This is a genomic window from Pseudomonas sp. CFBP 13710 (assembly GCF_014842235.1).
GTDB lineage: Bacteria > Pseudomonadota > Gammaproteobacteria > Pseudomonadales > Pseudomonadaceae > Aquipseudomonas > Aquipseudomonas baltica.
The window spans coordinates 169,598-224,689 of record NZ_JACYVJ010000003.1 but is presented as its reverse complement, the minus strand read 5'-3'; the positions used below and the strand labels follow the sequence as shown (position 1 = coordinate 224,689).

Genomic DNA, 55,092 nt, shown 5'->3' with positions numbered 1-55,092 from the left:
GGCTTGTCCGGATTGGCCGAGGTGCGGCCGGCGTTGCCCGCCGCCGGAATGCTGTAGGGAATGCCCGAGTCGGGCAGGTCGTCGCTCTCCAGGTGGTAATAGTCGAGGAAGACCCGCGTCTCGGTGCCCAGGCCGAAGGCCAGCGACGGCGCAATGCCCCAACGGTCGTAATCGACCTGGTCGCGCCCGGCGACGTTGCTTTGGTGGCTCATCAGGTTGAGTCGCCCGGCGGCGCTGTCGCTGAACTGGTAGTTGCCATCCAGGGTATAGCGCTGGGTCTGGTCCGAGCCCCAGGTGAAACCGCCATCCAGTGAGTCGCCCAGGTGCGCTTTCTTGCTCACCAAGTTGATAGTGCCGCCGGCAGCGCCACGGCCGCCGATGGCCGAGTTGGGGCCCTTGCTGACCTCGATGGATTCCACGGCGAAGATTTCCCGGCTTTGCGCGCCGGCATCGCGTACGCCGTCCAGGTAAGTGTCGCCCTGTGCATCGAAACCGCGGATGAAGGGTCGGTCGCCCTGCGGGTTACCGCCTTCGCCGGCACCGAAGGTGATGCCCGGTACCGTGCGCAACGCGTCCTGCAGGTTGAGTGCGCCGGTGTCCTTGATCACCTGTTGCGGCACCACCGTCACCGAGCGCGGGGTATCGACCAGCGGCGCGGTGTACTTGGCGGACGAGGCGCGCTCGACCTGGTAGGACGTCGGCTCCTGCGCGTCGCCGGTGATGCTGGTGGCGCCGAGCGCTACCGAGGCGCCCTTGGCCTCGCTGGCCGGCGCGGCCTGTGCCGTTGGCGCGGCGCAGGTAGCGCCCAGGGCCATGCCGATGGCAGAGGCCAGCAGCCGTGGCGATGAGACTGGAATGAAGTGGTGTTGGCGCGTCATGGTGGAAACCTTCCCCAAGGTTATGAGGCCGCGGAGCATAATGTAACTGCATATATGTATCAATTGCGAAATATTGCTATTCGAGATCGTTTTACATTCTTTACAATTTCTTCGGCTGTTTGTCTGCATTCCTGGACATGCACGCTTGTGTTTCGGCAATGGGAATCAATACCATTGCTGCCCCTTGGCTTGCGGTGACTTTCCATGCTCCTACACATTCCCGGATTGTTCGCGCGCGACGAAGTGCTGCGCATTCGCCAGGCCCTGGAGCAGGCCGATTGGGCGGATGGGCGGATGACGGCAGGCCATCAGTCGGTCAAGGCCAAGCACAACCTGCAACTGCCCGAAGGCCACCCGCTGGCGATGGAGATCGGCGCGGCGCTGCTCGAACGCCTGTGGGCCAACCCGTTGTTCATGTCGGCGGCATTGCCGAACAAGGTGTTTCCACCGCTGATCAACTGCTACACCGCAGGCGGAAGTTTCGATTTTCACATCGACAATGCCGTACGCCAGGCCAAAGGCAGCATCGAACGGGTACGCACCGACCTGTCCTCGACGTTGTTTTTCAGCGATCCACAGGACTACGACGGCGGCGAACTGGTGATCCAGGACACCTTCGGCACCCGCGAAGTCAAGCTGCCGGCCGGCGACTTGCTGCTGTACCCGGCCACCAGCCTGCACAAGGTGCGTGCGGTCAGCCGCGGCGCGCGTTTCGCATCGTTCTTCTGGACGCAGAGCCTGGTTCGCGAAGACAGTCAGCGGGCGCTGCTGTTCGATATGGACGGGGCGATCCAGCAGTTGAGCCGCGACGTCCCCGAGCACCCCTCGCTGATTCAACTCACCGGCACCTACCACAACCTGCTGCGGCGCTGGGTGGATGTATGAGCGGCGACTTCAGCCTGCGCCGTCGGGAGGTGCTGGACAACGAGCAGTTGAAGGCGATGCTCGCCGCCGAACCGCGCAAGGCCGCCCAGGCGCTGGTGATCGCTGCGGGGCAGGGCGTGGTCGATGCACAGGCATTGCTCGGGCAGATCCTGCTCGATGGCCGCGGTATCGAACGTGATGCGGCGCTTGCACTGAAATGGTTTGCCATCGCGGCCAGCCGGGGCCATGCCATGGCGCACAACATGCTCGGTCGCTGCCATGAACATGGTTGGGGCTGCGAGGCCAGTGCCGAACGTGCTGCCGGCCATTACCTGCACGCTGCACGGGCCGGGCTCGATTGGGGCCTGTACAACCTGGCCAATCTGTTGGGTACCGGGCGCGGCGTTGCACTCGACCACCCGCGAGCGTTCGCCTGCTATCTGCAGGCGGCCACCATGGGCCACGCCAAATCCATGAATCTGGTAGGGCGTTACCTGGAACAGGGGCTGGTGGCAGGCGCCGATCTACCCAGGCCGCAGGTCTGGTACATGCGTTCGGCCCAGGCGGGAGACTTCCGCGGCCAATTCAGCCATGCCGCGATGCTGGCAGAGGAGGGCGACGTCGATACCGCACTGATCTGGCTGCAGCGGGCTCTCGAAGGGGGGAATGCAAACTTTCTGCGCAGCAGCTTGAAGGTGCTGGAGCAGGCCAGACAGCCGGCCATCAGGGCGATGGCCAGCCTCTACGCGCAGCGCTTGCAGGCGCTGGAGCAGTAGAATCACGGGCAGCCCGAGGCTACCCGCAAGTCCCTGGTGCATTCAGACGTAGAACGATTTCAAAGGCGGGAAGCCGTTGAATTCCACCGCGCTGTAGCTGGTGGTGTAGGCACCGGTGGACAGCCAGTACAGACGGTCGCCGATGGCCAGGTTCAACGGCAGGCCATATTTGTAGTGCTCGTACATGATGTCGGCGCTGTCGCAGGTCGGCCCGGCGATCACCACCTCTTCCATCTCGCCTTTCTTCTCGGTCCAGATCGGGAACTTGATGGACTCGTCCATGGTTTCGATCAGCCCGCTGAACTTGCCCACGTCGGTGTACACCCAGCGCTCTACTGCGGTACGCGACTTGCGCGCCACCAGCACCACTTCACTGACCAGAATGCCGGCGTTGGCGATCAGCGAACGGCCCGGCTCGAGGATGATTTCCGGCAGCTCGTCACCGAAGTCTTCCTTGAGGAAACGGATGATTTCCTCAGCATAGGTTTCCAGGCTGTTGGTGCGGGTGATGTAGTTGGCCGGGAAGCCACCGCCCATGTTGATCAGCTTGAGAACGATGCCGTCTTCTTCCTTGAGGCGTTCGAAGATCACCTTGACCTTGGCGATCGCCGCGTCCCACACGCTGATGTCACGCTGCTGCGAGCCGACGTGGAAGGAGATGCCGTACGGCACCAGGCCCAGGTCGCGAGCCAGGATCAACAGGTCCATGGCCATGTCGGTCTGGCAGCCGAACTTGCGCGACAGCGGCCAGTCGGCCGTGGTCGAGCCTTCGGTAAGGATCCGTACGTAGACCTTCGAGCCCGGCGCGGCCTTGGCGATGTTGCGCAGGTCGGCTTCGGAGTCGGTGGCGTACAGGCGCACGCCCTTGTCGTAGAAGTAGCGGATGTCCTTGGACTTCTTGATGGTGTTGCCGTAGCTGATGCGCTCCGGCCCCACGCCCTGGTTCATGACCTTGTCCAGCTCGTAGATCGAGGCAATGTCGAAGCTCGAGCCTTTGTCGCGCAGCAGGTCGATGATTTCCACGGCCGGGTTGGCCTTGACCGCGTAATACACCTTGGCAAATTCGAAACCGGCGCGCAGGTCATCGTAGGCCTTGCTGATCATGGCGGTATCGATGACTACGAATGGGGTTTCTTGCTTGTCGGCGAACGCCTTCATTTTGTTGAAGGTATCGGGTGCGAAGTAGTCTTCGACGTTGATCGACATGCTAGGGACTCCTGGTGGCAAACGTCGTGAATATAAATGGGCTCAAATGACCATCCTCCGTATCCCCACTTTGGTTCGCCTACTTCCCAAGGCATGTCGGGCGAAAGCAAAAAGGCCACGGAAAGCTGCTTTCCGGTGGCCTGTTGTCTCGTCGTCAGTACTTGAGCCGGATGGATCGTTTCCAGCATGGACGGTCGGCGCGAACTTTAGGGCGTGGAAGGCTTGAGAGCAACTAAAAATGTCGCGTTTTCGTACGTTGCTCGATTGCTGGCACTGCAACCGCTGCACACTGCTGCAGCGGTTCCCTTTTAACCGACCCACATGACCGCATGATGTTCCCGAGGGGCTGGCCCGTCGGTCACTCCTTCACGTTCATGAATTCCTTGGCCCAGCTCACGTAGCTCTCCGGATGGGTGTAGGTGTGGGTCAGTTCGGTGGCGCTCAGGTCGGTGCTCTTGCTGAACTGCTGGCGCTGTTCGCGCAGCGAGTCGTAGGTTGCCTTGATCGCTGCAAAATAGGCACCGTGGCCGTCCACCACCACGCGCACACCCAGCGCCGCCAGGCGTGCGTCGTCGTGCAGCGCAGGGTTGCCGTAGGTCACCAGCATCAGCGGCACACTGAGGTTTTCGGCAATCTGTTCCAGGTGCTCGAAGTCCTTCACGCCGACCATGCAGATGCCATCGGCACCAGCGGCCTGGTAGGCCTGGGTGCGGCTGATCACTTCCTGGGTCGAAAGCACCCCGGCGTGGGTCCGGGCGACGATGGTCAGCTCGGGATCGACCCGCGCTTCGAGCGCTGCGCGAATCTTGCCGACCCCTTCGGCCACCGAGATGAGGTCGGTTGAGCGGCGACCGAACTGCGCCGGCAGCAAGGTATCCTCGATGGTCAGGGCACCGATGCCGGCGCGTTCCAGTTCGACCACGGTACGCATCACGTTCAGCGCGTTGCCATAGCCGTGGTCGGCGTCGGCAATCACCGGCAACTGCGCCACACGACCGATGCGTGTGGCCTGCTCGGCGAACTCGGACAGGGTGATCAGGGCGAAGTCGGGGGCCGCCAGCACCTGCAGCGACGCCACCGAACCGCCGAGAATACCGACCTCGAAGCCCAGGTCGGCGGCAATGCGGGCAGACATCGGATCGAACACCGAAGCGGTGTGATAACACTGTTTTGAAGCAAGCAGCTCACGGAACTGGCGACGCAGGGCCGTGTGGGAAACTTTGGGCATGATCGCTCCTGATTCTGGCGAAACCCCAATGCCTCATGCGGAGGGTTTCTGGAACTTTATCGATTCTTCATGGGTTTTTAGTGACTGGCGCCAGTTTATCACCGCACGGGTGAAGTTGTATTCGTTGGCGCCATTGCGCCGTGCCTGATTCGACTGCATCGGCAAGTGGCGACGGCGCACGCAAAATGGCAGAGTGTCCGGCCATGCCTGCCTGCCAACGGAATCCCCATGGCCACTCCCACAACAATCGCCAACCCCGCGCCAGGCGCTGCACAGACCAGTCCGCTGGTGATGCGCATCCTGGGTGCCTGCGCCCTCGCGCACCTGGTCAACGACCTGATCCAGGCGGTGCTGCCGTCGATCTATCCCATGCTCAAGGCCAGCTACGGGCTGACCTTCACCCAGGTGGGCCTGATCACCCTGACCTTCCAGGTCACCGCATCATTGCTGCAACCCTGGATCGGCTTCTATACCGATCGCCATCCCAAGCCGCTGCTGTTGCCCGCCGGCATGGTCTGCACATTGATTGGCATCATGCTGCTGTCCATGGTCGGCAGCTTCCCGATGATCCTGCTGGCGTCGGCGCTGATCGGCATCGGCTCCTCGACCTTTCACCCGGAAACTTCGCGGGTGGCGCGACTGGCCTCCGGTGGACGCTTCGGCCTGGCGCAATCCACCTTCCAGGTAGGGGGCAATACCGGGTCGGCGTTCGGTCCACTGCTGGCGGCGGCCATCGTCATTCCGTTCGGGCAGGGGCATGTGGCCTGGTTCGGCCTGATCGCGGTGTTCGCCGTGGCGCTGCTGTACGGCATCAGCCGCTGGTACCGTGGCCATCTCAACCAGTTCAAGGCGCGCGCTGGCCAGAGCGCCAGCCACGGTCTGTCCAAGGGGCGAGTCAAAGCCGCGCTGGTGGTGCTGGCATTGCTGGTGTTCTCCAAGTATTTCTACATGGCCAGCTTCACCAGCTACTTCACCTTTTACCTGATCGAGAAGTTCGACCTATCGGTGGCCAGTTCGCAGTTGCACCTGTTCCTGTTCCTCGGCGCGGTGGCGGCCGGGACTTTCTTCGGCGGGCCCATCGGCGACAAGATCGGCCGCAAGGCGGTGATCTGGTTCTCCATTCTGGGCTCGGCGCCGTTCACCCTGATGCTGCCCTACGTCGACCTGTTCTGGACGAGTGTGCTGAGCGTGGTCATCGGCTTCATTTTGGCGTCGGCATTCTCCGCCATCGTGGTGTATGCGCAGGAGCTGGTGCCAGGCAACGTGGGCATGATCGCCGGGGTGTTTTTCGGCCTGATGTTCGGTTTCGGCGGCATTGGCGCAGCGCTGCTCGGCCATCTGGCGGACATTCACGGCATCGAGTACGTGTACTGGCTGTGCTCGTTCCTGCCCTTGTTCGGCATCCTGACGATCCTGCTGCCGAGCACCAAGAAGGCGGTGTGAGGCAGCGCTAGCGGGCGCGGTGCTCGGCTGGCTGCGGGCGACCGAACAGGTAGCCCTGGAAATGCGAGCAGCCTTCGGCCTTGAGCCGCATGAACTGCTCGTCGCTTTCCACGCCCTCGGCCGTGACCTGCATCTGCAGGCTGCGGCCCATGCCGGTGATCGCGCGGATGATGGCGATGGCTTCGTTGCTGTCGCCCATGTCGTGCACGAACGACTTGTCGATCTTGATCTTGTCGAAGGCAAATGCGCGCAGGTAGCTGAGGGACGAATACCCAGTGCCGAAATCGTCCAGGGCGATGCGCACACCCAGGGCTTTCAAGCGCTGCAGGATACTGATGTTGGCCTGGTTGTTGTCCAGCAGCACCGATTCGGTGATCTCCAGCTCCAGCCGTGCGGCGTCCAGGCCCGACTCGCTCAACGCTGCCTGCACCAGCTCCACCAGGCCATTGTTGCGAAACTGCACCGGCGACAGGTTGACCGCCACGGTCAGCTCGCCAGGCCAGCGTTGAGCTTCGTGGCAGGCTTCGCGCAAAGCCAGCGCACCCAGCTCGTGAATCAGCCCGGTTTCTTCGGCGATGGCGATGAAATCCAGCGGCATGATCATGCCATGTTGCGGATGCTGCCAACGCATCAGTGCCTCATAGCCAATGATCTGCGTGTCGCGCTTGTCGATGATGGGTTGGTAATACAGATGCAGCTGTTTGTCGACGATGGCCTGACGCAGATCGCTTTCCACTGTGCGGCGCTTCTGCGCCAAGGCATCCATGCGTGGATGAAAGTATTCGTAGCGATGGCGGCCGTTGCGCTTGGCCTCGTACAGGGCCATGTCGGCGCAGCGCAGCAATTCTTCGGGCGTGTTCTGATCCCTGGGCGCCAGCGCAATGCCCACGCTCAAGCCCACGCAGAGGCTGTGCCCCTCGATCAGGAAAGCCGGCTCGATGGTGTCGATCAGGCGTTGCGCGGTGAGCTGCGCGTCTTCGCCGTTCTTGAGTTCGGGCAGGATCACCGCGAACTCGTCGCCGCCCAGGCGCGCCAACGTGTCCTTGACCCGCAGCACGTCGCGCAGGCGCGTGGCGATGGCGCGCAGCAGACGGTCGCCGAACTCATGGCCCAGGGCATCGTTGACGTTCTTGAAGTTGTCCAGGTCCAGGCACAGGGTCGCCGTCACGCGGTCGCGGCTGGCGTCTTCACGCAAGGCCTCTTCGAGACGTTGGCGGAACAGCGCCCGATTGGGCAGCCCGGTCAGGCTGTCGTGGTGAGCCATGTGGCGAATGCGCGCCTGGGCAGCGTTTTCGTCGGTGATGTCTTCCACGATCAGCAGCACGTAACTGCTGCCCAGTTCCTTGCCGCGTATGGTCACCGTCTTGCTGCGCAAGGTCCGCAGGCCCAGCAGGGTGTGCTGCTGGCTCTGGGCATGGTGCAATCCCTCGGTACGCACGCACTGGTCGGTCAACCGGCGCAGATAACCGCTCAACGCCGGCGCCAGGCACTCTTCCAGCTGCCGACCGATCATCTGCTCACGGGCATTGCCGAACAGCCGCTCAGCCTGCAGATTCACCAGCAGGATCTGCCGCGATACGGCGTCCTGCACGATCACGCTGGACGGAATATTGGCGATGACCGAATCGAGAAACATCGACAACGAGGCCATTTCGGCGCTGTGACTTTCCGCCAGGCGCTTGGCTTCCAGCAGGCTCAAGTCCCGCGCACGCTTCTCGCTGATGTCGCGCGTGACCTTGGCGAAGCCGAGCAACTGGCCCCTGTCGTCATGGATGGGCTCGATCACTACATGGGTCCAGAACAGCGTGCCGTCCTTGCGCACCCGCTGGCCTTCGCATTCGAAACGCCCCGCCTCCAGCGCCGTCGCCAGGCTCTGCGCCGGCAAGCCACAGGCGCGGTCCGCGGGGGTGTAGAAGCACGAAAAATGCTGTCCGACGATCTCCTCCGCACGATACCCCTTGGCCCGCTGCGCCCCGGCATTCCAATTCGAAACGATCCCCTGCGGCGAGAGCATGTAGATCGCATAATCCACCACGCCCTGTACGAGCAGCCTGTACATCACATCGGAATTTTCGTTCATGGGGTGGCGTCTGCTAGGGGAAACTACGGCGCGGTCGAGGGCAGCGGGTGGTCACCAGGGCGCGGTAACCCGTGCACGTGTCTGGTCCACAGGTTGTCGGCTGGCCATGCGCTATCTTTAGCGCGTGGCGGCCCTTGGAGCCTGAATGCAAAAAGCCCCGCATCGCAGGGCGATGACGGGGCTTTCGAGGGGCGCGTGAGGCGGTGTAGCGGGTCGGCTCAGACGTTGAAGCGGAAGTGCATCACATCACCGTCCTTGACGATGTATTCCTTGCCTTCCAGGCGCCATTTGCCTGCTTCCTTGGTACCGGCTTCGCCGTTGTACTGGATGAAGTCGTTGTAGGCGATGACTTCCGCGCGAATGAAGCCTTTTTCGAAGTCGGTGTGGATCACACCGGCGGCCTGTGGCGCGGTGGCGCCGATCTTCACGGTCCAGGCGCGGACTTCCTCGACGCCGGCGGTGAAGTAGGTCTGCAGGTTGAGCAGTTCGTAGCCGGCGCGGATCACCCGGTTCAGGCCGGGCTCTTCCAGGCCCAGGGCCTCGAGGAACATGTCCTTCTCTTCGCCGTCGTCGAGCTCGGCGATTTCGGCTTCGATCTTGTTGCACACCGGCACCACGATCGCGCCTTCTTCTTCGGCAATCACCCGTACCACGTCCAGCAGCGGGTTGTTCTCGAAGCCGTCTTCGGCAACGTTGGCGATGTACATGACCGGCTTGGTGGTCAACAGATGGAAGCCGCGCACGACCGCCTTCTCGTCGTTGCCCATGGTGCGCATCAGGCTGCGGGCCGGTTTGCCCAGGGTGAAATGGGCAATCAACTGCTCCAGCAGGCCCTTTTGCACCACCGCGTCCTTGTCGCCACCCTTGGCGTTGCGCGCAACCTTCTGCAGTTGCTTCTCGCAGCTGTCGAGGTCGGCGAAAATCAGCTCAAGGTCGATGATCTCGATGTCGCGCTTGGGGTCGACGCTGTTGGAAACGTGGATCACGTTCTCGTCTTCGAAGCAGCGCACCACGTGGGCGATGGCGTCGGTTTCGCGGATGTTGGCGAGGAACTTGTTGCCCAGCCCTTCACCTTTCGAAGCGCCGGCCACGAGGCCCGCGATGTCGACGAACTCCATGGTGGTGGGCAGCACGCGCTTGGGATTGACGATGGCAGCCAGTGCTTCCAGGCGCGCATCGGGCATCGGCACGATGCCGCTGTTGGGCTCGATGGTGCAGAACGGAAAGTTCTCGGCCGCGATCCCGGATTTGGTCAAGGCGTTGAACAGGGTGGACTTGCCGACGTTGGGCAGGCCGACGATGCCGCAGTTGAATCCCATGGTGAATCCCTCTTCGAAGAGTCAGGCCTTTTGGCTGTGCAGGTTTTTCATCGCGCGATTCCACTCGCCGGCGAAGATATCCGGCAGCACACCGAGGGCAAAATCGATACTGGCATCCAGCTTTTCCTGTTCGGCGCGCGGGGCGCGGCCAAGAACGAAATTGGACACCAACTTGCTGTCACCCGGGTGGCCGATGCCAAGCCGCAGACGGTGAAAGCCATTGTCATTGCCGAGCTGCGCGATGATGTCGCGCAGGCCGTTGTGCCCGCCGTGCCCGCCGCCCAGTTTGAGCTTGGCGACGCCGGGGGGCAGGTCGAGTTCGTCGTGGGCCACCAGGATCGCTTGCGGCGGTATGCGAAAGAAATTCGCCATCGCTGCGACGGATTGACCGCTGCGGTTCATGTAGGTGGTGGGGATCAACAGACGAACGTCATGGCCCTGATGGCTGAAACGCGCCGTCAGGCCGAAATACTTGCGATCGGCTACCAGGTTCACACGGTGTGCCTGGGCGATGCGCTCAACGAAAAGAGCCCCTGCGTTATGCCGGGTCTGTTCGTATTCGGGGCCGGGGTTACCCAGGCCAACGATCAGTTGTATGGCGGTCACGGCAGGGGCTCTTCCTTGTCGAGTCGTGGACGCCACCCGAGGGTGTCATCCACAGCTCGGCGTGCGAGTAAGATTACTCGGCAGCGCCTTCTTCGGTTTCTTCGTCGGCAACGATACGCGGAGCGTGGACGTTGGCAACTGCCAGGTCGGTACCATGAGCCAGTGCGACGAACTCGACGCCTTGCGGAGCCTTGAGGTCGGACAGGTGGATGATGGTGCCGATTTCAGCGTCAGCCATGTCGACTTCGATGAACTCAGGCAGGTCTTTCGGCAGGCAGGTCACTTCCAGCTCGGTCTCGGTGTGCGAGATCTCGCCGCCTTTCTTGACAGCCGGTTCCTGGTTCATGAAGTGCAGAGGCACGATGGCGGTCAGTTTCTGGCCGGCGATCACGCGTACGAAGTCAGCGTGCAGGACGTGACCCTTGGCTGGGTGACGCTGCAGTGCCTTGATCAGGACGTTCTGCTTGGTGCCACCAACGTTCAGTTCGATCACGTGGCTGAAGGCAGCCTCGTTTTCGAGCAGCTTGGCAACTTCCTTGGCCAGCATGCTGATCGACTCAGGGGCTTTTTCGCCACCGTAGACAACAGCTGGTACCAGGCTGGCGAGACGACGCAGGCGGCGGCTCGCACCTTTCCCCAGGTCGGAACGCGCTTCGGCATTCAAAGTGAAATCGTTCATGTGTTTCTCCAAAATAACCACGTTCGCCCAGCGTTTGCGACCAGCGCCAAGGCGATACGGGCAAAAAAGCCCCGGCCCGACAAGAGTGTCGGGCCGGGGCGCTTTTCGTCAGAACGGTGTTCGCGAAGGGCAGGGCCCTCAGCGGAACATCGCGCTGATCGATTCTTCGTTGCTGATGCGACGCATCGCTTCGGCAACAACCGGGGCGATATCCAGTTGACGGATACGCCCGCAGGCTTGTGCGGCTGCGGAGAGCGGGATGGTGTTGGTCACCACCAGCTCGTCCAGCACGGATTTCTCGATGTTCTCGATCGCACGCCCCGACAGGACCGGGTGGGTGCAATAGGCGAACACCTTGGCCGCGCCATGTTCTTTCAGGGCCTTGGCCGCATGGCACAGAGTGCCGGCGGTATCGACCATGTCGTCGACCAGGATGCAGGTACGGCCTTCGACATCACCGATGATGTGCATCACTTCGGAGTGGTTGGCCTTCTCGCGACGCTTGTCGATGATGCCCAGGTCGACGCCCAGCGACTTGGCCACGGCGCGTGCACGCACCACGCCACCGATGTCGGGGGAAACGATCATCAGGTTCTCGAAGCGCTGGTCTTCGATATCGTCCACCAGAACCGGAGAACCGTAGATGTTATCGACCGGGATATCGAAGAAGCCTTGAATCTGGTCGGCGTGAAGGTCGACGGTGAGGACACGGTCGATGCCCACCACGGTCAGCATGTCGGCGACGACCTTGGCGCTGATTGCCACACGGGCAGAGCGCGGACGGCGGTCTTGACGAGCGTAACCGAAGTAGGGGATCACGGCGGTGATTCGCGAAGCCGAGGAGCGGCGGAAGGCATCGGCCATCAGCACCAGTTCCATCAGGTTGTCGTTGGTCGGCGCACATGTAGGCTGGATAATGAAGACGTCTTTACCGCGAACGTTTTCATTGATCTCGGTGCTGATTTCACCATCGGAAAACTTGCTGACGGAGACATCACCGAGAGGGATATGCAGCTGACGCACAACGCGTCGAGCCAGATCGGGGTTTGAATTCCCCGCAAAGACCATCATCTTGGACACGCGCAGTACCTGCCGGCTGAGGGTATACCTGGATGAGTATAGGAAAATGGCAGGGGCGGCTGGATTCGAACCAACGCATGGCAGGATCAAAACCTGCTGCCTTACCGCTTGGCGACGCCCCTGTAGCTTGAAACTTCCGAGTGCCCAGCACTCGTTTCCTGTTACAGACTCTGCAGCTTGCGATGCAACATCGAAACGTTGCTTCCCTTGGCCACGAACCCTGTAAGGGTGTCTGCAAGAAGGTGCGAAACTCTATCAGCTTCCGCTTTGCTTGGGAAGGCCCCAAACACACAACTTCCAGTGCCTGTTAGCCGAGCTTCAGTGAATTTGCCAAGCAAATTCAGTGCGTTACGTACATCAGGGTAACGACGCTCTACTACTGGCTGGCAGTCATTACGACTGTTTCCCTCAAGAACGGGGCGCACTTTAATGGGCGCCGAGTCACGTGTCAACAACGGATCCGAAAAAATTTCCGCTGTACTTACAGAGACTTGCGGTACAAGCACGAGATACCAGGGCTGTGGCAGTTCGACCGGGGTCAGTTTCTCGCCCACGCCTTCGGCGAACGCCGCATGGCCGCGCACGAACACCGGCACATCGGCGCCCAGGGAAAGCCCCAGCTGCGCGAGCTGATCTTCACTGCAGCCGGTCTGCCAGAGGTGGTTCAGGGCGAGCAGGGTGGTGGCGGCATCGGAGCTGCCACCGCCGATACCACCGCCCATGGGCAGTACCTTGCGCAACCAGATATCGGCGCCCAGCGCCGTACCGGTCAGTGCCTGCAGCTGCCGCGCGGCCTTGACGATGAGGTTGCTGTCGTGGGGCACGTCGGCTATCTGGGTGTGCAGGCACACCACGCCGTCGTCGCGAAGGGCGAAATCCAGCTCATCACCGTGGTCGAGAAACTGGAACAGCGTTTGCAGCTCGTGATAACCATCCGCGCGCCGGCCGAGGATGTGCAGCATCAGGTTGAGCTTGGCCGGCGCGGGCAGGGTCAGTACGGGGTTCATGGAAGTGCCTGCGCTCATGTCACTGCCCCAGCCGGCGCGGCTGCCAATCCTTGACCACCAGGGTCACGTCCAGGTCCTGGCCATGCAGCTTGATCCGCTCGGGCAGCCAGTAGCCATTCTGTTCGGTGTAGCTCAGGTATTCGACTTTCCAGCCGTCCTGGGAAAGTCCCGCGAGGCGGCTGTCGCCATCCAGCGTCAGTTGGCTCTTGCTGTCGGGGGCCGGCAGGCCGCGGACCCACCAGGACAGGTGCGAAACCGGCAGTTTCCAGCCCAGTTGCTGTTCGAGCAGTTCTTCGGGGGTAGCGGCCTGGTAGCGGCCCTGATTGGCCACCTCCAGGCTGACATCGCCCGGGCGTCCGGTCAGGCGCGCCGCACCGCGCCCCAGAGGGCCGGACAGGCGGATGTCGTAGTAATCCTGACGCTGCAGCCAGTACAGGGTGCCGGAACCGGAGTCCTTGGGCGCACGGATGCCGATCTTGCCGTTGATCTCCCAACCGTCGAGCTGGGTGAGTTGCTGTTTGTGCACTTGCCACTGTTGCGGGTTGCCCTGACCCTGCAGGGCTTCGTGGGAGCCCATGCCGGCGCATCCGGTGAGCACGGCGATGAAAGTGGCAACCAGCAGGTGACGCATCATGTAGGAGGTAGGACGCAAAGACATGGATTAAAGATTCTCTGAACCGGTCAGGCGCAGGATGGTGCTGCGCAGGACAGGGCTGTCGGGTTGTTCTTGCAGGGCCTTGCCCCAGATTTTGCGCGCCTCGCGCTGCTTGCCGCTGGCCCACAGCACTTCGCCCAGGTGGGCGGCCACTTCGTGGTCGGGAAAGCGTTCCAGCGCGTCGCGCAGATAGCGCTCGGCGGCGTCGAGGTTGCCCAGTCGGTAATTGACCCACCCCAGGCTGTCCAGCACGGCTGGATCTTCGGGGTTGATCTGGTGGGCCCGCTCGATCAGGGTGCGGGCCTCTTCGAAGCGAGTGGTGCGGTCGGACAGCGTGTAGCCCAGGGCATTGAGCGCCATGGCATTGTCCGGCTCGCGGGCCAGAATGGCCCGCAGGTCCTTTTCCATCTGTACCAGGTCGTTACGCTTTTCAGCCAGCATCGACCGTGTGTACAGCAGGTTCAGATCGTCCGGATTCTGTTTGATGGCGTTCTGCAGCACCAGCCAGGCGGCTTGGGTCTTGTCGTTGTTGGCCAGGGTTTCGGCTTCGATCAGGTACAGCTGGATTGCGTAGTCGGGCTGGGCATCGCGTGCCTCGGCCAGGCGCCGTGAAGCCTCGTCGGCGCGGCCGTTGGCGATCAGGATATCGGCTTGACGCAGCTGGGCGGGCAGGTAGTCGGTACCGACATCCACCTGGGCGTACTCATCGAGCGCTGTCTGTGGATCGCCGCGTTCTTCGGCGATGCGGCCCAGGTTCAGGTGTGCGGAGTCGACGTGGCTGCCGCGCTCCACCAGTTGCTGGAGGTAATTGTAGGCTTCGTCCCAGGCCTTGCCTTCGAGGCACACCAGGGCCAGCGAATAGCGCAGTTCGTCGTCGTCCGGGTATTGCTGAACGAGAATCGCGAACTGCAGCTTGGCGTCGTCCATGCGGTTCTGTTCGACCAGCATGCGCGCATAGGTCAGGCGCAGACGCTTGTCGTCGGGGATTTTCTTGAGGTTTTTTTCCAGCAGTGGCATGGCTTCGCTGCCGCGATCCAGCGCGGCGAGCAGACGGGCGCGCAGCAGGATGGGGGCGATTTCACCTTCCTGGGGTGGATTGCCTTCCAGCAACGCCAGGGCGCCTTCGGTATTGCCATCCTGTTGCATCAGCAAGGCCTTGCCGAAGATCAGCTGGCCGTTGCCGGGGTACTTGCCCAGCAGGCGATCGAAACTTTGCAGCAAGCCGCGCCGGGTACTTTCGTCGGTGTCGGCCGCCGACAGCGCAAGAAAGTCGAAATGGGTGTCACCCTGGCCCTGCAGGACCTTCTCCATGTACACCAGCGACTCGTCGTACTTACCATTGCGCGCCAACTGGATGGCAGCAGCACGCTGCGCGTCGAGGTCGGCGGGGGCGTTTTTCGCCCACAACTGCGCGGTCTCCAGCGCTGGCTGATCGGCGCCCAGGTATTCGGCGATGCGGAAAGCGCGTTCGGCAATGCCCGGATCCTGCGTCTTGCGGGCCTGGGTCACGTAGTTGCCCAGGGCAAGATCGAAGCGATCACGCTGCCCGGCCAACTCTGCACTGAGCAGGCTGAACACGGTTTCCTCGCTGAACGAGCCGTAGACCTTGGGCGTCTCGTCCGGCGCAGGCGCCGGCTGCGCCACGGGAACCGGAGTCGCCTGCTCTTTGGGTGGCCATGACTGGCAGCCCTGCAGCAAGGCGAAGGCGAGGAGCAACGTGGAGGTTCTATTCATAGAGGGGATTTTGGCGGCTTACCTGCGGTCGGATCATCATGACACAAGCCACAGGTCAAACCCATAACTCGAGGTTGCCTATTAGGACAATAGATAGCGGTGGTTGTTCTGGGCCGGACGAAGTAGGACAATTACCGGCTTCTCGACATCATCAGCGACCTTGAATGGCCTTTCTCGCCCTCGGTATCAACCATAAGACTGCTTCGGTAGACGTGCGCGAGCGCGTGGCGTTTACCCCGGAGCAGCTGGTAGAGGCCCTGCAGCAGCTTTGCCGGCTGACCGACAGCCGTGAGGCCGCGATCCTCTCGACCTGCAACCGCAGCGAGCTGTACATCGAACAGGATCACCTGGCTGCCGATGCCGTGCTGCGCTGGCTGGCCGATTACCACCGTTTGAGTGTGGAAGAGCTGCGCGCGAGCGCTTATGTGCACGAAGAAGATGCGGCTGTTCGTCACATGATGCGCGTGGCGTCCGGGCTCGATTCGCTGGTGCTGGGCGAGCCGCAGATTCTCGGGCAGATGAAATCCGCCTACGCCGTGGCCCGCGAGGCCGGCACCATCGGGCCGCTGCTGGGGCGTCTGTTCCAGGCGACCTTCAGCGCTGCCAAGCAGGTGCGCACCGACACCGCAATCGGCGAGAACCCGGTTTCGGTGGCGTTTGCCGCCGTCAGCCTGGCCAAGCAGATCTTCAGCGACCTGGCGCGCAGCCAGGCCTTGCTGATCGGCGCCGGCGAAACCATCACCCTGGTCGCACGTCACCTGCACGAGCAGGGGGTCAAGCGCATCGTGGTGGCCAACCGCACCCTGGAGCGCGCCAGTACCCTGGCTGCGCAGTTCGGCGCCCATGCCGTGCTGCTTTCCGATATTCCCCAGGAGCTGGTCAACAGCGACATCGTCATCAGCTCCACCGCCAGCCAGTTGCCGATCCTGGGCAAGGGCGCGGTCGAGAGCGCGCTGAAACTGCGCAAGCACAAGCCCATCTTCATGGTCGATATTGCCGTGCCGCGCGACATCGAACCCGAGGTCGGCGAGCTGGACGACGTCTACCTCTATACCGTCGACGACCTGCATGAAGTGGTTGCCGAGAACCTGAAAACCCGCCAGGGTGCCGCCCAGGCCGCCGAAGAACTGGTAAGCGTGGGTGCCGACGATTTCATGCTGCGCCTGCGCGAGCTGGCGGCGGTGGACGTGCTCAAGGCCTACCGCCAGCAGGGCGAGCGCCTGCGCGACGAGGAGCTGCAGAAGGCCATGCGCCTGCTGGCCAACGGCGGCAACGCCGAAGAGGTGCTTGCGCAATTGGCCCGGGGCCTGACCAACAAGTTGCTGCACGCACCCAGCGTGCACATGAAAAAGCTCTCTGCCGAAGGCCGCGTCGATGCGCTGGCCATGGCCCAGGAACTCTTTGCCCTCGATGAGGGCTCAACGGATAAACCGCCGCAATGAAAGCGTCACTGCTCAACAAGCTGGACACGCTCCAGGACCGATTCGAGGAACTGACCGCCTTGCTGGGCGACGCTGAAGTCATTTCCGAGCAAACCCGCTTCCGCGCCTATTCCAGGGAATACGCCGAAGTCGAGCCCGTGGTGCTGGGTTACCAGCAATGGGCCAAGGTGCAGGCTGACCTGGAGGGCGCACAGGCGTTGCTCAAGGACAACGACCCGGACATGCGCGAGATGGCTGCCGAGGAAGTGCGCGAAGCCCGCGAGCAGTTGGTGCAACTGGAGGGCGCGCTGCAGCGCATGCTGCTGCCCAAGGACCCCAACGACGGTCGCAACGTTTTCCTCGAGATCCGCGCCGGTACCGGCGGCGATGAAGCGGCGATCTTTTCCGGCGATCTGTTCCGCATGTATTCGCGCTATGCGGAACGCCGTGGCTGGCGCCTGGAGATTCTTTCCGAAAACGAAGGCGAGCATGGCGGCTACAAGGAAGTCATCGCCCGCGTCGAAGGCGACAGCGTCTACGGCAAGCTCAAGTTCGAGTCCGGCGCGCACCGTGTCCAGCGCGTGCCGGAAACCGAATCCCAGGGCCGCATCCACACCTCGGCCTGCACGGTGGCCGTGTTGCCGGAACCGGACGAGCAGGTGGCCATCGAGATCAACCCGGCCGATCTGCGCGTGGACACCTACCGGTCCTCCGGTGCCGGTGGCCAGCACGTCAACAAGACCGACTCAGCGATCCGCATCACTCACCTGCCGACCGGCATCGTGGTGGAATGTCAGGAAGAACGCTCGCAGCACAAGAACCGCGCCCGTGCCATGAGCTGGCTGTCAGCCAAGCTCAACGACATGCAAAGCAGCGCGGCAGCCAATGCCATCGCCAGCGAGCGCAAGCTGCTGGTTGGTTCGGGCGACCGTTCCGAGCGCATCCGCACCTACAATTTTCCGCAGGGCCGGGTAACCGACCATCGTGTCAACCTGACCTTGTACTGTCTGGATGAAGTGCTGGCCGGCGGCGTCGATGCAGTGATAGAGCCGCTTCTGGCTGAATACCAGGCCGATCAGTTGGCCGCGTTGGGTGAATAGAACATGACCATCATTGCCAGTCTGTTGCGCGCCGTCGAACTGCCCGATTCCCCGACCGCGCGCCTGGATATCGAGCTCCTGCTGGCTGCGGCGCTGGGCAAATCGCGCAGCTACCTGCACACCTGGCCCGAGCGCATCGTGCCCAGCGATGCCGCCAATGCCTTCGCCGTCTTCATAAAGCGTCGCCAGGCGGGCGAGCCGGTTGCCTATATCCTGGGCCAGCAAGGGTTCTGGAAGCTCGACCTGGAAGTGGCCTCGCACACATTGATTCCGCGTCCCGAAACCGAGCTGCTGGTAGAGGCTGCGCTGCAATTGCTGCCGGCCAGCTCGGCGCGAGTACTGGATCTGGGCACGGGTACGGGAGCGATTGCCTTGGCCCTGGCCGGCGAATGCAGTGCCTGGCAAGTCACCGCAGTCGACCGCGTCGCCGAAGCAGTGGCCCTGGCCGAGCGCAACCGGGTGCGCCTGAACCTGGGCAATGCCCGGGTGCTCGAGAGCCACTGGTTCAGCGCCCTGCAGGACGAGCGTTTCGACCTGATCGTCAGCAACCCGCCGTACATCGCCAGTGCCGACCCTCATCTGCGTGCCGGCGACGTGCGCTTCGAGCCCGCCAGTGCACTGGTGGCCGGCGAAGACGGCCTAGACGACCTGCGCCTGATCATCGGCCAGGCACCCGCGCACCTGCACCCGGGCGGCTGGCTGCTGCTCGAACACGGCTACGACCAGGCGCCAGTGGTGCGTGAGCTGCTGGCTCAGCATGATTTCGAGCAGATCGAAAGCCGCATCGATCTCGGCGGTCACGAGCGCATCACGCTGGGGCGGTTGCTGTGCTGACCGATCAGGAGCTGCTGCGCTACAGCCGGCAGGTGCTGCTGTCGCAGGTCGACATCCAGGGCCAGCTGAGGCTCAAGGGCAGCCGGGCACTGATCGTCGGCTTGGGTGGGTTGGGCTCGCCGGTGGCACTGTACCTGGCTGCCGCGGGCGTCGGCGAGCTGCATCTGGCGGACTTCGATACGGTCGATGTGACCAACCTGCAACGCCAGGTCCTGCACGACAGCGCCTCGGTCGGGGTGAGCAAAGTCGATTCGGCCATTGCCCGGCTGGGTGCGATCAACCCCGAAATCGCCCTGGTGGCGCACCGCACCGCGCTGGATGAAGACTCGCTCAGTGCAGCGGTTGCTGCCGTCGACCTGGTGCTCGACTGTTCCGACAACTTCGCCACGCGCCACGCGGTGAATGCCGCCTGCTTTGCCGCCGGCAAACCGCTGGTCAGTGGTGCCGCGATCCGCCTGGAAGGGCAGTTGTCGGTGTTCGACCCACGGCGTCCGGAAAGCCCCTGCTATCACTGCCTGTACGGCGAGGGCAGCGATGCCGAGCTGACTTGCAGCGAAGCCGGCGTGGTGGGTCCGCTGGTGGGGCTGGTAGGCAGCCTGCAGGCGCTGGAGGCGTTGAAGCTGCTGGCGCAGTTCGGCGATGTGCTGGTCGGTCGGCTGCTGTTGATCGACGCACTGGGCACCCATTTCCGCGAAATGCGGGTCAAGCGCGATCCCAAGTGCCCGGTCTGCAGCGCCCGACATGTCTGAAGCGCCTGTCGGCGTGTTCGATTCCGGCGTCGGCGGCTTGTCGGTGCTTGGCGAAATCGAACGGCTGCTGCCTTGCGAATCGCTGCTGTACGTGGCCGACACCGGGCACATTCCGTACGGCGAGAAATCCAGCGAATTCATCCGCGAGCGTTGTGCCAAGGTTGCGCATTTTTTTCACGGCCAGGGCGCCAAGGCATTGGTGCTGGCCTGCAACACGGCCACGGTCGCTGCGGTGGCGGATCTGCGTCAACGCTATCCCGACTGGCCCATCGTTGGCATGGAGCCAGCGGTCAAACCTGCCGCGGCAGCGACCCGCAGTGGTGTCGTCGGTGTGCTGGCCACCACCGGCACCCTGCGCAGCGCCAAATTCGTGGCACTGCTCGATCGTTTTGCCAACGAAGTGCAGGTCATCACCCAGCCGTGTCCCGGACTGGTCGAACTGATCGAAACCGGCGATCTGGACAGTCCGGCGCTGCGTCTGTTGCTGCAGGGGTACGTGCAACCGTTACTGGACGCTGGCTGCGATACCCTTATTCTGGGCTGCACGCACTATCCGTTCCTCAAGCCCCTGTTGGCCACCATGGTCCCGGCCCACGTGGCGCTGGTCGATACTGGCGCCGCAGTAGCGCGTCAGCTACAGCGATTGCTGAGTGCCGGAAACCAGCTGGCTGACGGGCCGGCGCGGCCTGCGCAGTTCTGGACCAGCGGATCGGTAGATATTTTTCGAAATGTCCTACCGAAGCTGTGGAAATTTTCTGACAATGTGCAAGTATTCACGTTGTAAAAAAAATGTGAAAAAAACGGGGTGTAACACTGAACTTACGTTCCAACTCCGATTCCATAGCATGTCCATTTTTTCGACAAAAATTCTTACAACTGCATTCGGTAGGATGTTTCTCATGAAGAGACTGTTCAGTTTGGCTGCGCTTGCGGCTTTGATGTTGGGGCAATCGGTGACCGCGAACGCGGCCGACCTATCGTTTTCCGCGGGCGAAACGGGCGAATCGTCCCAGGTCTATCGCATTGGCTTGCAATCCAACTGGGACAAGAGCTGGTTCCAGACCGACGTCGGTCGCCTGACCGGCTACTGGGATGCCGGCTATACCTACTGGGATGGCAAGGACTTCAAGGACAACCACAGCCTGTCGTTCGCGCCAGTATTCGTCTACGAATTCGGCGGCGGTTCGATCAAGCCCTACATCGAGGCCGGCATCGGTGTCGCCGCCTTCGCGCACACGCAGATCGAAGGCAACAAGCTGGGTTCCTCGTTCAACTTCGAAGACCGTATCGGCTTCGGTTTGCGCTTCGGTGGCGGTCATGAGCTGGGTGTGAGAGCGATCCACTACTCCAACGCCGGCATCAAAGAGCCAAACGATGGTATCGAAGCCTACACCCTGAACTACCGCATGCCGCTGTAAGCTGTCCCTCGGCCAGCATTGGCCGTCGCGCGGGCAGGGTTCTCTGCCCGCGATTGCTGCAATCCTTCTTTCCTATTTGGCTTTGCGTGGCAGGTTCTTGAATGCCGCCAAGGCGCGTGCGCGTCCTTCCTTCAGATCCACGATCGGCCGGGGATAGTCGCTCTGCTTGAGTGCGTCACCTGACGGCGCATGGACCTGCTTGCGATCCAACCCTTCCAGCTCGGGCAACCATTGCTTGAGAAACACGCCTTGCTCGTCGAAACGCTGCGATTGGCTCACCGGGTTGAAGATCCGGAAATAGGGCACCGAATCGGTACCCGTGGATGCACTCCACTGCCAGCCGCCGTTGTTGGAGCACAGGTCGCCGTCGATCAGGTGCTGCATGAAGAAACGCTCGCCCTCGCGCCAGTCGATCAGCAGGTTCTTGCTCAGGAACATGGCGGTAACCATGCGCAGGCGGTTATGCATCCAGCCGGTGGACACCAGTTGACGCATGGCTGCATCGACGATGGGGATGCCGGTGCGTCCTTCTTTCCACGCCTGCAACTCGCTGGGCGCCTTGCGCCAGGGCAGGGCGGCGTACTCCTCGCGAAACGGCCGGTGCATCGAGACGCGCGGATAGCCCACCATGATGTGCCGGTAGAACTCGCGCCAGATCAACTCGCCGATCCAGGTCACGGCGCCGACGTTGCCGCTCTCGAACTCACCGCGATTGCTGTTGAGCGCCGCATGCAGGCACTGGCGTGGAGAAACCACGCCGGAAGTCAGGTAGGCGGATATCTGGCTGGTCCCAGGGTGGGCCGGTAGATCGCGCTCGACCTTGTAGTCTTCGATCGGTTGGTCGGTGAAGGTGTCCAGGCGCTTGTGCGCCTCTTCCTCACCGGCCGGCCAGAGCTTGATCAGCGCCTTGTCGGGGACGGCGAAGCCCTTCACCTGATCGGGCACTGCGTCGGCGGCAATGTGCACCGGTTTCTGCGCGCGGGGCTTTTTCACCAGCGCCGGGACGGACTGGTGCAGGCGTTCGTAACAGACCTTGCGGAACTGGCTGAAGACCTGGAAATAAGTGCCGCCTTTGGTCAGTACGCTGCCGGGCTTGAACAGCGCCTGATCCAGATAACGGTGCAGGGGAATGTCCACCTTGGCCAGGGCCGCTCCTACTGCCTCGTCGCGGCGGTTCTCGTTGACACCGAACTCGTCGTTGCAATGCACGGCCTCGATCTTGTGCTCGGCGCAGAGCGCGCTGATGACCTTCGGTGCCTTGTCCCAGGTATCGGCTTCACGCAGCAACAGGGGGATGTGCAGGGCCTTGAGGCTGGCGCTCAGTTCCTTGAGATTGCGCAGCCAGAAGTCGACCTTGTTCGGTGAGTCGTCGTGCTCCAGCCATTGCTTGGGGCTCAGCAGGAACACGGCCAGGGTCGGGCCCTGCTCGCAGGCGGCCGCCAGGGCGGGGTTGTCGTGCACTCGCAGGTCGCTGCGCAGCCAGATCAATTGCATGAAAGCCTCGTCATTCGAATTCAGGGTTGCCGGTCGGCCAGCACGCCAGACGCCTGCAGCAACTGCTGGGCGTGCAACGGATCGGTCGCCAGGTGCAGATCGGCAATGGGGGAAGGGCCGTCGCCTGCGGCGGCGCGGTGAATGAGCACGGCCGAGCCCACCAGCCATTTGGGGCACGTGCAACCGACCAGCAGCCGCCTCAGCGTCGCGAGGTTGAGGGCCTTGTCGGCGTACAGCACCAGAGCGCGTGCCTGAAGCTTGTCGCAGGCCAGGGCTAGCTCACCCGCCGGCAGCGGCGCGTCGAACACCTGCACCGGGCAATCGCTGCTGCTGATCAGCCAGGCGCCGAGCCACAGGTAACTGTCCGGAGTGACGTCGGCCTGATTGACCAACACCACGGGCGCGCCGTTCAGCTGGCGATTGTTGTGATAGAGGCGCGCACCCAGTTTGCTGCGCAGCCAGCCATGGAAGAACACCCGCTGCATCTGCGCGCCGAACTGGCCGGCCCAGCGCTGCTCCAGATCGGTCAGCAGCGGCAGCAGCAAGTGCTCGCACAGGGTGGCGGGTGGATACAGGGCCATCGCTTGATTGAACAGATCATCCAGTTGACGCTCGGCCATGTCGGCGATGGCCTGGATCAATGTCTGGCGCAGCTGCTGCCAATCGCTCTGGACTTGCGGCCGGGCATCGCGAGGAGCGTCGAGCAGTTGCTTCACCTGGCTGACGGCCACGCCCCGGTTGAGCCAGGTCAGCACGTGCTGGATCCGTGCGATCTGCGCGGCGTCGTACAGGCGATGGCCCTTGGCGGTGCGGTGAGGCACGATCAGGCCGTAGCGCCGCTCCCAGGCCCGCAGGGTGACTGGGTGCACGCCGGTTTGCCGGGTGACTTCGCGGATCGGCAGCCAGTCGGTGCCATTGGCATCAGATGGCATTGCGCAAGCTCAGGTTTTCCGGGTGCGGCTGCAGGTAGGTCTGCTGGGCGATGTATGGGTCCGGATGGACGCGGAACAGGTGCTTGAGCAGCGTCATCGGCACCACCAGCGGCACAATGCCCTCGCGGTACTGATTGATCAGTTGTTGCAGTTCTTGCTTGTCCTGCGCATCGATGTCGCGCTTGAGGTAGCCGCTGATGTGCTGCAGCACATTGCTGTGGGTGCCGCGGGTGGCGCAGCGCTTGAGCGCCTGCATCAGCTCACTGAAATACTGCGGGCCGATCTGCGCGGCATCGCCGCGGCCCATGCTGCCCAGCAACTTGCCCAGAACCTTGTACTGCAGCGGGTTGTTGGCCATCAGCTGGTATTTGAAGCGCGAGTGGAATTCGGTCAGGGCGCGGCGCGTCAAGCCGTCCGCCAGCAGCGCTTGCCACTGGGCATAGGCGCCGACGCGCACGAGGAAGTTTTCCCGCAGCACCGGATCGCACAGGCGACCTTCCTCTTCCACTGGCAGATCGGGGTGGCGCGCACAGAACGCCTGGGCATAGATGCCTCGGCCACCCTCGCGCTGGGGAGCGCCGTTGTCTCGATAGATCTTCACCCGCTCCAGGCCACAGGACGGCGACTTCTGCATGAAGATGTAGCCACAAAGATCGGTCAGCTCGCCGGCCATCCGCTCGCCGTAGGCGGCCAGGGGCGCGGTGACGTTGATATCGGGGTGTACGGTACCCACGGCCTGGGTGTGATCCTTGTCGCCGACCAGGCGAATCGGCTCGCGCGGCGTACCCAGGCCGATGGCGACCTCGGGGCAGACCGGGACGAACTCGAAATGCTCGACCAGGATCCGACTGCACCAGCGCGATTCCTTGTGCCCGGCGTTGTAGCGCACGGGTGCGCCGAGCAGGCAGGCGCTGATTCCGATCTTGGGTTTGCTGACGCTGGGCTCTTGCATGACGGACCTCTTCTGAAACCTGTACATACTGACAACGCTGTACAGCATAGTTTCATCTTAGGTCCGTATTTGTACAGGTCAAATGCTTTGTACAGAAATACAGCTCTTGGCAGGGTGTCATTGCCAGCCCATTTTCCAGTTCTGCATATCCTGCAAAGCCTGCCAGGGCATGCGCTCGGCACGGTGCGTGAGAACCGCCTGCAGCTCGACCTCCAGCACGACGCCTTCGTCATCGCAGAACACTTCGCTGACCAGGAAATGCTTTTCCCGGTTCAGCGGGCGCACGGCGGTCCATTTCGACAGCAACAACTTGCGCGGATTGAGCCGATGCCGGGCATTCATTGCAGGTGCTCGAGCAGGCGCCGCGCGGCTTCCTGGCCACTGAGCCAGGCGCCTTCGACGCGGCCTGACAGGCACCAGTCGCCGCACACGTACAGGCCCAGGTCGGGGTCGGCCAGCGCACCCCATTCATGGGGCTGAGCCGGGCGCGCGTAGAGCCAGCGATGGGCGATGCTGAAGCTTGGCGCAGGCATCGGGCAGTTCACCAGCTCGGCGAAGGCGCCATGCAGCTGTTCGATCACTGCCTCGCGGGACAGGTCGATGTGCTGTTTGCTCCACGAGCTGGTGGCGTGCAGTACCCAGGTGTCGCTGCTGTCGTCACGGCCGGGCTTGCTGCCGCTTCGCGCCAGCCAGTCCAGTGCACTGTCCTGCACGAAGCAGCCCTGCATCGGCGTGTCCAGCGGCGTAGCGAAACTCAGCGCCACCGACCAGGTAGGGTCCATCTTGACCCCGGCCACCTGCGTGGCGAGCTTGGGCGCACTGGCCAGCAGCGCCGTGGCCTGGGGCGCCGGCACAGCAAGCACGACGTGGCTGAAGGGGCCATGGCTGGTGCCCTCTGCATCCAGCAGCTCCCAGAATTCCTCGCCCTTGAACACCTCGGCGATGCGGCAGGAAAAAGCGGCAGGCAGGTCGACGGCCATGGTCTTGGCAATGGCGCTCATGCGTGGTGCGCCGACCCAACGTACCTGCTCGTCCGGCGACGGGCTGAGGCGACCCTGCTTGGCGTTGTACAGCGACGGCGACCACGGCTGCACGCAACCTTCGGCCTGCCATTGCTGGACCTGCGCCACGAAGCGCCGGTCGCGGGCAGTGAAATACTGCGCGCCCAGATCGATGGAACCGACCTCGCTGCGTTTGCTGGACATGCGGCCGCCCACACCGCGCGCCTTGTCGAACAACTGCACGGCATGGCCAGCCTTATGCAACGCCTGGGCAGCGGAGAGGCCGGCCATGCCAGTACCGATGATTGCAATGGATACGGTCGCTGCAGGTCCAGTCGTCGTAGATGAAGTCGGCGTAGGTAAACTCGGCGTAGGTAAACTCATAGTGCCCTCGTAACAGCTTCGTAAGCGCTATGCACACGTGTGTTCGGAAAAACAAACCTGTACAAAAGACTTAATAAGTATAAGTTAACGGGATCCTTTTTGCTCAGGTGTCCTATGGTTCATGAGAGAGGCACGCGGATGGAAAGTGCCTGTCTCATGAAAATAGACTAGCGCTGCAGACGCAACGCCACATTGGAGAAACCTTATGCACATATTGCTGACCGGCGGCACCGGGCTCATCGGCCGCAAGCTTTGCCAGCACTGGGTAGGGCAGGGGCATCGGCTGACGGTGCTCAGTCGCCAGCCGGGACAGGTCAAGCAGCTGTGCGGAGCCAGCGTGCGTGGCGTGGCGCAGCTCGAGGAAATCGGCGACGAAACGGTGGATGCGGTGGTCAATCTGGCCGGCGCGCCGATTGCCGACCGTCCGTGGACGGCGCGGCGCCGGGCGTTGCTGTGGAGCAGCCGGATCACCCTCACCGAGCGCCTTCTGGCATGGCTGGAAAGCCGTGCGCAGCGGCCCGAAGTGTTGATTTCCGGCTCGGCGGTAGGCTGGTATGGCGATGGTGGCGAACGTGAATTGAACGAGACCTCGCAACCGGTCAAGGAGGACTTCGCCAGTCACTTGTGCATTGCCTGGGAAGAGACGGCCCTGCGCGCCGAAGCGTTGGGCGTGCGGGTGGTGCTGGTACGCACCGGGCTGGTGCTGGCAAGTCAGGGCGGCTTTCTCAAGCGCCTTGTGCTGCCGTTCAAGCTGGGGCTGGGAGGCCCGATCGGCAGTGGCCGGCAGTGGATGCCGTGGGTTCATATCGACGACCAAATCGCCTTGATTGATTTTCTCTTGCACCAGACCCAGTGCCGCGGTCCCTATAATGCCTGCGCGCCGGAGCCGGTGCGCAACCGTGAATTCGCACGACAGCTGGGACGTGCCCTGCATCGCCCGGCTTTCCTGCCACTGCCGTCGCTGTTGCTCAAGGCAGGGCTCGGCGAGCTGTCAGGGCTGTTGCTCGGTGGCCAGCGCGCTCGCCCGGTGGCGCTGCAGGCCGCAGGTTTCAATTTCCGCTACAGCGAACTATCCGCCGCCCTGACCGAACTGTCGCGGCGCCTCTGAGCTCTCAAACGACGAACCTGAAATAGGACGCTGCATGACCGATCACGCCCTGCTGCTGGTCAACCTGGGGTCGCCCGCATCGACCCAGGTGGCCGATGTACGTAGCTATCTCAACCAGTTCCTGATGGACCCTTATGTCATCGACGTGCCATGGCCGCTGCGGCGTCTGATCGTGTCGCTGATTCTGGTCAAGCGCCCCGAGCAATCGGCACACGCCTATGCCTCGATCTGGTGGGAGGACGGCTCGCCGCTGGTGGTCCTGACCCGGCGCCTGCAGGCGGTCATGGCCGAGCAGTGGCGCCATGGTCCGGTGGAAGTCGCCATGCGTTATGGCGAGCCTTCGCTGGATACGGCGCTTGCGCGCCTGGCCGAGCAGGGGGTGCAGAAAGTCACCCTGGCTCCGCTTTATCCTCAGTTCGCCCAGAGCACCGTGACCACGGTGATCGAGCAGGCACGCAAAGTGGTGCGCGAGCGCAAGCTGGCCATGCAATTCAGCGTGCTGCAACCGTTCTATGACCAGCCGGAATACGTGGATGCCTTGGTGGCCAGTGCCAAGCCCTACCTGGCGCAACCCCATGACCACCTGTTGATGAGCTTCCACGGACTGCCCGAACGGCACCTGACCAAGATCGACCCTACCGGCGGCCACTGTCTGCGTTCCGCCGACTGCTGCCAGAATGCCACGCCTGAAGTGCTCGCCGTCTGCTATCGCGCGCAGTGCCTGCGTACGGCCAGTGCCTTCGCCGAGCGCATGGGCCTTGCCGACGGTAGCTGGTCGGTGTCCTTCCAGTCGCGACTGGGCCGGGCCAAGTGGATCGAGCCCTACACCGAGGCGCGTCTGGATGAACTTGCCAAGCAAGGGGTGAAGAAGTTGCTGGTGATGTGCCCGGCGTTCGTCGCCGATTGCATCGAGACCCTGGAGGAGATCGGCGACCGTGGGCGCGAGCAGTTCTGCGAGGCGGGGGGCGAGGAGTTGGTGCTGGTGCCGTGTCTGAATGATCACCCGCAATGGGGTGAAGCGTTGAATACCCTGTGCGAGCGGGCACCCTTGATGCTTTGACGCTGAATCTGCCAGCAGGGAGCGCCGCCATGGCGCTCCCTGACGGCTTCAGGCCTGCGAGTCCTTTTTCCAGTCACCATGCCCCGGCAGCAACAGGTTCAGGGCAATCGCCACCACGGCGCACAGGGCAATGCCCTTGAGGCCGAAGTCATCGGGCCCGGTCCCGGTGCCGACCAGCACCCCGCCGATACCGAACACCAGGGTTACCGAGACGATCACCAGGTTGCGCGCCTCGGCCATGTCGACCTTGTGGCGAATCATCGTGTTCAGGCCCACCGCTGCGATGGAACCGAACAGCAGGCACAGGATGCCGCCCATCACCGGTACCGGAATGCTCTGCAGCAGCGCGCCGAACTTGCCGACGAACGCCAGGCTGATCGCGAAGATCGACGCCCAGGTCATGATCTTGGGGTTGTAGTTCTTGGTCAGCATGACCGCGCCGGTCACTTCCGCGTAAGTGGTATTGGGCGGTCCGCCGAACAGGCCGGCGGCAGTCGTGGCAATGCCATCGCCCAGCAGGGTGCGGTGCAGGCCGGGTTTCTTCAGGTAGTCACGACCGGTCACGCTGCCCACGGCGATCACGCCACCAATGTGCTCGATGGCCGGTGCCAGCGCCACGGGCACAATGAACAGGATAGCTTGCCAGTTGAACGCCGGCGCCGTGAAGTGTGGCAGGGCCAGCCAGGAAGCTGCGGCGATCTTGGCCGTGTCCACCACACCGAAGACGAATGCCATGGCGAAGCCCACCAGTACCCCGGCGATGATCGGCACCAGGCGAAAGATGCCCTTGCCGAACACGGCGACGACGATGGTGGTGAGCAGCGCCGGCATGGAGATCCACATGGCTGTGGCGTAGGGGATCAGTTCGGTGCCATCGCCGGCCTTGCCCATCGCCATGTTGGCGGCGATCGGCGCCATCGCCAGGCCGATGGAAATCACGACCGGGCCGATTACCACGGGTGGCAGCAGGCGGTCGATGAAGCCGGTGCCCTTGATCTTCACCGCAAGCCCGAGGAAGGTGTAGACGAATCCGGCCGCCATGATCCCGCCCATCGTCTCGGCCAGGCCGAACTGGCCCTTGGCGAGAATGATCGGTGTGATGAAAGCAAAGCTCGATGCCAGGAATACCGGCACCTGACGACCCGTCACCAGTTGGAACAGCAACGTGCCCAGGCCCGCAGTGAACAGCGCCACGTTCGGGTCCAGGCCAGTGATCAGCGGCATCAGTACCAGCGCGCCGAACGCCACGAAGAGCATTTGCGCGCCTGACAGCACCTGCCGCCAGAGCGGATCGTTGAACTCGTCCTGCATGGGTCAGGCGTCCTTCTGCTTGGTGCCGAAGATCTTGTCACCGGCATCGCCCAGCCCGGGGATGATGTAGCCATGCTCGTTCAGGCGCTCGTCGATCGAAGCAGTGTAGATCTGCACGTCGGGATGTGCCTTTTCCACGGCGGCAATGCCCTCGGGCGCAGCCACCAGCACCATGGCGCGGATTTCCTTGCAGCCGGCCTTCTTCAACAGGTCGATGGTGGCAACCATGGAGCTGCCGGTGGCCAGCATCGGGTCGATGATCATCGCCAGGCGCTCGTCGATTTCATCGACCAGCTTTTCCAGGTAGGTGTGCGCCTGCAACGTATCTTCGTTGCGCGCAACGCCGACGGCGCTGACCTTGGCACCCGGAATCAGGCTGAGCACGCCGTCGAGCATGCCGATGCCGGCGCGCAGGATGGGCACCACGGTGATTTTCTTGCCCGCGATCTTTTCGACCACCACCGGGCCGGCCCAGCCTGCAATTTCGTAGTTTTCCAGGGGCAGATCCTTGGTGGCCTCGTAGGTGAGCAGGGCTCCCACTTCCTGGGCGAGCTCGCGGAAGTTCTTGGTGCTGATGTCGGCACGGCGCATGAGGCCGAGCTTGTGGCGGATCAGCGGGTGGCGGATCTCACGGATAGGCATGGGGAAAGGCTCCGAACGGGCAAAAAAACGGCGGTAGATTAATCTATTGTATCGGGCTGTCCTATAGACATACTGCACGTTAGTGCATGAAAGCCTGGATTGTGCTTGATTCATGCCAGGTGTGTGCGTACCTTTGCCCGCTTTTCTTCCACCGCCCCCCTTGGAGAGCGTCATGTCCGCTGATCTCGAGCACATCCGTCAAGTCATGCGAGAGGCCGACTGCCTGTACACAGAAGCCCAGGTCGAGGCTGCCATCGCCAAGGTCGGCGCGCAGATCAACGCTGAACTGGCTGACCGCAACCCCGTGGTGTTCTGCGTGATGAACGGCGGGCTGATCTTCTCCGGCAAGCTGCTGACCCATCTGGATTTCCCGCTGGAGGCGTCGTACCTGCACGCCACCCGCTATCGCAACGAAACCCGCGGCGGCGATCTGTTCTGGAAGGCCAAGCCGGAAATCTCTTTCATCGACCGCGACGTGCTGATCATCGATGACATCCTGGACGAGGGCCACACGCTCAGCGCCATCATCGATTTCTGCAAGCACGCCGGCGCCCGCGCCGTGCACACCGCCGTGCTGATCGACAAGGACCACGACCGCAAGGCCAGTCCCGACCTCAAGGCCGACTTCGTGGGTTTGCCGTGCATCGACCGTTATATCTTCGGTTACGGCATGGACTACAAGGGGTACTGGCGCAACGCTGCGGGTATCTTCGCCGTCAAGGGGATGTAAGGCCTCCCTCCCGAGACCGACCCCGGGTTTATTGCATTCCTCCAGACCCATGGCACGCGCCGCCGACGCGGCTTACGCCGCTGCTACAGGGGTTGCGGGCGCTGCCGACGCGGCTTGCGCTGCTGCTACAGGGGTTGCGGGCGCTGCCGGACGCGGCTTGCGCCGCTGCTACAGGGATTGCGGGCGCTGCCGGACGCGGCTTGCGCCGCTGCTACAGGGATTGCGGGCGATGTCGGACGCGGCTTGCGCCGCTGCTACAGGGGTTGCGGGCGCTGTCGGACGCGGCTTGCGCCGCTGCTACAGGGGTTGCGTCGTTCTTGTAGCAGCGGCGCGAGCCGCGTCCGGCCTCGCCGCAGACCCGCCCCCCTTGCAACATGCTAAAGTCCGCGGCTCTTCCACAAGGAGCCGCCCATGCGCCTGACCGTTGCCGCCATTGCCTTGCTGACCTGTCTGCCGCTGGCCGCAGCGCCTGTGCATGGGCTCGTACACGAACAGTTCCTGCCGCCCGATGAGCAGTCCCTGCGCGAAGGCGATCCGCAGCAGCAACTGGTGCAGGTGACCAGCTACTCGGTGGTCATGGGCAATCAGCGCCTTTCCAACCAGCAGCCCATACCGGTGACCGCGCCCATGCTGTTGCGCTTGAAGGGCAAGGCATTGAGCAAGGACGCGAAACTGGCCGAAGTGCTGATCACCTTCGATGGCGAGAGCAAAAGCCTGAAGCGGCCAGCCTTCGATGCGGCCACTGGCACCTTGGCCCTGACCTATCCGCTGAGCCAGTACCGGATCCTGCTCGACCTGCTGCGCAACGACACCGTCTACGTGCAGTTCCTCAGCTACCCCAATGGGCATGTCTGGGCCGATCTGCACACCGGCAGCCTACGCGCGCGTTGAGCCCATCGCCAAGCCGAGGGTAAACTGCCTGCCCCGTGAATGACCGTGATAGCGAGTTGGAGTCGGTAATGCGTAAAGACAAGAAGCAATTGATTGGCGACGAGATCGGCGATGAGCAGATCAAGCTGTTCCTGAATTTCGAGCCGGTCGATGCCACCTCGCCGTCGCTGCACAAGCTGATCAAGGCGTACCGTGGCCTGCGCGTCGATGATTTCGCACGCTTTCTGGTGTTCTTCAAGGAAGCCGGTTACGAGTTCGACGGCAAGGACGAACACGGCAACGATTTCATCACCTTGATTCGCGACCAGCGCAACGCCCAGGAATACATCGACCTGATCCAGCGAGCCTGAAACGACCCCTGTAGCAGCGGCGCAAGCCGCGTCGGCGGCACGCGCGGTGTGTCTGTAGAAACGCGGTGAGCCCGGACGCGGCTTGCACCGCTGCTACAAGGGCGGTGCGCACGGACGCGGCTTGCACCGCTGCTACAAGGGCAATGTGCACGGACGCGGCTTGCACTGCTGCTACGGGAGCGATGCAATTCCCTGTAGCAGCGGCGCGAGCCGCGTCGGCGGTACGTGCGGTGTATCAGGCGTAATGCTGCACGCCGTCCGCTTTTTCCGCGAGCTCGAGCGCCACGTCGCTGTCATGGCTGACGCGACGGTAGGTTTCGGCATCGTTCGCCAGCACCTGTTCACGGGCAGGGAAGATCTCCGACAGCTTGGTCGCCCACGCCTGTGATCGGGTCTGCTCGGGGAAGCAGCGTTCCAGCAGGTCGAGCATGATCGACACGGTCACCGAGGCACCTGGTGATGCACCGAGCAAGGCCGCCAGCGAACCGTCGGCGGCCGACACCAACTCGGTGCCGAATTGCAGCACGCCGCCTTTCTTCGGATCCTTCTTGATGATCTGCACGCGCTGGCCAGCCACCTCCAGGCGCCAATCCTCGGCCCGGGCCTGCGGGTAGAAGCGCCGCAGCGAATCCAGGCGCTGCTCCATGGACTGACGCACTTCGCTCATCAGGTACTTGGTCAGGTCCATGTTGTCGCGGGCCACGGCCAGCATCGGGCCGATATTCGCCGCGCGCACCGACAGCGGCAGGTCGAGGAACGAGCCATGCTTGAGGAACTTGGTGGTAAAGCCGGCGTAAGGGCCGAACAGCAGCGACTTGTTGCCATCGACCACGCGAGTGTCCAGGTGGGGCACGGACATGGGCGGTGAGCCCACCGCCGCCTGGCTGTAGACCTTGGCCTGGTGCTGCTTGACCACTTCGGGATTGTCGCAGCGCAGCCACTGGCCGCTGACCGGGAAACCACCGAAGCCCTTGCCCTCTTCGATCCCGGACATCTGCAGCAGGGGCAAAGCAGCACCGCCTGCACCGAGGAATACGAATTTGGCGTCGATCTCGCGGGTATTGCCGGTGTTGACGTCCTTGACGCTGACCGTCCAGCCAGTGCCCTTGCGCGCCAGGCCGGTGACCTTCTTGCAGTACTTCACCTGCGCGCCGGGTGCGCTGGCCAGATGAGCCAGCAGTTTGTTGGTCAAGGCGCCGAAGTTGACGTCGGTACCGCCCATCACGCGGGTGGCACTGATGTGCTGGTCGGCGGAACGCCCCGGCATCATCAGCGGCATCCACTCGGCCATCTTTGCCTTGTCTTCGGTGTATTCCATGTCGGCGAAGGCATGGTGGGCCTTGAGCATTTCATAGCGCTTCCTGAGGAAGGCCACACCCTTGTCACCCTCGACATAGCTCAGGTGCGGGACCGGGCTTATGAACGAACGTGCCGAACCGAAGCTGCTCTTCCTGCTCAGGTAGGCCCAGAACTGCTTCGAGACCTCGAACTGAGTGTTGATCTGTACGGCTTTCTTGATGTCGATGGAGCCATCGGCGGCCTGCGGCGTGTAGTTGAGCTCACACAGGCCGGCATGGCCGGTCCCGGCGTTGTTCCACGGATTGGAGCTCTCCGCGGCACCGGAGTCCATGAGCTCGACGACTTCCAGCTTCAATGCCGGGTCGAGTTCCTTGAGCAGTACGGCCAAGGTGGCACTCATGATGCCGGCCCCTACCAATACCACGTCGACTGCTTCGTTTTGCGCCATTTAACGCGTCTCCAAAATCTTCAGCACCCATTGACAGCATGGGACCCCGGTACGTCTGTGCAGGCCTGGGTCGCCATGTCCGAATCTTCGCAACTGCATCGCTGAAATGGCCTGTGCCGACAAGTCTGCCGGGCATTGCCCATGAACTCACGTTCGGCCCGCCAACGCCATAGGACCATGGTTGATACGTGCGTTCAGCGAACTGGAGCCATCATGCGAAGCGTTCGATCCTTCCTCGTTGGGCTGTTCGGGACGCAGATAGTGCTGGTACAGATCCAAGACTTTTCATTTGCTCGCCACACTCTTGTGAAGTTGTGAAACCCGTTTATTTCACGCTCTTTTGGAGTCGTGAACCTCAAGAAGGCTGCTTGGAGGATCGGCAGCGGCAGGGTGGCACGAGCGAATGGAAACGCCAGCGCGTGACCTGCGTGGGCGGCTCTCTGTGGGCGGTGCGGAGGCCAAGACGAGTGTGTTGGCAGTGCTGCGAGGCCCGATCAGGAGACGTCCTTATAATCGGGGGAAGATTATAGCGATGAAACGCGGCGAGTTGATCGTTATTTACAGGCTTTTGGTGACCGGCCGGTCAGGCGTGCACGGCCCGAATCCCGCTAGCCCCCGTGGCACGGGAGCTGACGCGGGCATGGGCAGGCAATGGCTGGCCCAGCCATTGTGGGCGAATATCGCCAACCTCGACCCAACCCTCGCCGACGGGCGCCTGCTGGCACTGCTTGAAGGCGCGGCACAGGCCTTGCTGGTCGAGCGCGACGTAGCAACGGTAGGGCTGGCTGGCGCTGAACAGAGACTTGAGAAAACCCATGAGCGATTCTCCGTGTGGTGGCGTGCGGTGGACTGTAGACGCGATACTGCCCGCCGACGGTGACAGGCTGATGACACGGACCGCACCGCACTGGCCTGCACGTGTTTCATGGCTGGTCCATTGCCCGCAGGCCCCGCTATACTCGCGGCTTATCCACTGCCCGTTGCCGGAGAGATGCGCATGTTGCACCGCCTGTTGTTCGCTATGATCGCTGTGACCAGTCTGACGTTGGTCGGTTGTGCCAACAGCCCGCAACAACTCAGCCCTCAGCCGCGCCTGACCTCGCAGTTCGCCGCCGTTGGCCAGGGCCAGGCAGTGGCCGTGCGTGTGGTCGACGGTCGACCTTCGCCGACCCTGGGCACCCGTGGCGGCCTGTATCCGGAAACCAGCGCGGTCAGCGTTGCCGCCAACGACGTGCTGCCCAAGCTGCAGGCCCAGGCCGAAGCGGCCGTGCGCCTGCTCGGCTTCACGCCCACCGGCAACAACGGCAGCGCACCCACGTTGACCATCACCCTGGCCGAGCTCAAGTACCAGTCGCCCAAGGACAAGATGTACGTCACCGAGGCCAACATCGGCGCCACGTTCAAGGCCGACGTGACCAACGGTGGCCGCCACTACAGCGGCCGCTATGGCGCTTCCTTGAACCAGCGTTTCGGCATGGCGCCGAACCAGGAAACCAACACCAAGCTGGTCAGCGATGTGCTGAGCGATGCGCTGACGCGCGTGTTCAAGGACGCCACCATCGGCCAGACCCTGTCCCAGAGCAATTTCTGACAGCCTCTGCCAGCCATGAAAAAGCCCGCGATGTTCGCGGGCTTTTTCATGGGCCGGATTCGGCTGCGTGCAGGCTTCAGGCCGCCTGCAGGTGGAAGTCGAGCACGCTGATGCCCGTGCCCAGGTCCAGATCGGGCCAGTCACCGTGCTGATGACCGCCTAAGGCGCAATACACCAGCCACTGTCGGTCCTGGACATTGAACGCCAGGGCGTCGATCAGGGCTTCCTGCTCGTCGCTGGCGGTAATGTGGTAGAGACGATCCTGGTTCAGGGCGTGCAGCATGACGGGCATCCGAAGCGTGTTGGGTGAGGGTGCAACACGATGCCTGTTTTGTATGAAGGGTGCATGAAGGGCGCATGACAGACCCATGACGGCCGCATGACACCCCATGCCCCAGAGTGACCCTAGAGCAGCAGCCCTGCCTTGACGCGATACTGGTTGCGCACCGGCGTGGCGTATTGCACCACCAGGAACGGTCGTTGTTCCACCGGGCACTCGCGCAGCCGTCGCAGCCATTCGGCACGCGCCTTTTCCAGCTCGGCGGCCGGAAATACATCGGCTGCCACAGGTACCTGCAGCTCGGGGTCGGCATCCGCCCACTGCGCGTAGGCCAGGTAGTGCACCGGGAACAGGCGATAGCCGCCCAGGATCTGCCGATCGATCTCCACGGCCAGCTGCTTGGTGTCTTCGAACGACTCGGTGATGGGCGAGGCAAAGTTGATGTGCACGCGGCCCTTGTAGCCGGTAATGCCCTGGGCAATGCTGACGTCGTCTTCGCCAGGTGCCTTGTTGTAGGCGCCCTTGGTTGCACGGATGTACAGCTCGCGCGCCTTGGCCTGATCGCAGGGGTCGTATTCGTAGCTGATCGACACCGGCGTCAGGTTCAGCGCCTTGATGGTTTCGCCGAAAGGCTCATCCTTGCGGCTCATGTGAAACATCTTGAGGATCGCCGAGTCGGTGCGGTCGTCGCCGTCCTTGGCGCGGCCTTCGGCCTGGGCAATCCAGATAGAGGCGCAGTCGTGGCGGATCGAGTGGTTGATGTAGGCCGAGAGCAGCTGGTAGGACGCCAGCTTTTCACGCCGCCCAACCAGCGAGCGATGAACGATGAAGCTTTTGTTCAGGCGCATCAGGTCGCTGACGAAAGGCTTCTGCAGCAGATTGTCGCCGATGGCAATGCGCGGCGTCGGCAGGCCTGCGTGGTACACGGCGTAGTTGACGAACGCCGGGTCCATGACGATATCGCGATGGTTGGCCAGGAACAGGTACGCACTGCCGGACTTGAACTGCTCGACACCGGTGTAGGTCACACCGTCGGTGGCGCGGTCGATGGTGTGGTCGACGTAGAACTCGACCTTGTCCTGCAGGGTGGCGACGTTGTTGACATCCTTGAACTCGCGGCGCAGGCGCCGTGCGATCAACGGCTTGAGCAACCAGCCAAAGGTCTTGGCCTGACGCGGGAAGCGGAAGTGGGTGAGGATATCCAGAAATGCCGGGTCGCTGAGCAGCCGTGCCAGAACGGCAGGTACTTCGGCGTCGTCGTACGGTCGGATGGCATCGAATTCGCCCATCATGCTCTCTTGTTGGAAACGGCTAAGGTAAAGGTACAGGCGCAAGGTTGTGGGCAAAGGGTAGGGGCCCATGTAGCCAACGGCCTGCAAACAGAGTGGCGATTATACGCACAAGTGAGCCGTGGAGGCCGCGATGCTGGAAACCCAAGATTACGATTGCCCCTATTGCGGAGAACCGGCCGAAGCGGTGCTCGACCTGTCGGGTGGCGATCAGCACTATATAGAAGACTGCCCGGTGTGCTGCCGCCCCATCGTGTTCGCGTTGCACACCGACGGCGAGCAATGGTCGCTGCACGTGCGCAGCGAGAACGAGTGATGCAGCGCATCTACGAGCCTGCAAGCCTGCTCGAAGCGCAGATGCTTTTGGGCATGCTGGAGAACGAAGGTGTAGGTGTGCATCTGGCTGGCCGGGATCTGGTTGGCGGCATGGGCGACCTGCCCGCGATGGGCCTGCTGGGTTTGCTGGTGGCCGACGAGCAGGCCGATTACGCACGGCAGCTGATCGGTGAGTACAATGCCGCGCTGCCCATGTCGGGCGACGAGCCCGACAGTTTCCCCGGGGTTCTGCTGTGCTAGACCCCTCAAGAGTTTTTGCCTGATGTGTGGACGTTTTGCCTTGTTTCGCTGGTCACCCGGTTTCGCCGCACAGGAGGGCTTTCCCGAAGGCCAGCAGGCGCAGTGGAATATTTCCCCGGGTGATTCGGTGCTGATCCAGCGTCGGGAGGGAGAACGCTCGACCCTGGCCAAGGCTCGTTGGGGGCTGACCCCGCCGTGGCTGACCGATCTGTCGCGAACCCCCGCCCATGCGCGTGCCGAGACGGTGGCCGAGCAGCCGATGTTTCGCGAGGCCTTGCGTCTGCGGCGTTGCCTGATTCCGGCCAACGGCTTCTACGAGTGGCGGGGCAATGTGCGCAAGCGGCCTTTCTGGCTGACGCCAGGGGAAGGTTCTTCATTGTTTTTCGCGGGTATCTGGGAAGCCTATCCGGTGCAGGAGCAGGTCTGGTTGAGCACTGCAGTGGTGACTCAGCCGGCCATGAGCCAGCGCCGGCCGTTGATCCTCGATGCCGCCGGGCAGGCAGCCTGGCTGGACCCAGCAACGCCCCTGGCTGCCCTGCAGTCGCTGCTCGCCGCGCCCCAGGCCGCTCTGCGCGAGCGTCCGCTGGCCAATCTGGTCAACGACCCCAAACTCAATGCCCCGGAGTGCCTGACCCCGGCGTGAGTCTTTGCACAGACCGCGTCGCCTGTTCGCGGCCACGGACCGCTCCTACGGGTTCGCGCGGTGCAACTGTACCGACCGCGTCGCCTGTTCGCGGCTGCGGACCGCTCCTACGGGTTCGCGCGGAGCAACTGTACCGACCGCGTCGCCTGTTCGCGGCCACGGACCGTTCCTACGGGTTCGCGCGGAGCAACTGTACCGACCGCGTCGCCTGTTCGCGGCCGCGGACCGCTCCTACGGGTTCGCGCGGTGCAACCGTAGGAGCGGTCCGTGGCCGCGAAACGGGCACCGCGGTGCATCGGGCGGACTGCTTGCGCAGGTGTCGTGTCCGATACTCACCGTGTAGGATACCCGCCAGGTTTCCCAGGAGAGTCCCAATGGGCAAGTTCTTCATTCCGGCCACCTTGGCCGTCAGCCTTCTGCTGGCCGGTTGTCAGGCCGTCAACACCACCAGCTCGGGCGCTGTGGGTGTGGAGCGCAAGCAATACATGTTCAGCATGCTGTCCACCGATGAGGTGAACAAGATGTACGCCCAGTCCTACCAGCAGACCTTGACCGAGGCCAGTGGCAAGGGCGTGCTCGACAAGACCAGCGCCGAAGCCAAGCGCGTCCAGGCGATCGCCGATCGGCTGATCGCCCAGGCGCCCAAGCTGCGCCCGGATTCGGCACAGTGGCAATGGGAAGTGAACCTGATCAAGAGCGACGAGCTCAACGCCAACTGCGGTCCCGGCGGCAAGATCATTTTCTACACCGGCCTGATCGACAAACTGAAACTCACCGACGACGAGATCGCCGCCGTGATGGGCCATGAAATCGCGCATGCCTTGCGTGAGCACGGCCGCGAGTCGATGTCCAAGGCCTACGGCATCCAGATGGCCCGCAACGGGGCAGGGGCGCTGCTGGGGCTGGGCGAAGACAGCCTGAAGCTGGCCGATACCGTGGTCAACTACAGCCTGACCTTGCCCAACAGCCGCGGCAACGAGAACGAAGCCGACCTGTTCGGGCTGGAGCTGGCGGCGCGTGCAGGGTACGACCCCAATGCCGCCATCACCCTGTGGAACAAGATGACGGCAGCAGCAGGCAGCAATTCGCCACCGGAATTCATGAGCACACACCCGGCTTCAGCCAGCCGGATATCGTCACTGCAGGCGGCCATTCCCAAGGTGATGCCGCTGTACGAGCAGGCGAAGAAATCCTGATGGCCCGCGGCGCCTGATTCGCGGGCAGAGACCCGCTCCCACAGGGGACTTCCCATACAAGAGTCCCCTGTAGGAGCGGTCAGCGGCCGCGAAAGCCGCGCCGCCGCTCCCAGCACCTTACACCCAGCCGCTGACCTTCATCGCCTGATACACCGCAACGAACGCCAGAATGAAAAACGCCCCCGAGGCCAGCCGGCGGATCAGCGTCAGCGGCAGCTTGTCGGCGGCAAAATTGCCCGCCAGTACCACCGGTACATTGGCAATCAACATGCCCAGCGTGGTGCCGATGATGACCATCAGCAAGTGCGGGTACTGCGCTGCCAGCATCACCGTCGCGACCTGGGTCTTGTCGCCGATCTCGGCAATGAAAAACGCGATCAGCGTGGTCATGAACGGCCCGTAGCGCCGCGCGGTGTTGGCTTCGTCGTCGTCGATCTTGTCCGGTATCAGGGTCCACAGAGCGGTCGCGGCGAAGCTTGCCGCCAGGATCCAGTGCAGGGCGGCGTCGGAGAAGAAGCCGCTGAACCAGGCGCCTACTGCACCTGCCGCCGCATGGTTGGCCAGGGTTGCGGCGACGATACCGGCGATGATCGGCCAGGGCTTGCGAAAGCGTGCCGCAAGGATCAACGCGAGCAACTGGGTCTTGTCGCCAATTTCGGCCAAGGCCACCAGCCCGGTAGGGACAAGCAGGGATTCCAACATCAGGAGCGTTCCTATGGGGGCGGGTCGACACGGCTATGACACGAACAGCCTCCCCGCCCCGGGTAAGGTGTGCGTGTCATAGGTCTTGTCAAACCCGGGCCGTCTGTGCGGCCGCTGGGTCGCACGCGCCATGGCCTGAGGGCCAAGTATGTTGACGCGTGCCATGCGAGCTGGCGCTCGCGGGAGACTACTCCCCTAGGACGGTGCGGATTCTGCCTAGGCAATCACGATAGGGCAAGCGAAGATTTGGCTATTTGATGGCACGATAGACCTTGAAGCCGCGCGCCTCGGACAGCGTCTGGCAGCGCCCGAAAGCGCCCTCGATCAGCGGTTGATAACGCAGGAAACTATTGGCAACCAAGCGAAGTTCGCCGCCTTTTTTCAGATGTTGGCTGGATTTTTCCAGCAGATTCTCTGCGGCGTGGTAACTGGTGTGCACCCCGGCATGGAACGGCGGATTGCTGATGATGGCATCCAGATGCAGTGGCGCGGCGTCGATACCGTCACCGGTAATGACATCGGCATCCAGCCCGTTGGCCGCCAGGGTCAGACGGCTGCTGGCGGTGGCGAAGGCATCGACATCGAGCAAGGTCAGCTGGTTGTCCGGGTAGCGCCGCTTGAGACTGGCGCCGACCACGCCGGCGCCGCAGCCGAAGTCCAGCAGATGGCCGCGAGGAAGGCCACCGATGTGATCGAGCAGCAGTTCGGTACCACGGTCCAGCCGACCATGGCTGAATACCCCCGGCAGGCTGATCACGGTCAACGGCTCACCGGCGATCTCCAGCTCATAGCGCTGCGCCAGGCTTTCCAGGTCCACGGCCGCTGGTGCCTGGTCGACAGTCACCTGCCACAGCTGGCAATGCCGTGCGCTGTCCAGCTTGCGCGGCTTGCCGAAGGCATGCAGCAGCTTCGCCGCGCCCTCGATGCCGCCACGCTTCTCGCCTACCAGGTACAGCTCACGCCCCTGCAACCGAGCGGCCAGGGCATTGAGCAGGTAGCTGGTCAGGTCGCGGGACTTGGGCAGGAACAACACCGCGCCATCGAACGGCGTCTCGGGGACGTTGACGCCGAAATGGCTGCGACCCTCGAAGCGCGCGTCCAGCGCTGCCTGGTCGCCGGCATGCCAGCACCAGCCGGCGGCGTTCGGCAACTGGCCGAAGAGGTCGTCGGCAGGCAGCCCGGCCAGCAGCAGTTGACCTTGAAACAAGTTGGCCTGACGAAGCAGCACTTCACTGCGCGGGTCCATGGGAGGGCTCCTGGCAAAAGCGCGGATTCTAGCAGACCAGGGCCGGTTTCAGACGCTGCGGATGGGCTGGCCAGCGAAGAAGGCCGTGGCATTTTCCGCCAGTTGGCCAATGATGCGCTGGCGCGCCTCGACACTGCCCCAGGCACTGTGCGGGGTAATGATCAGGCGTGGGATGTCGTCGGCCAACAGGGGGTTGCCGTCTACCGGTGGCTCGACGCTGAGCACGTCGGTGGCCGCACCGCCCAGGTGGCCACGACGCAAGGCATCGGCCAGGGCCTGCTCGTCGATGATGCCGCCGCGCGCGGTGTTGACCACGAAGGCGCTGGGCTTGAGCAGCGCCAGTTCGGGTGCGCCGATCATGTGTCGGGTGTGCTCGTTGAGCGGGCAGTGCAGGGTCAGCGCGTCGATCTGCGGCAGCAGTTCATGCAGCGGCAGGCGATCTGCGCGTGCCGGGCGGCCGGGAATCTGCCCCGACAGCACGCGCATGCCGAAGGCTTCGGCCAGCCTGGCAACCGCGCCGCCCAGCTCGCCATGGCCCAGCAGGCCGAGGGTCTTGCCCTCCAGTTCGACGATGGGGAAATCCAGCAGGCAGAACTGCTTGGCTTGCTGCCATTTGCCGGCTGCGATGGCGCGCTGATAGTCGGGCAGTCGGGTCGCCAGGGCGAGCAACAGCATCAAGGTGTGCTGGGCCACCGATGGGGTGCCGTAGCCCTGGCAGTTGCACACGGTGATACCCAGTTTGCGCGCGGCCGCAAGGTCGACGTTGTTGGTGCCCGTGGCCGACACCAGTACCAGCTTGAGGTCCGGGCAGGCCTGCAGGGTCGCGGCATCCAGAGCGATCTTGTTGCTGATGACCACGTTCAGGCCGCGCAGGCGCTCGGGCAGTTGCGCAGGCGTCGTGCTGGGGTAGAACTGCAGGTCTTCGAAGCAGGCCTTGAGCGCGGCAGGGTCCAGGTCACCCAGGTCCAGGGAGCTGTAGTCGAGGAAGGCGGCACGGGTAGCGGGCATGGGTGAACCTCTTGAAGGGGATGTGGATGTTCTACCATAGCTGCTGGATGAAAATCTTGTGGCCCTGGCCTGCTGACCTGAGGTAGCGTCCGGGGCTGTTTTTTGCAATCACCGTGTTTGCATCTGCCGCGCCTGGAGCCTGCCGTCATGTACTGGACCGAATTTCTCACCGTTGCCTTCATCCACTTGCTGGCGGTGGCCAGCCCGGGTCCGGATTTTGCGGTGGTGGTGCGCGAAAGCGTCAGCCACGGACGCCGGGCCGGTCTGTGGACCGCGCTGGGGGTGGGCACGGCGATCTTCGTCCACGTGGGCTATTCACTGCTGGGGATCGGCCTGATCGTGTCCCAGTCCATCGTGCTGTTCAATGTGCTGAAGTGGGCCGCTGCGGCGTACCTGCTCTACATCGGTTTCAAGGCCCTGCGCGCCAAGCCGGCCGCGGTCGACGTGCAGGCCAGCAGCGCGGCGCCGGTCCAGCGCACGCCCAAGGGCGCGTATGTGGCCGGGTTCATGACCAATGGCCTGAACCCCAAGGCCACCTTGTTCTTTCTTTCCCTGTTTACCGTGGTCATCAGTCCGCACACGCCGCTGCCGGTGCAGGCCGGTTACGGCGTGTACCTGGCGCTGGCCACGGCGCTGTGGTTCTGCCTGGTCGCCATGCTGTTCAGCCAGCGCCGGGTGCGCGAAGGCTTCGCGCGCATGGGCCATTGGTTCGACCGCGCCATGGGCGTGGTGCTGGTGGCGCTGGGTGTGAAGATCGCCCTCAGTGAAATACGCTGAAACCTGCCGCGCGCTGGCGTCGGATAACGCTTCTGGCTGGCTATAATGGCGGCGCAGTGCCCCTTGCCAGCACCCTAACGAACAGAGAACAGCGGAACATGGATCAGCGTCGATGAACTCAGTACACCTGTCCTGTCGCCGGGCCAGATTACCCCTGGCAGTTGGTCTGGCGACGCTTGCCGGGCCGGCGCTTGCCGTCAGCTTCAACATCGGCGAAATCGAGGGTCAGTTCGATACCGCGCTGTCGGTCGGCGCCAGCTGGTCCACGGCCGGGGCGAACCGCAACCTGATCGGCGTCAACAATGGTGGCTCGGGCCTGTCGCAGACCGCCGACGACGGTCGCTTGAACTTCAAAAAGGGCGAAACCTTTTCAAAGGTCTTCGAGGGGCTGCACGACCTGGAACTGAAATACGGCGACAGCGGCGTCTTCATTCGCGGCAAGTACTGGTACGACTTCGAACTCAAGGACGAAGGCCGTCCCTTCAAGGACATCAGCGACGTCCACCGCAAGGAGGCCGGGCAGTCCTCCGGCGCGCAGCTTCTCGACGCGTTCGTCTACCACAACTATGCCCTCGCCGATCAGCCAGGCGGCGTTCGCCTGGGCAAGCAGGTGGTCAGTTGGGGCGAGAGCACCTTCATCCAGAATGGCATCAATGCCCTCAACCCGATCGACGTCTCGGCCTTGCGCCGACCCGGTGCCGAGATCAAGGAAGGGCTGGTCCCGGTCAACCTGTTCTACGTCTCGCAGAGCCTGACCGACAACCTCTCGGCCGAGGCCTTCTACCAGCTCGAATGGGACCAGACGGTGGCTGACAACTGCGGCACGTTCTTCGCCCGGGCAGACGTTGCCGCCGATGGATGCAGTGACAATCTGCGCCTGCTGAGCAAGCGCTCGGGCCTGCCTGCCGCTGATCTTCCAGCGCTTGCCGCTGCCGGTGTGAATGTCAACGAAGAGGGGGTGCTGGTGCGCCGCGGTGCGGACCGCGATGCGCGCGACAGTGGCCAGTTCGGCGTGGCGCTGCACTACAACTACGACCCTTTGGACACCGAGTTCGGTGCCTACTTCATGAATTACCACAGCCGCCTGCCGCTGTTCAACGCCACCGGCGCATCGACCGCGACCTATGCATCAGCGTCGCGCGCCGGGGCTTTGGCGCCGTTGCTGGTGGCCGGCAATTCCAGCTACTTCTACGACTACCCCGAAGACATTCGTCTTTACGGGCTGAGCTTTTCCACCACGCTGCCTACCGGCACTGCCTGGAGTGGCGAAGTCAGCTACCGGCCCAATGCACCGGTGCAGCTCAACACCACCGACATTCTCTATGCCGGTGTGCGCCCGCTGGGCGGCACCTACAGCAATGCGTCGCTGCTCGACGGCACGCCCGGCCAGGACTTGAAGGGCTACCGCCGCAAGGAAATCACCCAGCTGCAGACCACCCTGACGCATTTCTTCGATCAGGTCATGGGCGCAGATCGGTTGACCGTGGTGGGCGAGGTGGGCGTTACCCATGTCGGTGGCCTGGAGAGCAGTTCGCGCAGGCGCTACGGTCGCGACGCGGTGCATGGTCCCGGTGCGTTGCCCGCCACCAATGGCCTGGACACCTGCGCAACGCTCCTCAACACCGGTACCCTGGCCGCTGCAGGTCCCGGTGCCTCGACCCGTAATCTGTCGCGCAACTGCACCGATGGCGGCTTCACCACCAGCACTTCATGGGGCTATCGCGCGCGCGCCATCTGGGACTACAACAGTGTGCTCCCTGGGATCGACCTGCGCCCCAGCGTGGCGTGGTCGCACGATGTGTCCGGCTATTCGCCAAGCCCCGGCGGCAATTTCGAGGAAGGTCGCAAGGCGGTCAGCCTCGGGCTCGACGCCGAGTACCAGAACACCTACACGGCGAGCCTGTCGTACACCAACTTCTTCGACGGCAAGTACACCACGGTGGATGACCGCGACTTCGTCGAACTCAGCTTCGGCGTGCATTTTTAAGCGGCACTGTGCAAGCCGCTGGCGTCGAGCCTGGTCGGCCCGGTCTGGGGAATCTTTCCCGGGTTTTGCCGTCCAAAGCAGTCAGAGGTCCATGACCCGCCGCATTCTGTTTTGCAGATTTCCGCCTTGTAGTAGGAGTTGCCCATGTTTACCTCGCGTCGCTTGATCACTGCCGCCGCTGCCATCGCCCTGTTGTCCGGGTGCGCGTCGCAGAATCCGTATGAAAACCAGGGCCAGGCCCAGGGTTCGTCGGGCATCAGCAAGACCGCCAAGTATGGCGGGCTGGGTGCACTGGCCGGTGCCGTGGCCGGTGCCGCCATCGACCACAACAACCGCGGCAAGGGTGCCTTGATCGGCGCTGCCGTGGCGGGTGCCGCTTCGGCAGGCTATGGCTACTACGCCGACCGCCAGGAAGCCGCGCTGCGTGAAAGCATGGCCAACACCGGGGTCGAAGTGCAGCGCCAGGGCGATCAGATCAAACTGATCATGCCGGGCAACATCACCTTCGCCACCGACTCGTCGAACATCTCCAGCAGCTTCTACTCGCCATTGAACAACCTGGGCAATTCGTTCAAGCAGTTCAACGAGAACAACATCGAGATCGTCGGCTACACCGACAGCACCGGCAGCCGCCAGCACAACATGGACCTGTCGCTGCAACGCGCCCAGGCGGTCAGCAACTACCTGACCTCACAGGGTGTCGATGGCTCGCGCCTGTCGGTCCGCGGCGCAGGTCCCGACCAGCCGATCGCCAGCAATGCCGACGCCAACGGCCGCGCCCAGAACCGCCGTGTCGAAGTCAACCTCAAGCCGATTCCAGGCCAGCAATACCCGCAGCAGTAATCACTGCTTCGGCCATGAAAAATCCCGCTCTGGCAGCGGGATTTTTCATGGGTGATCAGTGTGTCTCGAGTCGCTCGAGCGTCGCGTCCTTCTGCGTCCACAGCGCGTTGACCCATGCCTGAAAACGAGCCCGGTACTCGTCGTCCTGATCGTAGCTGTGACCGATGAATTGCGCCGGAATCGGCAGCTCTTCGAACAGCACATGGATCTCGCCTACCCGACCGCACAGTAGATCCCAGAACCCGGGGGCGCCCTTGGGATAGAACACCGTCACGTCGACCATCGACTGCAGTTGCTCGCCCATGGCATCGAGCACGAAAGCAATGCCACCGGCCTTGGGCTTGAGCAGATGGCGAAACGGTGATGCCTGGGCCGCGTGCTTGGCCGGGGTGAAGCGCGTGCCTTCGGCGAAGTTGAAGATGGCGGTCGGCTTGCCGCGAAACTTGGCGCAGGCGCGGCGCGTCGTGAGCAGGTCTTCGCCTTTCTTTTCCGGATGCCTGGCCAGATAGGCCTTGGAGTAGCGTTTCATGAACGGGAAGCCGAGCGCCCACCAGGCCAGGCCAATGACCGGCACCCAGATGAGCTCGCGCTTGAGGAAGAACTTCAGCGGGCGAATGCGCCGGTTCAGCACGTATTGCAGCACCAGGATATCGACCCAGCTCTGGTGGTTGCTGGTCACCAGGTAGGAGTGCTGGTAGTCCAGGCCTTGCAAGCCCTCGACTTTCCAGCCGATACCGCCGAGCAGGTTCATCCAGGCCTTGTTGTTGCTGATCCAGGCTTCGTGGATGTGGCGCATCAGTTCGTCGGTCACACGCTGCGCCGCCGCGAACGGCAGGCACAGCTTGATCAGGCTGACGATGAACAGCGGCGTGCAGCAAACGAGGGTGTTCAGCGCCAGCAGCAGCGCGGCGCACAGGCCGGTAAGCGTTTTCAAGAGAAGGGTCCTAGAGGTCGATGGTGCGGTTGGCCTGGATGGCAGTCAGGGCAATGGTGTAGACGATGTCATCGACTTGAGCGCCACGCGGCAGGTCGTTGACCGGTTTGCGCAGTCCTTGCAGCATCGGCCCCAGGCTCACGCAATCGGCGCTGCGCTGGACCGCTTTGTACGTGGTGTTGCCGGTGTTCAGGTCGGGAAACACGAACACCGTCGCGCGACCGGCGACCCGGCTGTCCGGGGCCAGTTGGCGCGCCACGTTTTCATTGGCGGCCGCGTCGTATTGCAGCGGGCCGTCGATCAGCAGATCGCGCTGGATCTCCTGGGCCAACTGGGTGGCCTCACGCACCTTCTCGACTTCTTCGCCACTGGCCGAGTTGCCACTCGAATAGCTGATCATCGCCACTCGCGCGGCAATGCCGAAGGCTTCGGCGGAGTCGGCGCTCTGCAGGGCGATCTCTGCCAGTTCCGCAGCGCTGGGGTGCGGGTTCATCACGCAGTCGCCATACACCAGCACCTGATCGGGGAACAGCATGAAGAACACCGAGGACACCAGGCTGCAGCCGGGCGCGGTCTTGATCAACTGCAGGGCCGGGCGGATGGTGTTGGCAGTGGAGTGGACGATGCCCGACACCAGGCCATCCACTTCATCCAGGGCCAGCATCATGGTGCCGATCACCACGTTGTCTTCCAACTGCTGCTCGGCCATGGGCGCGTTCAGGCTTTTGCTCTTGCGCAGGGCAACCATCGGCTCCACGTAGCGACCGCGGATCAGGTCGGGGTCGAGTATCTCGAGCCCTTCGGGCAGTGCGATGCCGTGGGCGCTGGCGACCGCCTGCACCTCGTCTGGCTTGGCCAGCAGCACACAGCGTGCAATGCCGCGCGTCTGGCAGATGGCGGCCGCCTGGATGGTCAGGGGGTCGTGACCTTCGGGCAGCACGATGCGCTTGTCGGCCTGTTGCGCGCGTTGGATCAGCTGATAGCGGAATACCGCCGGTGACAGGCGCAGTTCGCGCGGGGTACCACAGCGCTGGTGCAACCATTGGGCATCCAGATGGCCAGCGACGAAATCGGTGATGATCTCCGCGCGCTCGCGGTCATCAATGGGGATTTCCTTGTTCAGCTGGTTCAGGCGCGTGGCGGTGTCATAGGATCCCGTGCTCACCGACAGCACCGGCAGGCCGGCCTGCAAGGCGCCCCGACACAGCTCGAGAATGCGCGGGTCGGGCAGGGTGTCGCTGGTCAGCAGCAGCCCGGCCAGGGGCATGCCGTTCATGGCGGCCAGGCTCACTGCCAGAATGATGTCGTCACGGTCGCCTGGGGTGACCACCAGAACCCCCGGTTTGAGCAGCTGCACGGTATTGAGCACCGTGCGCGCGCAGATGATGATCTTGTTCATGCGCCGCTGCTCGTAGTCACCGGCGTTGATCACCTGGGCGCCGAGCAGCTCGGCCACGTCGCGCGTGCGCGGGGCGTTGAGGTCGGCCTGATAGGGAATGCAGCCGAGCAGGCGAAAATCGCCGCCACGCAGCAGGGGCGAGTGTTCCTTGAGACGGGCGGCGAAGACGTCCATGCCTTCACCGGTGCGGACCTTGTTGAGGATGACGCCCAGCACCTTGGGATCACGCGGGCCCCCGAACAGTTGCGCCTGCAACTCGACCCGGCCGGAAAGCTCGGCGAGCACTTCGTTCTCGGCACTCGACACCAGAATCACGTCGGCATCCAGGCTTTTCGCCAGATGCTGGTTGACCCTGGCCGCATAACTGGCGTGGCGCGTGGGCACCATGCCTTCGACGATGACCACATCGTTGCCGACGCAGGCCTGCTGGTACAGCGTCAGGATCTCTTCGAGCAACTCGTCGAGCTGGCCATCGCCCAGCATGCGTTCCACGTGGGCCAGGCCCAGGGGCTTGGGTGGTTGCAGGCCGTGGGTACGGGCCACCAGTTCGGTCGAGCGTTCGGGGCCCTGATCGCCGGGATGTGGCTGGGCAATGGGCTTGAGAAAGCCGACTTTCAGGCCGGCGCGCTCCAGGGTGCGCACCAGCCCCAGGCTGATGGAGGTCAGGCCGACGCCAAAATCGGTCGGCGCGATGAAAAATGTTTGCATGCGAGCTTCTCGGGTGAGCTTCGGGCTGCACGCTACAAGCATCACGCCACGGCCCGCAAGTAGAAACGAATCGCGCCGCAGGCAGTCATAACCTCAAGATGCGTGCAGAAGGCCCAATGGCCGCGCGCATCGTGTCCGGTCGACCACTGGCCGAGTGGGTTCGCTTTCACGCCATCCCTTGGTTACACTTGGTCGTTCTACATTCTTATGCAAAAGGTCTTACCTCATGCTGATCGCCGCCAACAAGGCTGTCTCCATCGAATACACCCTGACCAACGACGCCGGTGAGGTTATCGACAGCTCCGCCGGCGGCGCGCCGCTGGTCTATCTGCAGGGCGCTGGTAACATCATCCCCGGCCTGGAAAAGGCGCTGGACGGCAAGCAGGTCGGCGACGACCTGGACGTCGCCATCGAGCCTGAAGATGCCTATGGCGAGTACGCGGCCGAGCTGGTCAGCACCTTGTCGCGCAGCATGTTCGAAGGCGTCGACGAGCTGGAAGTGGGCATGCAGTTCCACGCGTCCGCGCCTGATGGCCAGATGCAGATCGTGACCATCCGCGACCTGGATGGCGACGACGTCACCGTCGACGGCAACCACCCGTTGGCCGGTCAGCGTCTGCACTTCAAGGTCAAGGTCGTCGACATCCGCGACGCCAGCCAGGAAGAAATCGCCCACGGCCACGTGCATGGCGAGGGTGGTCATCACCACTGATCTGGGCAAGGCGCTCTTGCGAGCGGCCAGGCGCAGATGCAACAAGGGGCACGTCAACGACGTGCCCCTTTTTTTGCCCCGCCACATCGCTACCCCTGTAGGAGCGGTCAGCGGCCGCGAAGGGGCGCTGCGGTGTTGGCCAGGGCCACTGAAGACGTCAGGTAGCACGCACCGCTCAGCTGCTTCTCGAACTGCTCGACGATGGCCGCCCAGCCCTGACGGCTGGCATGTCGGCGCGCATTGAGGCGAACCCGCCGCAAGTTCTCTTCGTTTTCCAGCAACCAGCCCGCCGCCTCGAGAAACGCCGCCTCGTCGCCCGGCATGGCCAGCGCGCCACTGTGCCCGTGGCGAATGTGCTGCGCGGCGGCGGCCTCATCGTAGGCCACCACGGCCAGCCCTGATGCCTGCGCTTCCAGAACCACGTTGCCGAAGGTTTCAGTAAGGCTGGGAAACACGAAGATATCGCCGCTGGCGTAGTGTTCAGCCAGCACCTCGCCGCGCAATGCCCCGCAGAATATCGCTTCGGGCATTTTTTGCTGAAGGCTGCTTCGCCGCCCCCCGTCACCCACCACGATCAACTTCATCACGCGCTGTGGATACTGCGCCTGCAGGTGGCTGAAGGTGCGCGCGAGCAGGTCCAGATTCTTCTCCCGCGCCAGGCGTCCGACATGGATCACCGCCAGGTCGCCCTCCGCCAGTCCCCAACTCTGACGCAACGTCAGGCTGCGCCGCGCAGGATGAAACAGCTGACCATCGACGCCGCGCGCCAGCAGATGCAAGCGCTCGAAGCCGCGTCGTTGCAATTCCAGGCGTTGGCCGTGGCTGGGCACCAGGGTCATGTGCGCACGGTTGTGAAACCAGCGCAGATAATGCGTCACCACACGCGTCAACAGCCCCAACCCACTTTGTGCGGCGTATTGCTGGAAGTTGGTATGAAAGCCGCTGACCACCACGATACCCAGCAGCCGTGCCGCGCGCAGTGCGCTCAAGCCCAATGGACCCGGTGTGGCGACATACACCACATCGGGCCGCCTCGAGCGCCAGTGCCGCACCAGCCGTCGCCCGGACGACTCGCCCCACTGCAGCCCCGGATAGCCGGGTATCGGCCAGCCGCGACACAACATCACATCGTCGCCGAGGCCTCTGTCCTGTGCCTGTCGCGGACGCACCACATCCACTCGGTGCCCGCGGCTGCGCAACCCTTCGCACAGATACTCGAGCGTACTGGCGACCCCGTTTATCTCGGGGGTGAAAGTTTCGGTAACCAGGGTGATATGCAGAGAGGGAGCTGTCATCAGCTCAGTTTCGAAGCGTTGTGTTGCGCGAGTGTGGCGCTTTCATGAGGTTTTTATGACTTCAAGTTTCCAGTCGAACAGTATTTCGCGTAATTCCTGCCACGGATGTTGTGGCTCGCAGCTGTCATTAGCGCATTTCGCCATGTGATTCGAATTGAAAGGCTGAGAAGAGGTTGAATACGTTTGCAATCCGCCGCACTCGACGCAAAAGATTTCACGTTCCATGATATGCCAGGAAACATGCCAGTGCTTCAGTCGTTTATCAGCGGAAAAAGTCGGAATCATCACAGCCTCGCGATGGTTGCAATTGCGACGTGGGAGCAAGCGTACAGTATCTTGATAGAGTTTCATGACGAAGCGACCGAGCCTACACATGGGCGGGAATCTTCAGATCATTTTTCTCGCCCATGGCTCTGCCCACCCAGCCTCCGATCAATCCGCCCATGATCGGCGCGAGCCAGAACATCCAAAGCGCTGCTGCCGCGGCTCTCGCTCCAGCAACCTGAGCCAGTACGTAGGGCAATACTTCACTGGAAGAGATCCTGCCACCGGCCCACAGTCCAACGGTGACGGCAGGGTTGAAGTGCCCCCCCGAGATAGGCCCTACCGCATACGCCATGGTGAGCACGGTCAAACCGAACGCCAGCGATACACCCGCGAATCCAATACCCAGTTCCGGGAATTTGGCGGCGAATATGGCACTTCCACACCCCCCGAACACAAGCCAGAATGTGCCCAGGAACTCAGCTGCCAGTTTCCGATTCATATTGATGATGCTCCAGTAGTTCAAGGTGATAGTTGCAAATCAACCTGACTAATGGAATGCACAGGTTACATCTTGAAGGCGCGATGTAAGGCAGTTGGATGTTACCGTTGCCAACCGCTGTGCGCGGCGTGGCTGGAAAGAACTGAAGAAACGTGTCAGGCGTTTGGCAATGACGCAAACGTTTCTGGGTAGAGGTAGAATAGTCGATTATGAACTGGTCGTAATCATTAACGACCAGTGGTTATCGCCAAAGACTTATTGTCGCTCGCGCACCCAGAACAATGTCGCGCCTGCCACCGCTGCAGGCATCATCAAAACGTTTACTCCCGGGATCAGCAGTGCCAGGTAAACGATGCCGCCGAAACTGAGGCTGCGCCAGCGCTTCTGCCGCAGCCAGGCGAGCATGTCCTGCCAACTCATCTTGTGGTTGTCGGCGGGGTAGTCGATGTATTGGATAGCCATCATCCAGACCCCGAACAGCAACCACAGAGGGGCGGCAATGATATTGAGCATCGGGATGAACGACAGCACGAACAGCGCCAGGGCGCGCGGCAGGAAATAGCCGAGCTTGCGCGCTTCGCGAGCCAGCGTACGCGGGATCATTTCAAACAGTTCGGTCCAGCGGAAGGCAGGGAAGTCGTCCTTGCCCCGCGCGACCACCTCGACCTTCTCGGAGAGAAAACCGTTGAAAGGGGCGGCGATGATGTTGGCCAGCATGGTGAAGCTGAAGAACACCATGAAGGCTACGAGCACCGCAAACAGCGGCCAGAGTATGAAGCTGAGGAAACCCAGCCAGTTGGGCAGGCTCTGGATCAAGTGGTCGACCCACCCGCTGAACAGGTGGCCGGCGAAGTAGATCAGGCCAACGAACAGCACCAGGTTGATGCTCAATGGCAGCAGTACAAACAGCCGCAGCCCGGGAGACAAGACCATTTTCAGGCCCTCGCGCAGGTATTGCGGGCCGGACAGTGCAGGGACAGGCATGGACAACTCCGAGACAGGGGAAACGTGCTGACAGTACCGGCTTTGCCGACGCTCGGGAACCACGGCAATGGCCGGTAACAACCTTGCGTGCTCTGCACGAATGGCCCTTCGCGTATAGACGAGGGCTATGGGTTGGATTGCCAAAGGGTATTTCCCTAATCGGGCCCACCTCGTTAAGCTTGGACACATCGAATTTCAACCCTTTCCCATCTTCGCTTCCAAGGAGTTCTTCATGAGCATTCTGGTCAACCGCCAAGCCCCTGACTTCGACGCCGCTGCCGTACTGGGCGACGGCTCGATCGTCGACAGCTTCAAGTTGTCGTCCCTGCGTGGCAAGTATGTGGTGCTGTTCTTCTGGCCGTTGGATTTCACTTTCGTGTGCCCATCGGAAATCATCGCCCACAACAACCGCATCGCCAAGTTCCGCGAACTGGGTGTCGAAGTGGTCGGGGTGTCCATCGATTCTCAGTTCACTCACCACGCCTGGCGCAGCACGCCGGTGGAGAAGGGCGGTATCGGTGAGGTCGAATTCACCATGGTCGCCGACGTCAAGCACGAGATCGTCCGCGCCTACGGCGTCGAGCACGAAGATGGCGTGGCTCTGCGTGCCTCGTTCCTGATCGACCAGCAAGGTGTCGTGCAGCACCAGGTGGTGAACAACCTGCCGCTGGGTCGCGATGTCGACGACATGGTACGACTGGTCGAAGCGCTGCAGTTCACCGAACAGCATGGTGAAGTCTGCCCGGCCGGCTGGCGTCCGGGCCAGAAAGGCATGAAGGCCGATGCCCAGGGCGTCGCCGACTACCTGGCTGGAAATGCCAAGAGCCTGTAAGCGCTGACCCTGCCTGGATTTCACGGGCAAGTTTCTGGGCTGGCGGCGTTGAACCTTCCCCAAGGTGCCTTGCCAGTCCTTTTTATTCCAGCCGCACCGGATCGGCGCCAACGTCCGGCAGTCAGGAGTTAGTCATGTCTCAAACCCGTCATTCCCGCGTGATCATCCTGGGCTCCGGCCCTGCCGGTTACAGCGCTGCCGTGTACGCTGCGCGCGCCAACCTCAAGCCGCTGCTGATTACCGGCATGCAGGCAGGCGGTCAGTTGACCACCACTACCGAAGTCGACAACTGGCCGGGCGACCCCCATGGCCTGACCGGCCCGGCCCTGATGGAGCGCATGCGCGAGCACGCCGAGCGCTTTGAAACCGAAATCGTCTTCGACCACATCAATGCCGTTGACCTTGCTGCCCAGCCGTTCACCTTGACGGGTGACAGCGCAACCTACACCTGTGACGCGCTGATCATCGCCACCGGCGCCAGTGCTCGCTACCTGGGCTTGCCGTCGGAAGAGGCGTTCATGGGCAAGGGCGTTTCGGCCTGTGCCACGTGCGATGGCTTCTTCTATCGCAACCGTGAAGTCGCGGTAGTGGGCGGCGGCAACACGGCGGTCGAAGAGGCGCTGTACCTGGCCAACATCGCCAGCAAGGTGACCCTGGTCCATCGTCGCGATACCTTTCGCGCCGAGAAGATCCTGATCGACAAGCTGCATGCTCGCGTGGCCGAAGGCAAGATCGAACTCAAGCTCAATGCCACGCTGGAAGAGGTGCTGGGCGACAACATGGGCGTGACCGGTGCGCGCTTGCGCAACAACGATGGCATTGCCGAAGAGCTGAAGGTCGATGGCGTGTTCATCGCGATCGGTCACACGCCGAACACTTCGTTGTTCGACGGGCAATTGGCTCTGAAGGACGGCTACATGGTGGTTCAGGGCGGGCGTGAAGGCAACGCCACCGCGACCAGCGTCGAGGGCGTATTCGCTGCCGGCGACGTGGCTGACCACGTGTACCGCCAGGCAATTACCTCGGCCGGTGCCGGCTGCATGGCAGCGCTGGATGTAGAGCGTTATCTGGATGGGCTGGCCAACGCTTCGTTCTGATCCAGAACCGCAGCGCGGCTTTCGCGGGTAGAACCCGCTCCCACAGGGAGTTGTAGTCCCAGTGAAGGACACTGTCCCTGTGGGAGCGGGTTCTACCCGCGAAGAGGCCCCAAAGCCGGGCACAAAAAAACCGACCCCTGCAGGTCGGTTTTTTCATGCCTGCCCGTTAGCCCCGACGGGTCAGCGGCTGTTCGGAAAACTTAACCCCTGCCAACCCATGCGCCATCAGGTTGCGGATATTACCGTGGTCACTACCCTCGGGCGTCGCCACCACCGAACGGTAGTGTTCGCCAAACGCCAGCAGTGCCTCTTCATCGCTCAAGCCTTCCAGCAGTGCCAGGCCCAGGGTCTTGCAGGACCCTTCGTTCTGCCCGGCAGCATTGTCCAGAGCGCCGTTGCTGAATGCCTGTGGCTCATAGGCATAGTGCTCGGCGACAAAGGCCAGCGTCGCGGCGAACTGATGTTCACCGCTGGCCAGGCTGGCGCGCAGCGAATTCACATCACGCATTGGGCGTCCCCTTGGCGAAGGCCGCCTGCTGTTCGGCGCT

General features: G+C 62.8%; 57 protein-coding genes, 1 tRNA gene, 1 pseudogene and 1 riboswitch (2 of these 60 only partly in view). Of the genes and pseudogenes, 25 read left to right on the top strand and 34 right to left on the bottom strand.

Going from position 1 to position 55,092, the window contains the following annotated elements:
* Positions 1-878, bottom strand: the 5' portion of a protein-coding gene (locus IFT44_RS09490; RefSeq protein ID WP_192175806.1) for a TonB-dependent receptor. Its footprint begins 1,432 nt before the window's first position; the window shows 878 of its 2,310 coding nt (coding positions 1-878); its start codon is at positions 876-878; its stop codon lies beyond the left edge, outside the window.
* 204 nt (positions 879-1,082) lie between these two features.
* Here IFT44_RS09490 and IFT44_RS09485 point away from each other — a divergent pair, with 204 nt between their 5' ends.
* Both IFT44_RS09485 and IFT44_RS09480 read left to right on the top strand, forming a co-directional pair.
* The gene (locus IFT44_RS09485) at positions 1,083-1,763 is read left to right on the top strand and encodes a Fe2+-dependent dioxygenase (RefSeq protein ID WP_192175805.1); all 681 of its coding nucleotides are present in this window, start codon (positions 1,083-1,085) and stop codon (positions 1,761-1,763) included.
* A complete protein-coding gene (locus IFT44_RS09480; RefSeq protein WP_192054712.1) occupies positions 1,760-2,518 on the top strand; it encodes a tetratricopeptide repeat protein in 759 nt (252 codons plus the stop codon). The genes IFT44_RS09485 and IFT44_RS09480 overlap by 4 nt, the downstream gene beginning before the upstream one ends.
* 42 nt (positions 2,519-2,560) lie before the next feature.
* On the opposite strand, the gene IFT44_RS09475 is transcribed toward IFT44_RS09480, so the two are convergent.
* Both IFT44_RS09475 and IFT44_RS09470 read right to left on the bottom strand, forming a co-directional pair.
* A complete protein-coding gene (locus IFT44_RS09475) occupies positions 2,561-3,724 on the bottom strand; it encodes a type III PLP-dependent enzyme (protein WP_122715155.1) in 1,164 nt (387 codons plus the stop codon).
* A 358-nt stretch (positions 3,725-4,082) separates the two neighbouring features.
* Positions 4,083-4,952 carry an isocitrate lyase/PEP mutase family protein gene (locus IFT44_RS09470; RefSeq protein WP_122475242.1) on the bottom strand — a complete coding sequence of 290 codons (870 nt, stop codon included), beginning with the start codon at positions 4,950-4,952 and terminating at the stop codon, positions 4,083-4,085.
* Between the two features lie 228 nt (positions 4,953-5,180).
* Here IFT44_RS09470 and IFT44_RS09465 point away from each other — a divergent pair, with 228 nt between their 5' ends.
* On the top strand, positions 5,181-6,395 hold the full coding sequence (locus tag IFT44_RS09465; protein WP_122475240.1) for an MFS transporter: 1,215 nt from the start codon (positions 5,181-5,183) through the stop codon (positions 6,393-6,395).
* Positions 6,396-6,402: 7 nt separating this feature from the next.
* On the opposite strand, the gene IFT44_RS09460 is transcribed toward IFT44_RS09465, so the two are convergent.
* From IFT44_RS09460 to IFT44_RS09420, 9 genes are all read right to left on the bottom strand, one after another.
* The gene (locus tag IFT44_RS09460; protein ID WP_192137724.1) at positions 6,403-8,475 is read right to left on the bottom strand and encodes a putative bifunctional diguanylate cyclase/phosphodiesterase; all 2,073 of its coding nucleotides are present in this window, start codon (positions 8,473-8,475) and stop codon (positions 6,403-6,405) included.
* 218 nt (positions 8,476-8,693) lie between these two features.
* On the bottom strand, positions 8,694-9,794 hold the full coding sequence (gene ychF, locus IFT44_RS09455) for a redox-regulated ATPase YchF (RefSeq protein ID WP_122475237.1): 1,101 nt from the start codon (positions 9,792-9,794) through the stop codon (positions 8,694-8,696).
* A 21-nt stretch (positions 9,795-9,815) separates the two neighbouring features.
* On the bottom strand, positions 9,816-10,400 hold the full coding sequence (pth, locus tag IFT44_RS09450; RefSeq protein WP_043192904.1) for an aminoacyl-tRNA hydrolase: 585 nt from the start codon (positions 10,398-10,400) through the stop codon (positions 9,816-9,818).
* A gap of 73 nt (positions 10,401-10,473) precedes the next feature.
* On the bottom strand, positions 10,474-11,079 hold the full coding sequence (locus IFT44_RS09445; RefSeq protein WP_122475235.1) for a 50S ribosomal protein L25/general stress protein Ctc: 606 nt from the start codon (positions 11,077-11,079) through the stop codon (positions 10,474-10,476).
* A 138-nt stretch (positions 11,080-11,217) separates the two neighbouring features.
* The gene (locus IFT44_RS09440; RefSeq protein ID WP_043192909.1) at positions 11,218-12,159 is read right to left on the bottom strand and encodes a ribose-phosphate pyrophosphokinase; all 942 of its coding nucleotides are present in this window, start codon (positions 12,157-12,159) and stop codon (positions 11,218-11,220) included.
* A 47-nt stretch (positions 12,160-12,206) separates the two neighbouring features.
* Positions 12,207-12,281: transfer RNA gene (locus IFT44_RS09435), tRNA-Gln, on the bottom strand.
* A gap of 39 nt (positions 12,282-12,320) precedes the next feature.
* On the bottom strand, positions 12,321-13,166 hold the full coding sequence (gene ispE, locus IFT44_RS09430; protein ID WP_185795007.1) for a 4-(cytidine 5'-diphospho)-2-C-methyl-D-erythritol kinase: 846 nt from the start codon (positions 13,164-13,166) through the stop codon (positions 12,321-12,323).
* 19 nt (positions 13,167-13,185) lie between these two features.
* A complete protein-coding gene (lolB, locus tag IFT44_RS09425; protein ID WP_192175891.1) occupies positions 13,186-13,800 on the bottom strand; it encodes a lipoprotein insertase outer membrane protein LolB in 615 nt (204 codons plus the stop codon).
* 27 nt (positions 13,801-13,827) lie between these two features.
* Complete coding sequence (locus IFT44_RS09420) at positions 13,828-15,555, bottom strand: tetratricopeptide repeat protein (RefSeq protein WP_122475234.1); 1,728 nt, start codon at positions 15,553-15,555, stop codon at positions 13,828-13,830.
* Between the two features lie 164 nt (positions 15,556-15,719).
* On the opposite strand from IFT44_RS09420, the gene hemA reads away from it, so the two are divergent.
* The 6 genes from hemA (at position 15,720) to IFT44_RS09390 (ending at position 21,077) form a co-directional block, all read left to right on the top strand.
* Positions 15,720-16,997, top strand: a complete 1,278-nt coding sequence (gene hemA / locus IFT44_RS09415) for a glutamyl-tRNA reductase (protein ID WP_122475232.1) — start codon at positions 15,720-15,722, stop codon at positions 16,995-16,997.
* Positions 16,994-18,076 (top strand): peptide chain release factor 1, encoded by a 1,083-nt coding sequence (gene prfA / locus IFT44_RS09410; protein ID WP_122475230.1) that lies wholly within the window; start codon positions 16,994-16,996, stop codon positions 18,074-18,076. Before hemA ends, prfA begins: the two co-directional genes overlap by 4 nt.
* Before the next feature lie 3 nt (positions 18,077-18,079).
* On the top strand, positions 18,080-18,910 hold the full coding sequence (prmC, locus tag IFT44_RS09405; protein WP_192175804.1) for a peptide chain release factor N(5)-glutamine methyltransferase: 831 nt from the start codon (positions 18,080-18,082) through the stop codon (positions 18,908-18,910).
* Positions 18,904-19,659 carry a molybdopterin-synthase adenylyltransferase MoeB gene (locus IFT44_RS09400; RefSeq protein ID WP_192175803.1) on the top strand — a complete coding sequence of 252 codons (756 nt, stop codon included), beginning with the start codon at positions 18,904-18,906 and terminating at the stop codon, positions 19,657-19,659. The genes prmC and IFT44_RS09400 overlap by 7 nt, the downstream gene beginning before the upstream one ends.
* A complete protein-coding gene (gene murI, locus IFT44_RS09395; RefSeq protein ID WP_122475224.1) occupies positions 19,652-20,443 on the top strand; it encodes a glutamate racemase in 792 nt (263 codons plus the stop codon). Before IFT44_RS09400 ends, murI begins: the two co-directional genes overlap by 8 nt.
* 115 nt (positions 20,444-20,558) lie before the next feature.
* A complete protein-coding gene (locus IFT44_RS09390) occupies positions 20,559-21,077 on the top strand; it encodes an acyloxyacyl hydrolase (protein ID WP_192054703.1) in 519 nt (172 codons plus the stop codon).
* 72 nt (positions 21,078-21,149) lie between these two features.
* Here IFT44_RS09390 and phrB read toward each other — a convergent pair whose 3' ends face one another.
* From phrB to IFT44_RS09365, 5 genes are all read right to left on the bottom strand, one after another.
* Positions 21,150-22,571: a deoxyribodipyrimidine photo-lyase gene (gene phrB, locus IFT44_RS09385; RefSeq protein WP_192175802.1), complete on the bottom strand. Its 1,422-nt coding sequence runs from the start codon at positions 22,569-22,571 to the stop codon at positions 21,150-21,152.
* Positions 22,572-22,591: 20 nt separating this feature from the next.
* Positions 22,592-23,503, bottom strand: coding sequence for a MerR family transcriptional regulator (locus IFT44_RS09380; RefSeq protein ID WP_192175801.1), 912 nt, complete (start codon positions 23,501-23,503; stop codon positions 22,592-22,594).
* Positions 23,493-24,455: a YbgA family protein gene (locus IFT44_RS09375; protein ID WP_192175800.1), complete on the bottom strand. Its 963-nt coding sequence runs from the start codon at positions 24,453-24,455 to the stop codon at positions 23,493-23,495. Before IFT44_RS09375 ends, IFT44_RS09380 begins: the two co-directional genes overlap by 11 nt.
* A gap of 117 nt (positions 24,456-24,572) precedes the next feature.
* A complete protein-coding gene (locus IFT44_RS09370; protein WP_122475217.1) occupies positions 24,573-24,797 on the bottom strand; it encodes a TIGR02450 family Trp-rich protein in 225 nt (74 codons plus the stop codon).
* A complete protein-coding gene (locus IFT44_RS09365; protein ID WP_342214280.1) occupies positions 24,794-25,768 on the bottom strand; it encodes an NAD(P)/FAD-dependent oxidoreductase in 975 nt (324 codons plus the stop codon). Before IFT44_RS09365 ends, IFT44_RS09370 begins: the two co-directional genes overlap by 4 nt.
* A 277-nt stretch (positions 25,769-26,045) precedes the next feature.
* Between IFT44_RS09365 and IFT44_RS09360 the strand changes: the two genes are divergently transcribed.
* Both IFT44_RS09360 and hemH read left to right on the top strand, forming a co-directional pair.
* Positions 26,046-26,948 carry a TIGR01777 family oxidoreductase gene (locus IFT44_RS09360; protein ID WP_185795015.1) on the top strand — a complete coding sequence of 301 codons (903 nt, stop codon included), beginning with the start codon at positions 26,046-26,048 and terminating at the stop codon, positions 26,946-26,948.
* 34 nt (positions 26,949-26,982) lie between these two features.
* Positions 26,983-28,008: a ferrochelatase gene (gene hemH, locus IFT44_RS09355; protein ID WP_192137731.1), complete on the top strand. Its 1,026-nt coding sequence runs from the start codon at positions 26,983-26,985 to the stop codon at positions 28,006-28,008.
* A 48-nt stretch (positions 28,009-28,056) separates the two neighbouring features.
* On the opposite strand, the gene IFT44_RS09350 is transcribed toward hemH, so the two are convergent.
* Both IFT44_RS09350 and upp read right to left on the bottom strand, forming a co-directional pair.
* Complete coding sequence (locus tag IFT44_RS09350) at positions 28,057-29,319, bottom strand: uracil-xanthine permease family protein (protein WP_122475210.1); 1,263 nt, start codon at positions 29,317-29,319, stop codon at positions 28,057-28,059.
* Positions 29,320-29,322: 3 nt separating this feature from the next.
* On the bottom strand, positions 29,323-29,961 hold the full coding sequence (upp, locus tag IFT44_RS09345) for a uracil phosphoribosyltransferase (RefSeq protein WP_122475209.1): 639 nt from the start codon (positions 29,959-29,961) through the stop codon (positions 29,323-29,325).
* Between the two features lie 172 nt (positions 29,962-30,133).
* Here upp and IFT44_RS09340 point away from each other — a divergent pair, with 172 nt between their 5' ends.
* The 3 genes from IFT44_RS09340 (at position 30,134) to IFT44_RS09330 (ending at position 31,932) form a co-directional block, all read left to right on the top strand.
* Positions 30,134-30,691 carry a hypoxanthine-guanine phosphoribosyltransferase gene (locus tag IFT44_RS09340; protein ID WP_122475207.1) on the top strand — a complete coding sequence of 186 codons (558 nt, stop codon included), beginning with the start codon at positions 30,134-30,136 and terminating at the stop codon, positions 30,689-30,691.
* Between the two features lie 411 nt (positions 30,692-31,102).
* On the top strand, positions 31,103-31,582 hold the full coding sequence (locus tag IFT44_RS09335) for a hypothetical protein (protein ID WP_122475206.1): 480 nt from the start codon (positions 31,103-31,105) through the stop codon (positions 31,580-31,582).
* A gap of 68 nt (positions 31,583-31,650) precedes the next feature.
* Positions 31,651-31,932, top strand: coding sequence for a PA4642 family protein (locus IFT44_RS09330; RefSeq protein ID WP_122475204.1), 282 nt, complete (start codon positions 31,651-31,653; stop codon positions 31,930-31,932).
* A gap of 235 nt (positions 31,933-32,167) precedes the next feature.
* Here IFT44_RS09330 and mqo read toward each other — a convergent pair whose 3' ends face one another.
* A complete protein-coding gene (gene mqo, locus IFT44_RS09325) occupies positions 32,168-33,679 on the bottom strand; it encodes a malate dehydrogenase (quinone) (RefSeq protein WP_192175798.1) in 1,512 nt (503 codons plus the stop codon).
* A gap of 583 nt (positions 33,680-34,262) precedes the next feature.
* Complete coding sequence (locus IFT44_RS09320; protein ID WP_192137734.1) at positions 34,263-34,496, bottom strand: hypothetical protein; 234 nt, start codon at positions 34,494-34,496, stop codon at positions 34,263-34,265.
* Between the two features lie 180 nt (positions 34,497-34,676).
* Here IFT44_RS09320 and IFT44_RS09315 point away from each other — a divergent pair, with 180 nt between their 5' ends.
* Entirely contained in the window at positions 34,677-35,270 is a 594-nt protein-coding gene (locus IFT44_RS09315) for a YajG family lipoprotein (RefSeq protein ID WP_122475200.1), read from the top strand.
* Positions 35,271-35,346: 76 nt separating this feature from the next.
* Here IFT44_RS09315 and IFT44_RS09310 read toward each other — a convergent pair whose 3' ends face one another.
* Entirely contained in the window at positions 35,347-35,553 is a 207-nt protein-coding gene (locus IFT44_RS09310; protein WP_192054690.1) for a hypothetical protein, read from the bottom strand.
* Between the two features lie 122 nt (positions 35,554-35,675).
* On the bottom strand, positions 35,676-36,842 hold the full coding sequence (locus tag IFT44_RS09305; RefSeq protein ID WP_192175797.1) for a 1-acyl-sn-glycerol-3-phosphate acyltransferase: 1,167 nt from the start codon (positions 36,840-36,842) through the stop codon (positions 35,676-35,678).
* A gap of 130 nt (positions 36,843-36,972) precedes the next feature.
* Between IFT44_RS09305 and IFT44_RS09300 the strand changes: the two genes are divergently transcribed.
* The 4 genes from IFT44_RS09300 to IFT44_RS09285 all read left to right on the top strand — a co-directional run bounded on the left by IFT44_RS09300 (position 36,973) and on the right by IFT44_RS09285 (position 39,254).
* Positions 36,973-37,155: a CPXCG motif-containing cysteine-rich protein gene (locus IFT44_RS09300; RefSeq protein ID WP_122475196.1), complete on the top strand. Its 183-nt coding sequence runs from the start codon at positions 36,973-36,975 to the stop codon at positions 37,153-37,155.
* Entirely contained in the window at positions 37,155-37,415 is a 261-nt protein-coding gene (locus IFT44_RS09295) for a putative signal transducing protein (protein ID WP_122475195.1), read from the top strand. Before IFT44_RS09300 ends, IFT44_RS09295 begins: the two co-directional genes overlap by 1 nt.
* Positions 37,416-37,437: 22 nt before the next feature.
* Positions 37,438-38,058, top strand: a complete 621-nt coding sequence (locus IFT44_RS09290) for an SOS response-associated peptidase (RefSeq protein WP_122475193.1) — start codon at positions 37,438-37,440, stop codon at positions 38,056-38,058.
* 374 nt (positions 38,059-38,432) lie between these two features.
* Entirely contained in the window at positions 38,433-39,254 is an 822-nt protein-coding gene (locus IFT44_RS09285; RefSeq protein WP_122475191.1) for a M48 family metallopeptidase, read from the top strand.
* A 117-nt stretch (positions 39,255-39,371) separates the two neighbouring features.
* On the opposite strand, the gene IFT44_RS09280 is transcribed toward IFT44_RS09285, so the two are convergent.
* The 3 genes from IFT44_RS09280 to IFT44_RS09270 form a co-directional block, all read right to left on the bottom strand.
* A complete protein-coding gene (locus IFT44_RS09280) occupies positions 39,372-39,956 on the bottom strand; it encodes a TMEM165/GDT1 family protein (RefSeq protein ID WP_122475190.1) in 585 nt (194 codons plus the stop codon).
* A 90-nt stretch (positions 39,957-40,046) separates the two neighbouring features.
* Positions 40,047-40,164: riboswitch (yybP-ykoY riboswitch) on the bottom strand.
* A gap of 42 nt (positions 40,165-40,206) precedes the next feature.
* The gene (locus tag IFT44_RS09275) at positions 40,207-41,202 is read right to left on the bottom strand and encodes a class I SAM-dependent methyltransferase (RefSeq protein WP_192102618.1); all 996 of its coding nucleotides are present in this window, start codon (positions 41,200-41,202) and stop codon (positions 40,207-40,209) included.
* A gap of 48 nt (positions 41,203-41,250) precedes the next feature.
* Positions 41,251-42,210: a 2-hydroxyacid dehydrogenase gene (locus IFT44_RS09270; RefSeq protein WP_192058607.1), complete on the bottom strand. Its 960-nt coding sequence runs from the start codon at positions 42,208-42,210 to the stop codon at positions 41,251-41,253.
* 147 nt (positions 42,211-42,357) lie between these two features.
* Between IFT44_RS09270 and IFT44_RS09265 the strand changes: the two genes are divergently transcribed.
* The 3 genes from IFT44_RS09265 to IFT44_RS09255 all read left to right on the top strand — a co-directional run bounded on the left by IFT44_RS09265 (position 42,358) and on the right by IFT44_RS09255 (position 45,817).
* Positions 42,358-42,987: a LysE family translocator gene (locus IFT44_RS09265; RefSeq protein ID WP_122475185.1), complete on the top strand. Its 630-nt coding sequence runs from the start codon at positions 42,358-42,360 to the stop codon at positions 42,985-42,987.
* A gap of 112 nt (positions 42,988-43,099) precedes the next feature.
* Positions 43,100-44,974 carry a DUF1302 domain-containing protein gene (locus IFT44_RS09260; protein WP_192175796.1) on the top strand — a complete coding sequence of 625 codons (1,875 nt, stop codon included), beginning with the start codon at positions 43,100-43,102 and terminating at the stop codon, positions 44,972-44,974.
* A gap of 144 nt (positions 44,975-45,118) precedes the next feature.
* Entirely contained in the window at positions 45,119-45,817 is a 699-nt protein-coding gene (locus tag IFT44_RS09255) for an OmpA family protein (protein WP_122475182.1), read from the top strand.
* A 55-nt stretch (positions 45,818-45,872) separates the two neighbouring features.
* Here IFT44_RS09255 and IFT44_RS09250 read toward each other — a convergent pair whose 3' ends face one another.
* Positions 45,873-46,751, bottom strand: coding sequence for an acyltransferase (locus IFT44_RS09250; RefSeq protein WP_185795024.1), 879 nt, complete (start codon positions 46,749-46,751; stop codon positions 45,873-45,875).
* A 10-nt stretch (positions 46,752-46,761) separates the two neighbouring features.
* Positions 46,762-48,858 (bottom strand): phosphate acetyltransferase, encoded by a 2,097-nt coding sequence (gene pta, locus IFT44_RS09245; protein ID WP_192175795.1) that lies wholly within the window; start codon positions 48,856-48,858, stop codon positions 46,762-46,764.
* Between the two features lie 226 nt (positions 48,859-49,084).
* Between pta and IFT44_RS09240 the strand changes: the two genes are divergently transcribed.
* Positions 49,085-49,570, top strand: coding sequence for an FKBP-type peptidyl-prolyl cis-trans isomerase (locus IFT44_RS09240; RefSeq protein ID WP_043192958.1), 486 nt, complete (start codon positions 49,085-49,087; stop codon positions 49,568-49,570).
* 107 nt (positions 49,571-49,677) lie between these two features.
* Here the strand turns inward: IFT44_RS09240 and IFT44_RS09235 are convergent, their stop codons facing one another.
* The 4 genes and pseudogenes from IFT44_RS09235 to cysZ all read right to left on the bottom strand — a co-directional run bounded on the left by IFT44_RS09235 (position 49,678) and on the right by cysZ (position 52,615).
* Complete coding sequence (locus IFT44_RS09235) at positions 49,678-50,865, bottom strand: glycosyltransferase family 4 protein (RefSeq protein ID WP_192175794.1); 1,188 nt, start codon at positions 50,863-50,865, stop codon at positions 49,678-49,680.
* 42 nt (positions 50,866-50,907) lie between these two features.
* Positions 50,908-51,216 carry a hypothetical protein gene (locus IFT44_RS09230; RefSeq protein ID WP_192175793.1) on the bottom strand — a complete coding sequence of 103 codons (309 nt, stop codon included), beginning with the start codon at positions 51,214-51,216 and terminating at the stop codon, positions 50,908-50,910.
* Between the two features lie 129 nt (positions 51,217-51,345).
* A pseudogene (locus IFT44_RS09225) lies at positions 51,346-51,631 on the bottom strand (aquaporin); the annotation flags it as partial.
* Between the two features lie 255 nt (positions 51,632-51,886).
* Positions 51,887-52,615: a sulfate transporter CysZ gene (cysZ, locus tag IFT44_RS09220; protein ID WP_122795313.1), complete on the bottom strand. Its 729-nt coding sequence runs from the start codon at positions 52,613-52,615 to the stop codon at positions 51,887-51,889.
* 232 nt (positions 52,616-52,847) lie between these two features.
* On the opposite strand from cysZ, the gene IFT44_RS09215 reads away from it, so the two are divergent.
* Positions 52,848-53,447: a peroxiredoxin gene (locus IFT44_RS09215; RefSeq protein WP_122475170.1), complete on the top strand. Its 600-nt coding sequence runs from the start codon at positions 52,848-52,850 to the stop codon at positions 53,445-53,447.
* A 134-nt stretch (positions 53,448-53,581) separates the two neighbouring features.
* Positions 53,582-54,544, top strand: a complete 963-nt coding sequence (trxB, locus tag IFT44_RS09210) for a thioredoxin-disulfide reductase (RefSeq protein ID WP_122475169.1) — start codon at positions 53,582-53,584, stop codon at positions 54,542-54,544.
* A 166-nt stretch (positions 54,545-54,710) separates the two neighbouring features.
* On the opposite strand, the gene IFT44_RS09205 is transcribed toward trxB, so the two are convergent.
* Both IFT44_RS09205 and IFT44_RS09200 read right to left on the bottom strand, forming a co-directional pair.
* Positions 54,711-55,052, bottom strand: coding sequence for a HopJ type III effector protein (locus IFT44_RS09205; protein WP_192054674.1), 342 nt, complete (start codon positions 55,050-55,052; stop codon positions 54,711-54,713).
* Positions 55,045-55,092 carry the 3' end of a DUF1244 domain-containing protein gene (locus IFT44_RS09200; RefSeq protein ID WP_049861226.1) on the bottom strand. It continues 249 nt past the right edge of the window, so the window shows 48 of its 297 coding nt (coding positions 250-297); its start codon lies off the right edge, out of view — the gene reads right to left on this strand; the stop codon is at positions 55,045-55,047. Before IFT44_RS09200 ends, IFT44_RS09205 begins: the two co-directional genes overlap by 8 nt.

Coding starts and splice junctions, on each gene's coding strand:
- IFT44_RS09240 (WP_043192958.1), top strand. CDS start 49,085: ATGCTGATCGCCGCCAACAAGGCTGTCTCCATCGAATACACCCTGACC.
- IFT44_RS09230 (WP_192175793.1), bottom strand. CDS start 51,216: ATGAAACTCTATCAAGATACTGTACGCTTGCTCCCACGTCGCAATTGC.
- IFT44_RS09445 (WP_122475235.1), bottom strand. CDS start 11,079: ATGAACGATTTCACTTTGAATGCCGAAGCGCGTTCCGACCTGGGGAAA.
- lolB (WP_192175891.1), bottom strand. CDS start 13,800: ATGATGCGTCACCTGCTGGTTGCCACTTTCATCGCCGTGCTCACCGGA.
- IFT44_RS09295 (WP_122475195.1), top strand. CDS start 37,155: ATGCAGCGCATCTACGAGCCTGCAAGCCTGCTCGAAGCGCAGATGCTT.
- IFT44_RS09260 (WP_192175796.1), top strand. CDS start 43,100: ATGAACTCAGTACACCTGTCCTGTCGCCGGGCCAGATTACCCCTGGCA.
- IFT44_RS09380 (WP_192175801.1), bottom strand. CDS start 23,503: ATGCCATCTGATGCCAATGGCACCGACTGGCTGCCGATCCGCGAAGTC.
- IFT44_RS09480 (WP_192054712.1), top strand. CDS start 1,760: ATGAGCGGCGACTTCAGCCTGCGCCGTCGGGAGGTGCTGGACAACGAG.
- IFT44_RS09375 (WP_192175800.1), bottom strand. CDS start 24,455: ATGCAAGAGCCCAGCGTCAGCAAACCCAAGATCGGAATCAGCGCCTGC.
- IFT44_RS09280 (WP_122475190.1), bottom strand. CDS start 39,956: ATGTTGGAATCCCTGCTTGTCCCTACCGGGCTGGTGGCCTTGGCCGAA.
- IFT44_RS09475 (WP_122715155.1), bottom strand. CDS start 3,724: ATGTCGATCAACGTCGAAGACTACTTCGCACCCGATACCTTCAACAAA.
- IFT44_RS09420 (WP_122475234.1), bottom strand. CDS start 15,555: ATGAATAGAACCTCCACGTTGCTCCTCGCCTTCGCCTTGCTGCAGGGC.
- IFT44_RS09320 (WP_192137734.1), bottom strand. CDS start 34,496: ATGGGTTTTCTCAAGTCTCTGTTCAGCGCCAGCCAGCCCTACCGTTGC.
- IFT44_RS09205 (WP_192054674.1), bottom strand. CDS start 55,052: ATGCGTGATGTGAATTCGCTGCGCGCCAGCCTGGCCAGCGGTGAACAT.
- IFT44_RS09300 (WP_122475196.1), top strand. CDS start 36,973: ATGCTGGAAACCCAAGATTACGATTGCCCCTATTGCGGAGAACCGGCC.
- IFT44_RS09460 (WP_192137724.1), bottom strand. CDS start 8,475: ATGAACGAAAATTCCGATGTGATGTACAGGCTGCTCGTACAGGGCGTG.
- IFT44_RS09330 (WP_122475204.1), top strand. CDS start 31,651: ATGCGTAAAGACAAGAAGCAATTGATTGGCGACGAGATCGGCGATGAG.
- prfA (WP_122475230.1), top strand. CDS start 16,994: ATGAAAGCGTCACTGCTCAACAAGCTGGACACGCTCCAGGACCGATTC.
- IFT44_RS09270 (WP_192058607.1), bottom strand. CDS start 42,210: ATGCCCGCTACCCGTGCCGCCTTCCTCGACTACAGCTCCCTGGACCTG.
- pta (WP_192175795.1), bottom strand. CDS start 48,858: ATGCAAACATTTTTCATCGCGCCGACCGATTTTGGCGTCGGCCTGACC.
- hemA (WP_122475232.1), top strand. CDS start 15,720: ATGGCCTTTCTCGCCCTCGGTATCAACCATAAGACTGCTTCGGTAGAC.
- IFT44_RS09315 (WP_122475200.1), top strand. CDS start 34,677: ATGTTGCACCGCCTGTTGTTCGCTATGATCGCTGTGACCAGTCTGACG.
- IFT44_RS09390 (WP_192054703.1), top strand. CDS start 20,559: ATGAAGAGACTGTTCAGTTTGGCTGCGCTTGCGGCTTTGATGTTGGGG.
- hemH (WP_192137731.1), top strand. CDS start 26,983: ATGACCGATCACGCCCTGCTGCTGGTCAACCTGGGGTCGCCCGCATCG.
- IFT44_RS09290 (WP_122475193.1), top strand. CDS start 37,438: ATGTGTGGACGTTTTGCCTTGTTTCGCTGGTCACCCGGTTTCGCCGCA.
- IFT44_RS09305 (WP_192175797.1), bottom strand. CDS start 36,842: ATGATGGGCGAATTCGATGCCATCCGACCGTACGACGACGCCGAAGTA.
- IFT44_RS09215 (WP_122475170.1), top strand. CDS start 52,848: ATGAGCATTCTGGTCAACCGCCAAGCCCCTGACTTCGACGCCGCTGCC.
- IFT44_RS09470 (WP_122475242.1), bottom strand. CDS start 4,952: ATGCCCAAAGTTTCCCACACGGCCCTGCGTCGCCAGTTCCGTGAGCTG.
- IFT44_RS09360 (WP_185795015.1), top strand. CDS start 26,046: ATGCACATATTGCTGACCGGCGGCACCGGGCTCATCGGCCGCAAGCTT.
- IFT44_RS09235 (WP_192175794.1), bottom strand. CDS start 50,865: ATGACAGCTCCCTCTCTGCATATCACCCTGGTTACCGAAACTTTCACC.
- trxB (WP_122475169.1), top strand. CDS start 53,582: ATGTCTCAAACCCGTCATTCCCGCGTGATCATCCTGGGCTCCGGCCCT.
- cysZ (WP_122795313.1), bottom strand. CDS start 52,615: ATGCCTGTCCCTGCACTGTCCGGCCCGCAATACCTGCGCGAGGGCCTG.
- mqo (WP_192175798.1), bottom strand. CDS start 33,679: ATGGCGCAAAACGAAGCAGTCGACGTGGTATTGGTAGGGGCCGGCATC.
- ispE (WP_185795007.1), bottom strand. CDS start 13,166: ATGAACCCCGTACTGACCCTGCCCGCGCCGGCCAAGCTCAACCTGATG.
- IFT44_RS09370 (WP_122475217.1), bottom strand. CDS start 24,797: ATGAATGCCCGGCATCGGCTCAATCCGCGCAAGTTGTTGCTGTCGAAA.
- IFT44_RS09285 (WP_122475191.1), top strand. CDS start 38,433: ATGGGCAAGTTCTTCATTCCGGCCACCTTGGCCGTCAGCCTTCTGCTG.
- IFT44_RS09485 (WP_192175805.1), top strand. CDS start 1,083: ATGCTCCTACACATTCCCGGATTGTTCGCGCGCGACGAAGTGCTGCGC.
- IFT44_RS09350 (WP_122475210.1), bottom strand. CDS start 29,319: ATGCAGGACGAGTTCAACGATCCGCTCTGGCGGCAGGTGCTGTCAGGC.
- IFT44_RS09465 (WP_122475240.1), top strand. CDS start 5,181: ATGGCCACTCCCACAACAATCGCCAACCCCGCGCCAGGCGCTGCACAG.
- IFT44_RS09255 (WP_122475182.1), top strand. CDS start 45,119: ATGTTTACCTCGCGTCGCTTGATCACTGCCGCCGCTGCCATCGCCCTG.
- IFT44_RS09340 (WP_122475207.1), top strand. CDS start 30,134: ATGTCCGCTGATCTCGAGCACATCCGTCAAGTCATGCGAGAGGCCGAC.
- ychF (WP_122475237.1), bottom strand. CDS start 9,794: ATGGGATTCAACTGCGGCATCGTCGGCCTGCCCAACGTCGGCAAGTCC.
- murI (WP_122475224.1), top strand. CDS start 19,652: ATGTCTGAAGCGCCTGTCGGCGTGTTCGATTCCGGCGTCGGCGGCTTG.
- IFT44_RS09265 (WP_122475185.1), top strand. CDS start 42,358: ATGTACTGGACCGAATTTCTCACCGTTGCCTTCATCCACTTGCTGGCG.
- IFT44_RS09310 (WP_192054690.1), bottom strand. CDS start 35,553: ATGCTGCACGCCCTGAACCAGGATCGTCTCTACCACATTACCGCCAGC.
- IFT44_RS09275 (WP_192102618.1), bottom strand. CDS start 41,202: ATGGACCCGCGCAGTGAAGTGCTGCTTCGTCAGGCCAACTTGTTTCAA.
- upp (WP_122475209.1), bottom strand. CDS start 29,961: ATGCCTATCCGTGAGATCCGCCACCCGCTGATCCGCCACAAGCTCGGC.
- phrB (WP_192175802.1), bottom strand. CDS start 22,571: ATGCAATTGATCTGGCTGCGCAGCGACCTGCGAGTGCACGACAACCCC.
- prmC (WP_192175804.1), top strand. CDS start 18,080: ATGACCATCATTGCCAGTCTGTTGCGCGCCGTCGAACTGCCCGATTCC.
- IFT44_RS09335 (WP_122475206.1), top strand. CDS start 31,103: ATGCGCCTGACCGTTGCCGCCATTGCCTTGCTGACCTGTCTGCCGCTG.